We start from the raw sequence: 57,671 nt of genomic DNA on the forward strand, positions 1-57,671 counted from the left end.
TGTGCGACTGATCAAGTAGCCCGATCGCCACCGCCGCCCCCAAAACTGTACTACCGACATCTCCCATGAAAATCTTGGCGGGTGACCAGTTCCACCACAAAAATCCTAGTAGGGCAACTAGCAGGAGTAGCAGAATCGGCTGATTGAGTTCGATAGCCAAAAAGCCAAGCTGTACAACAGTGACACCCGCTACTAGACCATCTAAGCCATCCATAAAGTTGTAGAAGTTGATCAATGCCGTCATCCCAATTATGGTGAGGACTACTGCAACGATGGTTCCGGCTAGTCCTAATGGAGTCAGCCACGGTTGAGGAAATGCGCCAAACCAAAATACAGCAATGCTGGCGGACATTAACTGAATTAAGTAACGAATCGCAGAAGGCACATTGTAGCGATCGTCAACAATTCCGACGATCGCCAAGGGCAACAACACAGACCAAATGTGTAGCGCATCCGTCGGCTTTAGAATTGAATGCTCTGAATTGGTGAGAAAAGGCAATGCTGCACTCGTCAGCGCAAACGCAATTACGAATCCTAATCCACCCCCGCGAGGAGTCGGTTTTGTATGAGAACTGCGATCGTTGGGCACATCCAACAAATAAGAACTCAGATAGTTACGGATAAGCGCAACCAGCAGAAAACTAAGCAATCCACTGGCAATGAGAAAGCTAGGAAAAGTATGTGTCATGAGCGGTTCAAGCAAACATTGCTATAGGTGAGAACTCGATCGCAGATACTCGTCAGCCGTCGCTTTTAAGCCTTGTTGCAAACTAAAAGGCGGCTGCCAGTTCAACGTATGGCCAAGCTTGCTGCTGTCTACTGTGAGAGAGCCGAGCAGACGAGCGATCGCCGCAGACTTTCCCGTAATTTGTCCCAAACGTTTTAGTACTTCTGGCGACACAGGCAACAAGCGGGCAGGACACCCCAACGCAATTGCTAGATGCTGAATTAAATCAGGCGTAGAGACATCCACGCCATCACTGACTAGAAAGGTTTGCCCACTGGCGGCCGGGTGAGCGGCACAGGTCAAAATGGCATCCACCAGATTGCCGACATACACCAGACTACGAGCATTCTCAACTCGACCAAATGGCAACGGCACACCCTGCTTAACTAACTTCATGAGTTGCTGAAAATTAGCCTTCACGCCTGCCCCATAGACCAGTGGCGGTCTGAGAATGACCACTTCTAATCCAGTTTCGGCGGAGACATGCTCAAGGGCAGACTCTGCTTCCCATTTGCTAATTCCATAGGGATCTTGAGGGTTGGGCTGACTGGATGCCGAATAGGTTTTAGCATCTGGAGTAGGACAAGTTAATTGCCCTTCGCCATTGACCTTAATCGAACTGAGATAAACAAATCGACGCACTCCCGATCGAGCAGCGGCGATCGCCAATCCTCTAGTCGCTTCAGTATTGACAGCCCGAAACGCAGCTAAAGGATCGCTCACCTTGTCTCGCATGACATGCACACGAGCCGCTAAATGAACAATGCAATCGACTTGAGACAACACCTCAGAACGAGTTGCAAGATCCGTCAGAGACTCTACAACAACGGGTTTGACTTCACTGGGCAATGTGTGATCGAGCGAGCGTACCACGCCAAAAAACTGAGTATCTGAGTGGGGCGATCGACACAGTGCTGACCCTACAAAGCCAGTTGCGCCTGTTACCAAAATTTTCATGTCGGGCGTTGAATGAGTTGAAAAACCTTCGTGAAATATTTGGAAAACACCCGGACTAAGTTAGTACGAATCTGATTTTCGGCACACCCTCTAACAATCTCTCGATTGAGCACCCAATTACTCTTCAAACTCGTCGTACTCACCCCTCCCACGCGCATTTTGACCATGACTTGGGGAATGTAGCTGTAAGAGAGTTTGTGCTTTGCCAAAAAGCGAGTTAGCAGTTCATAGTCTGAGGCAATCTTGTAGTCGGTTTTGAACAGTCCATAGCGCTCATAAGCCCACCGTTTAACAAAGAAAGTTGGGTGAGCGGGCATCCATCCATCTGCAAACTTTTTGGGATGAAATTTTGCTGAACTGTAGTAGCGAACGACTTTATTCAAATCATCCGGTTTAACAAAAACAAGATCTCCAAAGACTGAATCTGCTTGAGTTTGCTCAAACTGTTTAACAACGGTAGAAATAATGTTGGTATCTGCGTAGAAATCATCTGAGTTGAGAATGCCGATGATTTCGCCTGATGCAAGCTTAATGCCCTTGTTCATGGCATCGTAAATGCCGCGATCGGGTTCAGAAATAAACTGAGCGATCTGATGGCGATACGATTGGAGTACTGCAACAGTGCCGTCTGTCGAAGCTCCGTCAATAATAATATGCTCGATGTCTGGATAGTCTTGCGATAACACAGACTTTACTGTATCTTCAATTGTTTTGCGCCCGTTGTAGACAACGGTAATGATAGAGACTTTCATCACAATCCCATATACAACAAGTAGTGTAAAAATCCGGGCATTATTGAACTGATCTCTGAAGCATAGAGATTTTCCTCACGCTGGATCTCTCTCAAAACGTGAGGAAATCAGAACGCTGACTCTTTTTGCTTTAATAGATCAACTACGCCCTAGATCAACTCAGCAGATTAACTCAGCAACCCTGGAACCTATGTCCATCAGAACTAACTTCAGTCGATCGCAACTCAACATTTTTAGTCGGTGACTCGCCTTTAGATCCGCCCTAGCAATCTCCAACTCAGTCTGTGATCGAGAATGCTTTAAACAATCGAGGTTTGACGATCCACACAGTTACGTCAATTTGCGATTTGCAGGGTCAGGTTTAAGCCGATACTTTAGAGCTTTGGCGGATAAATTTGATCGTTTTCTGCCACCAGCTATCTTGGGGATTGAGAGCAGTGCTAGCTGGACGACTAAATCCATTCCAGTCCCACAAAATCGCCCCCTGTGCCCCTGTCGATCGCACCGTTTGTAACTGCTTAAGCCAAAAATCTCCCGGTATGTAGGAGTAGGCCAGCAGTCGATTACTCATGTGATACCGAGGCCATAGGAAGGGCAGCACAGGCTTACCAAACCGTTGAGCTTCCGCAATGTTTGCGCGGGCGTAGGCTGCCCAGGCATCTTGATCGGTGTAAAAGGTGTAGAGAGAAGGTGCAATAAAATCGACTTTTGCCGTTAAAGGTCTTAGAAATTCATTAGCTGCTTGCCATTTAGTCGATCGATTGGCATCTTTAGCTAAAGGAACCCAATAATCTCGAATAGGCGGAAACCCATAAACTCCAATCTTTAAGGAGGGGCGCTCGCTTTTCATCCAATCAATGACCTGGATGATTTTTTGCATGGTTTTCTGCACGTCTGCTGTAGAGGCCGTGCGAATATCAAAGGGCCAATGCTCAATGTTAACTACAAAGTAGCGATTCCCTTGCTGAACTGCGGTGCGAGCTAGTTGCCGACAAGCGGCCTCGTCTGGAGATGACTGGTCTTTGTAGTTTCGCCAAAAGCCTAAGTGGGTTACCCAAATTTTCTCCATGCCGATCGACGGCTTATCAGGATACAACAGCGAATCAAACACCTTAAACGAGGAAGTTGATACTGTTTGAACAGGTTGCGGTTGAGCAGGATTACTTGTCTTGTAGAAATAAGAATGCCAGAAACCAAGGTTTAGCAACAAAGGCAGTAGAAATCCAGCGCTAAACAGGATGAACCAGAACGCTTTATGGCGTAGGAAGCGAAACCTCATAATGTGCACTCTATTCCCAGAAGTTAGTGACATTCAGTAAACTTTAAGTGACTTATAGTCACCACATTTTGATCAATGACGAGTGAGCCTTGATCGTCAGGCAGTTGGAATTAAAATAACGTGAATTCGATAGAGTTTTTCCGCTCTGTTACTCAGCACTTCAGCCCCCCAACCCCCCAATTCTGGGGGACTTTTGGACAAGATCTCTCGTTCAAAGTCCCCCAATTTTGGGGGATTTAGGGGGCTGAAGCCGATTGAAACGAAGCGAGTCACTCTCATCGAACTGACGTTAAAATAACGGGGCTAATTAAATTGTCTTCATATCAATTTCTCGGCACTGATATAGCAGTCTTAAATCAGTTGTGAGAATATCTTCGGAATGTTTGTATAAACATATGCAATCGCTTCGCCACCCTGCTAAAAGAGATTTGCTTCAATTTCTTTGCTTCGTTATTCAGCGCTTCTGCCCCCCAACCCCCCAATCTGGGGGACTTTAGACCATTCGAGCTACAAATTTCTGGGTGGATGGAAGCGTTAGGGGGTTATTTTCGGAATGGTTATACAAAACGTATATGTAGTCATTCAAAGTGACCAGCGTTTTGCTTCTACTGCTCTTAAGGGCATCGGAAGGTAGGGGTTACTTTTGGTCTTGGCAAGCCCAATGCTGCTTTAGACTGGCACCCGTGCGACCTGTCGCTAACCAAACAAAAGACCGCCCAATATCCCTGAGAATCCGCAGATTTGATTCGGGAGGGCGGTGAGACGGAACGACCATCGGAGTAAATGCAATTCCCTGGCTTCCCAAAACGATCGTGGCGATCGCCATTGCTCTGGGCATATGAAAATCCGACGTTAATACATAAACATGTCGAATGTCGCGTTTTCGCAAGTCTTTGACCACCGTCGTAAAGTTGGTCACTGTATCGGTCGCTCGGCAATCCCAGTGCAGTCGCATCGGAGCAATGTCAGCGCTCTCAAAGATCGTCGCCGCCTGGGGCGAACCTGTCGAAACCCAGACCGCCAATTGAGAATGGGCTTGAATCGTGGGCACAGACGATCGCTCTCGATCGGCTCCCCCTCCCAAAAATAAAATTAGTTGCGGCTCAGGAGCTTGCTGCTTTGCCTGGGCGAGTTTTGCAGGAATGTAGCCAACACAAACGATAGTTAGCAGTGCGCTGACGCACCAAAAACGACGGGGTTGCTTAAACACAGCAGGAACTTAATCATGGTAGACACCTTTCCTGACTACTGTACTGTGTTTAGGGAAGTCTGGCAGCACCCTACCTCAAATTTCTACCTCCAGCAATTTTCTGTTCTCCATGAACTTATCCATCAGTTTTGACCAAAGAGATACGACATTGACCCATCGATCGCTGCGTTTGTGTTGTTTAGGAAGCCGAAATGAACGCGACGTGCAACTTCTTTAAGTCCTCCCTTCTTAAGGCTACCGTGTACACACAAGTTGCTTAATCGTTTATTGCCGAGATCTTCGCCCCCTAAATCCCCCAATCTGGGGGACTTTGAACTCGGATTCTGGGCTTGGAGTCCCCCAATTTTGGGGAATTTAGGGGGCTGAAGCCGACTGAAACGAAGCGAGAAAGAGATGTGTGTACACAGTAGCTTCTTAAAGGGAACGTTGCAACTTTGCAGCTTGATCACGCTCAGGCTCTCGCGGGGATGAGCGCACGTTTCATTTTTCTCAAAAACAACAGGCCTTTGACGATGACCAATCCTCTGGGACGAAGCTTTCGCAGCGTTTTTTTGACCGTCGCTAATTCAGTGTCTAATAGCCGCACTTCTTCAGGTAACTGAAACGCGATCGGGGGTTGCGGAGGGTTAGCCTGGTTAAAAAAGCGGCGGGCCGATCGCCAACCGTGGGTGCCCGTTCCATCAAACCCGATGTTGTTGATATAGCTAATCGGCGGAAATAAGGTACATCCCCGCTGCTTAAAAATACTCCAGTACCAGCGGATCGCCCAAGAATCGAGCGTCCCAGACATTTGCATCTTGAGCGTGTTGAAGTAATCAAACGTGCCGTCAAAGTTAAATCGGGTGCGGAGATCGCGATCGTGTTCCAGTGCTTCCCAGCCGACTGCTTGCGGATCAAAGTGTGCCCAGGCTCGTTTCCAGGTTGCCCAACCCCAGGAGGTATGAATTGGCAGAAACAGCGCTTCTGTGCGTTGAGTAAATTCGGGCACCGGATACATGTGAGCCGAGACCTGCATTACAGAAGGTTCTGCTTCATATTGGTCAAGGGCAGCATTCAAAAAGCCTAGACAGCGCGGATGTACCACAAGATCGTCTTCGATAATGATGCAGCGATCGTAGGTGCGAAACACCAGGTCGATTCCAGAAATAATTGAGTTTGCCAGACCTTGATTCTGGGGAGCCTCAATGATCTTGGCAGTTTCTCCGACTAGCTCACGTACCAGGCTGCGCGTTTCTTGAATTTTGTCAGCATCCTCTGGCTTTTTGGCTCCATCACAAAAGACAAACAAAGGACTCTCCGCAAACTCTGGACACTGCATCAGGCTGATCAGCGTCTGTCGAGTGTGATCGGGGCGCTTATAGATAAATAAGGCGATCGGGGAATAGCTCATGGAAATAGTACAATTGGGGCATCGATCGTGAAACAAACAACAAACGAGGAACTAGGATGCGTCCCAGCGGGAGTTTTGAATCGCCCTCTTTCCTAGCCGCAAGTAAGCAATCAGAACGCCAATAGACGTAATCGGTAAAAAGCTTCTGTAAGGATCGCCGTGGAATGAAAACATACAGACTGCTTGAGCAAATATCACAATACAAAAGCTAGAAATTGTGGCGTAATCACTGTTCAAAAACTGCTCTGGTGTAGGAAAAGACTTGATTACTCTCCGCACATCAGGCTTCATGATAAAGATGACTTGAATCATGCGGTAGAAGATGTATATAAACGGCACCACAAAGGTCACAACCCCTAACAGTCCAAACTCAGTTGAAACCTGGAGAAACGCATTGTGTGCGGCGTGAGCAGAGTACAACCCATTCCCTGTCATCGGATTTTGCATAAACCCTTCCCAGGCAGTCTGATAGAGAACTTCTCTCTGCTGTGTAGAACGATCTTGGCTGCCGCCGCCAGTCAATATTTGAGTGAAGGAACTAACTCGTTCTAAACCAGACTCCAGCGCCACAGTAATAGGGGATGCTTTTTCTGATGGGCCGCCCCCTCGCGCGGCCGGAACAAACGATTCGCTCGCCAGGGAAAACGAGAACACTAAGGTAACTACAATAAATCCATTCAACACTACCCTGGACAAGCTTTTGTTAGAGCGAGCCAAAACTTTTAAGCTGTAAATCGCCACGAAGGCACCCCCCAAAAAGATAGACAATAGGGCGCTACGAGTGCCTGTAGAGAGACAAACCGATAGCCCAGGTAAGCTTACTACTAGCCAAACCAGATTCCAGGGATACTTAGCACGCATTGCCAAAATTAGACTGGTCAGAAAAGCATAGGCTCCGGTGTACCCCAAAATGATGGGATTGTTACTTGCGCCAGCCACCAGTCGCCGACCGTGATCGGCCCAGTTTGCAGTTCCGGTAATCACCTGAGCCAGAATAATCGAGGAAGTCAGGATCGTAATCAGATTGGAGACCTGGCAAACCAGCTTAAATTGTTTGAGCGTCAAACTTCGCGCAACTGCTAGAGAAGTCCAGTACAAAGAAAAATAGATTACAAGATTTTCTGGAAATTCAGCCGCAAATCTGCCTTCTCGCAGGTCATATAGAAAGAGGATCACAAACAGGAGATACAGCAAATCGATCGGTTCTAGCCGCAGCAGTTTTTCACGACAGTCTTTGACAAATAGGGCAATGACAAGCGGGATTCCGACTAAGGTAAGCTGATAGGCTGCTGTGAGCGCACTAGACTGAAGACCCGCAGAAAACCCAGTAATGCAGAAATAGAAAGTCAAGCCATGAAGATAGAGACTGAGTAATACAGCACTTAATTTCGATAGTAGCTTCATAAGATTTCTGCGTCAGGTAGATCTAAACAGACAGTAGCGTTTGCAGGATGGTGTCAACAAATTGCCCAGCCAGGTTTTGATTAACAAATTCCTGCATTTTGGCAGCATTGTGCTTGAGACGATCGCTCCCTTGTAACCAGTCAGTCACCCCTTGAGCGATCGCCTCTGGCTGGCTGGCATCGACGACCAACCCTAACTCGTAATGGCGGACTAGCTCTCCCATCAGCCCATAGTCTGTAGACAAGACTGGTTTTTGCGCCGCCGCCGCGTGCAACAAAATAGAACTCATGCCCACATGTCGCTGATAGGTTGCCAGCACGTTATCCGCCAGTTCAAAGTAGCGTTGTACTGCGTCGCCTTTGATGTATTGATCATTGAGGATTACCTGAACTGACGTCGTTTGCTGTAGCTGCTGGATCTGAGCGACGATCGCGGGTTTATCCGCTAGGGGCAGTGGCCCCGCTAACAGTAAGCAAATCTGCTGCCCCAGTTCTGGAGGGAGCGCTGACATTGCCGTCAAAATCTGGTAAATTCCTTTGCGCCGATTGAGTTCGCCAAACAGCAATAAAACCTGGCGATCGGGTGCAATTCCCAAATCCTGTCTCAGTTGTGCAGTTGCTTCAGGCTGGGGGTGATGGGGCTGAACGGGATCAGCCAGCGGCAGGACTTTGACCCTAGGATTACATTGCTGAATCTGGGGAACCGCGAAGGCATCGAGCGAAAACAAAGTCTTTAGCTGAGGATTGCGGAGAATTAGGGTGAGTAATCGCTTTTGTCGCCACTGTCGCAGCGTATCTTGCCAGGTTGGGTGATAGTCTGCAAAGCGACTGTAATGAAAAGTGGGTCTGAAATAAATGCCCGCGATCGGACAGGGAGCGCGCCGCCCCGCCACCAAGGGAATTTGGCAAGTATCGAAATACATCAACAGTGCTTGAGTCGCCTGGAGTTGGCTGGCATAGTTACACAAGAGATGCCATTCAGCAAACGACTTAGAAAGCAGAGATTTTTGTTGCTCAAACTGGGCAAATTCACGCTCGGAAATGGCTGTAAACTGAACTCGACTGTCCGACGTTTCGTAAGCCAGCGCAGTAATGTCGGCGTGACGATCGAAAAACTGCGGAGACACGACCACATGCAGCGTTCCGGGGCGCTGTTGCTCAACCCAATCCCGCACTAGATATTGGATATAGACTGGATGGTGCCCACTGGCTGCCAGGTCAAATAACAGTAGTTTGGGCGTGTCTAACTTTTGAGTCGATGGGTCGATCGCCGATCGGGGACTATCTAACTGCTGCATATTTGGCTGCCTCGGCCGCGATGATTTCCTGAAAAATATCCGTCAGGCTGCGCGTAATGCTCCACTCTGGAAAATGGCTCTTGAGCTTTCGCAGGTCAGACATGTAGCAGATGTGATCGCCAATTCGATTTTGATCGACATAAACCCAATTGACGCGCTTGCCTGTGAGCTGTTCGATCAAGTCAAACGATTCTAGAATAGACACGCTGTTATCACGGCCGCCGCCCAGGTTATACACTTCTCCTGGCTTGGGGTTGTTGCGGAAGGCTTCAAAGGCTTGAATCACATCGTAGCTGTGAATGTTGTCGCGCACCTGTTTGCCCTTGTAGCCAAACACCTTGTAAGTGCCGCCTGTGATGGCGACTTTGACTAGGTAAGACAAAAAGCCGTGTAGCTCAACGCCAGAGTGAGAAGGGCCGGTCAGACAGCCGCCGCGAAAGATGCCGACCTTCATCCCAAAATAGCGACCGTACTCTTGAGCGACAACATCCGCAGCCGCTTTGGATGCGCCAAACAAGGAATGTAGACAGCGATCGATGCGTTGGGTTTCGGCAATCCCGTGGTAGTCGTCTGGGTTGGCGTAATCGTAGCGTTTTTCTAGCTCAACGCGGGGCACTTCGTTAGGCGAGTCGCCATACACTTTGTTGGTGCTGATGTGAATAAACACCGCCTCTGGGCAAAATTGGCGCGTAGCTTCTAGCAAATTCACCGTACCCAGAGCATTGACTTCAAAATCGAGCAAAGGAATCTGACACGCTTTGTCGTGAGACGGTTGAGCCGCACAGTGAATAATCAGATCAAAAGAGTGGGACTGGAAGAGGTCAAACAAGCGATCACGATCGCGAATATCAATGCTGTAAGGCTGAAAGCTGCGCGTTTTGGATTGTAACCGTTGCAAATTCCAGGTGGTGTCGCCCTGCGCGCCAAAAAACTCTGCCCGCATGTTATTGTCAACCCCGATTACCTGATGTCCCTGGCGATCGTAGTACTCCACCGCTTCGGAACCAATCAAACCATTTGAGCCTGTTACCAATACCTTCATTGTTTCTGATCTCTTGGGGGTCTACTGCAAAAGGGTTGCTTGTCGCAATCTCGTTAGTGGGCGAGTTCGAGCAAGCAGTTAATAAAGCGTTTCTCTGCTTTCACTGGACGAGGCAACACTTCAGGACGCTCCAAAGTTTTTGCCATGAGATCTGTCAGTTCAAACCGATCGTCATAGCAATACACGCCAGCATAGGTGAACGCACTCCGGCAAGCGTTGCCATTGGCAATTACAGGAATGCCAGCAATCAACATTTCAGGAATGCGAGTAATCGCTCCGGCTCCAGCTTGCTGATGAATCAGAGCCGCTTTTGCCCGAAGCATCAACTCATTTAGTTTCTCTAGCTCAACTGCGCCGTGCAGGAAGAAATCAGAATGATTACAATAACTTAACAATTCATCCGTCCCAAAACCCACGATATCTACCTGAAATTCCAGCGTTTTACGGACTTCTTGCAGCCAGTTAAGTTGCTCGATCATGCCAGCTTTGGTGGGAGGATTTTTAGCATTTCCCAAAATTAAAAAGCGGGATGGCTGTTCTCTCGTTCTGGCTTCACGCAGGCTTAAGAGGCGCTCAAAGAGCTTTGCAGGCGGATAGTAGGGTAAGAAATGGGCATTGACCCCTTTGAGCCTCAAAAGCCATTCTTCTTCGCGGGCGATACAAAACACGATGTCAGCTTTGGCGAGGGCCTGCGCTTCGATATCAAAACTTTCAAAAAAAGCATTTTGTCCGGTGACCAACGCCTCCAGGTTTTGAGGTACGCCGACGATTTTGAAGTGACGCTCATCAGCCACGTAGGGCGCAACATAGTTTTTGGTCGCTTCCCACACCATGACTTTGGCACCCGTGTGTTGCTGAAGTGCCTTTTGGTAAAGTTGGCGCTGAAACCCGCAAAAGGCAAGTGAGACAGGCGATTTGCTAATTTTTAGCTGATGCTGATTGATAAACCGCAGCGTGCTGGGATTGAGGATCGACTGAAGGCCCGCCAGGAGCCGATCGAGCTTTTTCTGCACGACTTTGCGGTCTAAGTTGGTGATTTCGATGCCCGCTTCTGCAATTAATTCAGCGATTTGGGCGGTTCTGTGATTGCCCCCATGCCCATCGGCATCAGCAGCAAAAAAACTATCTACGAGGATATTCATCAGGCTGATTCTAGAAAAGACTGCATCGTTTTCTCTAACGTTTGGATCGGAACAAAAATGTTGGGGTGTTGAGGATACTCTGAATTTTTGATCGTCTCCCCAAACAGACACCAATAATCCTGCTGCAAACAGTTGCTCATCGACCAGAAGCAAAGACTAGAAATCTTACTAGGTTCAAAAAATTCCAACACCTGGGTCGATGGCTGGGCAAACATTAAATTGGTTAATCCGGCTCCGTGTGGGGCGACGATTGCCTTGGCCTCAGAGAAAAGCTGAACTTGTTCCTGAAGACTCATTGTTTCTAGAAAATACGTCTGAAACCCATACTGTCTAAGTAGCGCTTCGACGGCTGATTCGTTAGTAATTTTGCGACCTTTTGCCTTGGCGCGGCTAATCAAAATCAGCTTTTTACGATCTAGCGCTTCAGCTTGCAGATTAAACCGTTTGTAGAATGCCGATCGTACCCACTCATTCGCGCCAGGCAGATCCCAACCCCAAACGGTATTTGGAGGCGAAAAGTAAAGGGTTTCTAGTTCCCAGATTTCTCGCCCTGGGTGAATCACGAGCCGATCTTGATTAAGTCCGATCGTCGCCAGCGCTTCGTATTGCCATGCTTTCAACCCATTGGGTACTACAAACTGAGTCTCCTGTGGCAGTCGATCGAGAATGCAATACAGCTTTTGCAGCACATCATGCATCCAGTGATAGTAGTTCCCGTAGGCAGCGTTCAGTTGCAGCAGAGAATAATATTTGCCAGCCTTTCTTTGATGAGAGTAGGTTTGCTGTCTTAAGTAGCTGTAGTAGTCAGACTGATGCTGAAGCGATTGGCTTCCCATGAGTGGCTCTGCGGTATAGCTGCCGTCTGGCAAAACTACAACGCCGTGTTTGCCCAGTAGTTTAGCCTGGTGAATCTGCACCAAGTACTTTTCGGCTGCCTGATTGCTGAGTTGAGATAAAAAGAGGGGATGAATGGTTGCGTCAACTGTTTTCGGCGGCGATCGATGGATTCTACTGGCTTTAACAATATCTTGATGCAGAATTTGCGCTGTACGGTCAGGCTGACTTCTCGCCCATTCCTTCACGTTTTCACAGATCGGCGGATGCCATTTCCACAAATTGTCTAAAACGGTTGCAGTAGAAGATTTAGCTAGTCGCAATAGGGTTTGGGTGTTCATCATTTTGTCCTGTGTGCGTATCCCTTGCTTGGAGCCTGAATGGTGAAGTCCAATTGCATCAGCCTGTCTACTTCCAGCCCTTGTAGCGCCGCAACTCGCTATCGTTTTTCACAAAGATAAAATCTCCACCCGTGAGCGCACCGTCATAGGGTCGATAGTGACACTCAACAATGTCATATAGACAGTAGTGATGGTCATACATGATTTCCATCAAGTCTTTTGGCGTTGTGCGATCGACATACGCTTCTAGACAACCAAATTCAATCACAAATAGTTCGGCTGCATTCAGCACTTGACTTCCGCCCTTTAAGGCTGGTAATTCTCCGCCTTGCAGATCGAGCTTTACTAGATTTGGAAATAGATTGAGCCTGGTAGCAATGTTATCTAAGGTATCTACTTTGACTTGAACGGTTTGATTGGCTTGTCCTTGAGTGTGATTGAGCAAAGAGGCGCTGGCGGCCTTGTCGGCATCTCCCCAAATGTTAAAAGAGCTCTCTCCGGGTGCAGCGCCCAGAGCCAAGTTTTGGAGAGCTACCGCAGGCTTAATGTGAGCGAGTGTGCTGCTGATCTCGGCTTGTAGAGACGGATTTGGCTCCATTAGTACAATTTGCGCTTGAGGAAAGATATCAGCGATCGTCGCGCTCCACGTCCCCTTAAATGCGCCCCCATCAAAAATAACTTTGGGAGAAAAGCCAAGTTTTTGAGTATGACGCAAGCGTTCTGTTGCGCTGGGCATGGAGGTCAAACTATGCTTTCGCAACAGGGCCAGGGGCCATTGAATGAGATCTTTAACTTTGGGCTTGATGTTCTTAATCATGGCTTATCTCCTGCTTTGGTGACTGGAGGATCGAAGCAAATTTCAAGGTCAGCTCGACCCCTTACGGGTAACTCGAAGAGATCAAGTTTCATCGCTGCGTTGTTAAGATCTTCTGCTGCAAACTCCTAATTCTGGAAGACTTTACATCAGCATTCTGAGTTAGGCGACTAGGCTTTCAGAATTTGATTAGACCTGCTACGCGAATCCGGAAACGCCCCCTAAATCCCCCACAAGTGAGGGACTTTGAGCCAAGACTTGCGGTTTCATAGTCCCTCACTTGTGGGGGATTTAGGGGGCACAAGCCGACCCAAACGGAGCAAGACCTAAGCAGGAGGTGACATCGAAAATTCTATTCACGCAGGAGGTCTATTGGCACCTGTCTGAGAAAGAGGTGTTGGATCTCCGCTCAAATCTTGGAGTAACAGCAGCGTTTCTCGCACCATCTTCTCTTCTGAAAAGTTTTGAGCCTGAATTTGTGCCTGTTCTGACATTGTTTGCATGGATTCAGGATGCCGCAGTGCCCAGCGCAAGGTTTCTAATAAATCACAGCTATCCCCTTTACGAAACAAGCGCCCGTGTATCCGATCGACGATCAGTTCGGGAATCCCACAGGCATTAGAAGCGACGATCGGAATCCCATAAGCCATCGCCTCTAAGATCGCAAAGGGCTGCCCCTCAAAGCGACTGGGAAACACAAATAGATCTGCGGCTTGCAAAAACCGGGGCACATCAGCCCGATAGCCTAAGAAATGAACGCGATCGACCACTCCATACGCTTGTACTTGCTCAACCAGGGCTTCTCGCTTTTCGCCATCACCAATCCAAATAAAATGCAGATGGGGAAATTCTTGAATTAGATGGGGAATGGCTGGAATCAAGTCTACATAGCCCTTCTGGTCAGCCAAGCGTCCTACTGTCAATGCCAATTGGCTAGTCTCAGGCAACTTTAACTCAGCCCGAATCTGTTGTCGTAACGCCAACCCCGCTTCATTTGTTCCAGTGATTTGAGAAACCACTTTGGAGCCGTTGTAGATAGCCCGCACTGTTTCTGGGTCTGCCTGAAAAGAGGTGCAAATTTGTTTGCGATTATAGTTTGACACACCGATCCACTGCTGATTTCGCGATCTGGCCCAGGCGTATAGCTTTAGCTTGAGGTTGGGAAAGGATGCCACTTCTGGAAATAGGTGAAATACAACCATCGTGGGAGTTTTTAGCCAGCCACAAGCCAACATGCTGTTGAAACAAGCGTTGTAGCCAGCTAGATTGATCTGAACTAGGTCGGGTCTTAGCTTGATCAACAACAACAGGGTCATCAAAAAGTTAGCGATGTAATCCAGCAATCGTATTGGATAAACTTTCCACTCCAGAATGTTTAGCGGATGATACTGGATGCCTCTTGCTTGAAAGTCTTGAACCAAAGTAGACATCTCAGGCACCTGCGGAAATGCCACATGAACGTCCCATCCTTGCTGGACTGCGGCAGTCGCGATCGTCAATGAATATTCTTCAACACCCCCGCGCTGAAGCGAGGAAGAAATAAATAATAAACGCATTCTAATTCAGGTAAAAGTCTGTAGAACTTGTGACGATCGACTTCAATATAAGTTGGATGATGCTTCGCCTGGTTGTTTACTGTGAATTCGATGAAAGTTTTTCGCTGTGTTGTTTAGCGCTTCTGCCCCCAAACTGCCAACTCTGGGAGACTTTCAGACTAAATCTCCTCTTCCTGGATTGGTAAGCAAAGACGTTCATCACGCTACTTTAAGGCAGGAATGTCGCCCACCAGGTTTGCTGGAGAGTCGGCTTTAGTGCGCCGTAGGTTGAGGAAAGCCGATAAAAGGGCACCTGAAATAGCCACCAATAATTTTGACGATTGGCCACGATAAATCGGATGTCGGCTAACACCGATCGCCCCCACAAACCCAGCGCCGTTCGAGGCTGCAACTCGGTGGCATAGAGCAGTTTGAGAGCGAGTGCTTCTCGATAGCTACGACGATAAACCTGCGGCAGCGGCTCATTGTGTGAGTGGTAAACGGCAGATTGTGGCTCGTAGATGATGTGGTATCCCAGCTTTAACATCTCCCATGCCCAGGCTTGATCCTCACACCCCGAAAGCGTTTCATCAAAGGTAGCTCTAGCCCAGCTACTTCGACGAACTGCTGCATTGGCATTAGAGAACACATGATCGCGGCGATCGTCTGGATTGCTTTGTAGCTTTTGGGTTGCCCCGTAGAAATCTAGATACTCTCGCACCACAGGCGGCCAGGCATCCGGTTGAGCGACTTGCCTCCCATAGACTCCAGCTACTTGGGGCGCTTCAAAATGAGCAACTAGATATTTGAGCCAGTCGCGATCGCAAGGAAACGCATGGGCACTCAGCATCGCCACCACATCTGCCTCAGTTGCCGCCAGTCCTAAATTGAGCGATCGACCAAAAGTAAACTCAGCGGCAGGCATTTCGATTAGCTTGACATGGGGATGTTGTTTGATAATTTCAACCGTCCCGTCTGTAGAACCGGAATCTACAACAATCACCTCTGTGGGCGGGTAAGACTGTTGGGTAACGAGCCGTAATGCCTCCCCAATGTAAGGTGCCTCATTTTTTGTCCGAATCAGGACACTAATGGTCAGATTCATAGCTCAGAGTATCCTTTTGACAGTTTTGTTTGGCAAAGGTGAATGAGTCGTTGAGGTTGAGTTGAGAAAAACTGAATTCTGAGCCATTGATCTCGCAGCCAAAGCTGGGTTTGTTCGATCGGACTCAGAAACTGACGATGTTCTTTTAACAATTGCACTACCCGACGATGCATGACACCCTTCTGCATATCGCTGTGGGTTTTTGTTCCTTCAATTCGACGAAAATTGCCCCAGGTCACCTCTACATATTTGACGGTTGCAACCCGCACCGCCCGCAAAATGAACTCTAAATCCATTGCATAATGTTCGTCGAGTTTGTATAGCCCGACTTGTTGATGTAGAGATGCATGATAAAAGTAAGCAGACGGATTGCAGGGATAAGGATGAACATTCACCCCGGTCACTAAATCAAACAAGCGCAGTTTTGTAGGTCGATTTACGTCAACTAAGTGCCCCGCATCGTCCCAAATGTTGCAATTTCCGGCTAGAAAGCTGGGATTGGGAAGCGTCTTGAACTGTTCCAGCACTTGATTTAAGACCTGGGGTTCATAGTAGTCATCCACATTGAGAATGGCAATGATCTCGCCCTTAGCAAGGTTAATACCTTTATTCATGGCATCTGATTGCCCGCGATCGGGTTCAGAGATCCAGCGAATATGAGTGTGACGTTGAGCGTATTGTTGAACAATCTCTATAGTCTGATCGGTAGAGCCACCGTCCACAATAATGTGTTCGATCGCAGCACAATCCTGTTGAATCACCGCCTGAAGGCAAGACTCAATAAACTTTTCACCGTTGTAAACTGGAGTAATTACACTAATCATAAGCTGAGGCAAAATTTAAGTCATTAATGAGTAGACTTCAAGAGCTAGTGTTCAAGATGTAGACTTCAAGATATCGACGAGTCTGGAGTTACAGGGAATATTCAGCAGATCGCAAATCAAAGATCTCTAGCGGGTTACAAAGTTCTGTAACACCTGTTGATAGAGATCGGCGTAGCGTTTAGATTGGTGGGTTAGAGAATATTCCTGGAGAGCGATCGTGCGACAGTTTTGTTTCATGCGATCGCGAAGTTCTGAGTTTTCTAACAACTGCACAATTCCATTTTTGAGATCTTCAGCCTCTTCAGCCTGTGCCAAATAGCCCGTGATTCCTGGTCTGACTATCTCTGGAACCCCTCCAATCTTAAAGGAAACCATCGGAGTGCCGCAGGCCAAACTTTCCTGTAATACCAGCGGCAAATTATCTGCACGAGTTGGGAAGATAAATAAATCAGCAGCCGAATAAGCGATCGCTTTCTGGTGATCGTCGCGGACATAGCCTAGGTTGAGTGACGAAATTCCCAAGCTGTCTGTTTGCAACCCATCAGAGTTACCCAATGTCAGTAAGACAACTTCTGTCTTGAGCGAAGCGGGTAATGCTGCCAATGCTGCTACCAGCAGGTCGCCCCCTTTGCGCGAATCTTGCAAACTTTCTGCCACAAACAACAGGACTGCTTTCCCTAGAGGCAAATTTAATTGATTGCGGCACTCTGCTGGATCGAGGGGCTGATAAATCTCTGTATCAATCCCATAAGGAATGTGGTGAATGGGAAACTTACCCAACAAGCTGCGCCGCGCTAAATCAGCCAACCAGCGACTTGGCGCAACCACGGTTAAATTAGCGTTGTGGTAGCTCCATTGTTTCAAGCGCCATTCTAGATGAGTGTTGTCACGGGCGATCGCCGGATAAGTTTCGGGATAAGGACAGTGCCCACAACCTCGCTGCCAGCGATCGCAGTCATAGCTGTAAGTACAGTGCCCGGTAAAACTCCACATATCATGCAGCGCCAAAACCGCAGGCTTATGAGCGACGAGCTTAGGAATTGCTAGATAGTTGAAGTAATTATTGTGCAAGTTGTGAAAGTTCAACACATCCGCTGCCGCATAAAATGGATGCTGCGCGATGTTGCCTGTTGCGGTCAAATTCAGATAGTGGAGTCCTAGTTTCTCAGTGATGCGCTGAAGCTGCCGTTCGACTTTGGGGTGACGAGGGACGGTGGCGATCGCGGCATCTTCTAACACGGCGTGACCTACTAGCAGTCGCGACTCAATTCCCTGACGCAGCAAGCCTTGATGTAGCCGATAACTAGCGATCGCTGCCCCTCCTGAAATGTCTGATTGATTGATTTGCAGGACGTTCATAAAATTAATACCCCATTCAACCCTTAACGACTAGCTTCATTGCTTCAAGCGAATCAGTCCATTACCCGACAATGGCATCAAGTTCATTTAGAATTTTGGCATCTGTATCAACATCAAATTTTCTGGCGAAGTGCGCCGATGATGCCTGAATTTTGGGCAGATCTTCAAACAGCAGCGTCTTTGGGTGGCAAGCTTTTGTTGACCAATCGATATAGCGCCAGTGATTTTGAGAAACGTTGAGATGAGGCGCATTACAAAATATCGAATGGTAATAGGATTCCTCTGGAGCGATCGTGTAAGAATCTAACCTACGGTAATGGGACGCTAAAGCAGGTTTCGATCGATGAAATTCAATCAGATACTCTGCTGCTTTTCGATTAGCACAAAACCAATGTTCTCCAGCAAAGCAGCGAAAATTTTTTGAAAATGGGAGAAAAGGATCAGTGATGAATGGATGCTTTAAGGCTATTTTTCGCTTAGTTAAGTGGAGTTCTTTATTTAGAGATAGCGTGCGAAATTGTATAGAACAGTAACGCTCGTAGCATAACTTCTGCCAGGGAGTGTCATAATCGTTGTACTTAATTTCTGTATGACGAATATAAACATCATATGAACTTGAAGCCAGATCAGACAATATTTGATTTGCTGGCTTTATTGGATAATCTGCCCCACTCAGCAACACAAACCAATCAGGTGGAGTCGAAGCTTCATACATTGATGAGAGTGCCTGTAATGCAGCTTCTAATACTGAGAATTTGCCCCAACCCGTCTGCAAATGAGGATTTACAAGCGAAACATTCCCCGTGAGTTGATCGGTCGGAAGGCCACTTTTTGAGAAATCATGATGACAGACGATCGTAGGCTGGTCAAACATGCGATTGAGCGTGTTAACTAGCCTGACAATTTGGTGGGGCTTGTTGTGGGTGAGGAGGATGAAGCCAATAGTTAACGTCATGGTTACTTCATAAATGATTTTAATTACGCTGTATTAATGTCAGTCTTCAACAAAGAGACAAGGTTTCCGGTTCAAAGTCCTTGATGACAGGACGGTTGTGCAGTGATGCTGAAACCTGCCAAAATCACTGTGATGTCCGGTTTACACCTGCCGAACACTAGACTTCCTGCGCGAATCCGGAAACGCCCCCTAAATCCCCCACAAGTGAGGGACTTTGAGCCAAGACTTGCGGTTTCAAAGTCCCCCAGAATGGGGGATTTAGGGGGCACAAGCCGACCCAAACGGAGCAAGACCTAGGAGCAGGTGACATCAAAATTCTATTCATGCAGGAGGTCTACTGACTATTGGCTGGTAGCTGCCAGGGTGAGATGGCTCAAACGCAATTGACACTGTTGCTTGACTACTGGTAACGGAGCTAAGTGGGACAGTCTTAGTTGTAAATAAGTTGAGGGAGGTGTGGACGCAGTGAGTTGAAAATTGTCAGCCGTGCCTGGTAGATGTGTGGTCTTCACGGTGTTGAGCGTCTGACCTTGAGCATTAATCACATCCAACCGAAGTTCTGTTCCGGGACATTGGGAGCCTGGGTTAGCAATTTTTCCGGTTACCTTCGCCTGAGATTGCTCCAGCGAGTTGATGTAGAGAAACGTTCCGGATTCTGTTGGATGCTTGCGATCAGAGCGGATCTGGTAATTTCCTGCCTTGCCCCACGCGATGTGCCCAGGTCGCTGATCCAACATTACCCAATTTGCTTGCCCGCCCGGAGGGGGATTAATCGTTTGTTGTAGTTGTTTCAGCGTGGCGATCGCAGTTGGTAAAGTGGTTGGTTTTATCCGACGATAGAGAGATACTTTTGCGCCATCAGTGAGTCGAAATTCGGCAGGTAACTTAACAAAATCCTGAGAGAATTTCCACCGTTCCTGAAAGATGTCCGTCACCACTTTTACAATATCCTGCTCGGCTGCCAAGAGATGATGTTTGAAGGGGTCAGTGACTACGACATAATCAGCTTGTAGAAGCCGTTCGAGGGGATACCGATCTCTTGAATCAATGTCTTCTGTAGGCAAAAAGTTGAGACTGGATTGTTGATGAACGATCGAATCCCCATTTTTCAGCACACTCCGATTAAACTCTGCGGCTGCGCCACCAACATAGATGGCTTCTTGATTAGGGGCGAGAATCTTTAATTCTTTGACCAGGCGCACCAGTTCATCATAGTCAGGCTGTCTCAAGGGTGGGCTGTTTGCAGCAAAGAGCCGACTGAGGTTAGTCCCCCATCCCAGAATTGGGGAGATAGAAGTAAGTGTTTCGGTTGGGGCAGGCATGAAGCCAAAGTATACATTCAAGCTGAGATAGAGTGCGCTGCCTGTCAGCATGAAGAGTCGCGATCGCCGTCGCAGCGTCAAGACCATACTGACCACTAAAGCAACCCATCCCAAAACAATCAGGGGCGTAAAGTGACTTGTATAATGCACCCCGATTTGCTTGACCTTAGTCACCCACAGCAAAAAGGTCAAACTATAAAAGGTTGCTACAAATGTCATAGCTGGACGCGCCAGAATCTGCATCTTCCAACCGACTGCATAGCCCAGAGCAGCCCCCAAAACAGCAATCCAGCCGTAAAGATTTCCATATGCTTGCAAACTCTCCTGAAGCGGGAACTCGTAAGAAGCATAGAGGCTAGTGAAGTTAGTTTGGAGAAGGCGCATCACAAAGGGCAATCCTAATAGCAGGATTGTCATCAGACTGACGATCGCAGTGAAGCCAATCTGTCGTAAGCGCTTGATCAAAGCCTGGGTTGTCTGGGGGGATGTCGATCGCCAGTCCTGTAATCCGTCTAGTAAAGCTTGTACTATCATCGCCGCAAAAAATACTAGACTGGCATAGAGAAAGTGGCGGCGAAACAAGGGAACAAATCCTAACAAGCTGCCGATTACCAACACTTGCCAACGCTGCTGCAACTTGGGATCACGTAGATAAGTCAGGACGGACAGGGCAATCAACAGTGTACCTCCCGCATCCACATAGCCCCGCAGAGTAGGAATCCAAAATACAGGCGTTGTGAAGGTTACCACCAAGCTCGACCAGGAGGCAAGCCGCCGATGTTTGGGCAGCAGTTGATTGGCGATTGTCGATAAGGTTAAGGCTAGGGGTAATAGGTAAACGAATGCAGTACTTAAAATATAGGTCAGGCGAGATTCTCCAAATAAACCTCTAAACGGTAATAACAGCAGGGTTGGATAATCACTATAGTCCTGACTGCTAGACAACCAGGTTTTAGCCACTGCTAGTAGCGGAGATTCTTTGAGGGCGGTCAGCTTTTGGTCGATCAGGTCTACATAAGCCGTACTGTCCCAACCATAGAACATGCGTTCTTGAGAAATATATAGAGAGACTCCAGCCATCACAACGGCGATCGCCACCATCACTTGCAGAGGCGACATGTGCAGCGTTCGGTTAGCTTTAGAAAACAACACCTGATCTAGTTTCATAGCGTATAAAGCAAAGAGTAGGAGTCTCTCAAAATTTTAGGATTGGGGAAGTTGTTTCACGAGTCGGTTAAGCTTTGCGAAACTGAACGTACAGGCTGTGTCCGGTGATCAATTTTCGCAAGCCCAGATTGAGCAATCGTTCGCACCAGGGCAGCGTGTGACGATTCATGACTACCCTGCTAAAGGGAAGGTGCCGTTTGAGCAGTCCTTCATAGATACTGAGATAGTGCGGCACATGATAGTCTGTTAGCGGCTCATAGGCTACTTTCTTCAATTGAACCGGGAATACTTTCTCTAGAGATTTGAAGGCTGCATGAGACCACCACAGCATATGATGCGGGGGCATATTCAGCAGGTGCATCTCTTGATGTTTAATATAACTTTCTGAATTGGGCACACAGTAGATCAACATCCCGCCTGGTTTGAGCAATTCTAATGACCAGCGGATAAACTCATCGGGATTGGGCACATGCTCCAAGACTTGAAAACTACACACCGCATCAAAAGTGTTTGCATAGAGACGGACTGCCTCTTCGAGATCCAGTCGTTCTACAGGCAAGTTTTGGCGTTGGGCAGCTTCTACAGCGACCGCATTGAGATCGATCCCTTGAGCCTGCAAACCAGCGGCGATCGCGCGTTTGACAAAGTGACCAGACCCCGTACCAATCTCTAAAATCTTTTGCCCTTTGGTGAGTTGGCTTAATGCAATCTGATGCTCCCATTTGTCGGGCATGTAGTACCAATCAAATTGCTGCAACTGAGCATATAGCTTACCAGAGCCAACCACCTCCATTGGAGTAAAAAACTTGAGCTTGGTCTGATTGCATTCGTAAAGGTGAATCTCTTGGTGCCCTTGCAGCTCGTCTGTAATATCAATTTGAAAACTCTGTTGCCAGCCTGGAATTAGCTCTTTGGCATGGAAGGTCTTAACCAGGGTGACATCTTGAGAATGGGTAATAGGACTACAGGTCATAGCGGGTATTTAGGGGATAGCGGTCACTCGTGGGCTGTCAAAGGTCAGCTTCTGAAGCGCTGTTCTCAAAGCTTGTTCATGTTCGATCCGAGCCTGGGCCGCTTCTGGTCTAAACAGACTTAGCGTTAAATCGGGCCCAAAGCCCACAAAGCTCGGAACATCAAAGAGCAACTTCAGTGATAGGCAAGCAGAACTCACCGCAAACACCTGAACATCAGTCAGGAGATTGATCTGTGAGCAAGCCGCCAAAAAGAACACTTCAAACGGCAAGAAAAATAGCTCCGGTTCTGCCAAAATTACAATCTCGTCAAAGAGATCTGTGAGCGTCGATCGCAGGGCATATAGCTTGTTAATATCGTCTCTAGGGTGAGGTTTGATCACCAATATGCGAGACTGATTGCCCTGGGATTGTAAAAACTGACGATAGCCCGCGATCTCCTGAGCTTGAGACAGACGCTGCGCTTCGGATAGATTGGAGGTGAGTAAAAACGCGATCGTAGCTCCCGCAGTCTTTACTTGAAATTGGCGCACATATTCAGCATCTGCAAGGTTAGCTAATTGAGCAAAAACCTCTAGTAGAAAGGTGCGCTCGATCGTAACCGTTGGCATCGGCGGAACTTCTCCCAAAATGTCTGGTAAGACAAAGTAACCGATGTCAAACGGAATGGTTTGCAGAACAGTTCTCAGGTTGAGTTGTTGACGGATTTGCTGAAGGGCTTGTCCGGCTTGTCGTCGCCAAAATCGTCGAAATCGAGTCGCCGCAGATAGTGGGGCAGACGGTTGTTTAGGAAGGGCAGCCGTTCGCACGATCGGCGAAGTTGCCGAAAAATAAAGCCCTACACTGTCCCCATAGCAAACTTTCTCAGCCGTCTGATAAGCATTGAGTAACAGTTGATTGCCAAATTGCCAGTTGCGACAAAGATGAATTTCATCAGCCGTCTTTATGCCGACCAATTGATGAACTTGATCAAAGATGGTTTGCGGTGACGTATACTCCAGTCGTTGAGAAATCGATTGCAAGGTGTCTGGGGTGAGATACACGATCGCTGCCCACTCGCAAACTGACATTGCCATCTGTTTGACAAAGGCGACAAACTGCTCGTTTTGTCCTGCTGGAGCAAACAAATCATAAATCACAAGATGGTTGGCGTAGTTTTTAGCCTCCGGTTGTGTGCGTTCTCGGTGCCGCATGACGCTCAGAGCGGTTACGAGTTGAATGCTGCCTTGACAGGTGATAATGCGGTTGAATGGTTGAGAAGAATGAATGGCACTCATGTCGATTCGTGTTCAGTGCGATCGATCGTCGCGACTAAGAGGGCATCACAAACTTCGCGCACGGCTCCCTGTCCTCCGGACTTTTGCGTCACATAAATGGCCGCTGCTCGATTTTCGGACATCGCATCTGCCACCGTCAGCGGACAACCCACCGCCTGCATCACGCCCAAATCGACCAGATCATCCCCCATGTAAGCCACTTGCTGGAGTGATAGATCGAGTTTTTGACACAGCGCGTTCAAGGTTGCCAACTTGTCTTTTACGCCGACAAACACCTGCTCAACGCCCAATCGTTTGGCTCGATACAGCGTCGCCTGAGAAGCACTGGCCGAAACGATCGCGACCTGAATACCTGCTTGCATGACACGCTGAATGCCCAGACCGTCTTTGACATTAAATTTTTTTAATTCTTCTCCAGTTTCGGTGTAGTACAAGCCGCCATCCGTGAGGACTCCATCGACATCCAGTGCCAGCAGTTTGATATGAGCCAGCCGCGCTTGTAGTTCAGATTCAGTGAGATAAGCCATAAATCCTCTGATTATTCCAAGTCGATCGCGTCTGTGGTCAAGCTTTCTCGAATGCTCAACAACTGTTTTAACAAAGGTTCTAGCTGCGCCAGGGGTACCATGTTGGGGCCGTCACTAGGAGCCGCATCCGGGTTTTCGTGGACTTCCATAAATAAGGCATCAACTCCCACTGCCACCGCTGCTCTCGACAGATAAGGCACAAACTGACGCTGCCCGCCCGACTTATTGCCTTGACCTCCGGGCATCTGTACACTGTGGGTCGCATCAAATACAACGGGATAGCCAAACGATCGCAGTTGGGGCAAGCCTCGAAAGTCAACCACAAGGGCGTTATAGCCAAAGCTCGTGCCTCGCTCGGTCAGCAAAATTTTGTCTGCTCCTCCTGCTTCTAGCTTCCGCACTACATTCTTCATGTCCCACGGTGCTAGAAACTGCCCTTTTTTAACGTTGACCGTGCGCCCTGTTGCTGCCGCTGCCAAAAGCAAATCAGTTTGACGACAGAGAAAGGCCGGAATTTGTAGCACATCTGCGACTTCTGCGACGATCGCCGCCTGATAGCTTTCGTGAATATCAGTGAGAACGGGAACGCCAATTTTGTCTTTGACCTTCTGTAACACCGCCAATCCCTCTTCTAGCGGCTGTCCTCGGAAGGAATCGACAGAAGTCCGGTTCGCTTTGTCAAACGAGGACTTAAAAATAAACGGAATCTGGAGGCGATCGCACACAGTTCGGATGGCATCTGCCATTTTTAGCGTAAAGTCTTCAGACTCAATCACGCAGGGCCCGCTGATCAAAGTCAGAGGATGGCCTTCACCGATCACGACTGTATCTGTCACTTGAGTACTCTTCATGCTTCAGGCTGCCTCTTGGATTAATGGGAAGAACTTGGAACGGGTTTAGCGGGCTTTCGTCGCAACGGGACATCCACTACATGGTAAAACAACATGGAAACCGCGAACGTCAAACCAACCAGCGCCACAGAGTTGTAGATTTTTAGAAAAGATGTAGCAATGATCAGCGTGGGTAAATGAAACAGGAACAGGGGATAAGATAGCTCGCCCAGATACTCTACCGCATTCGCAAACGCCAGAGGTAGTTTAATTGATCCAGCATAGATTAGTGCTAAAACCGTTAGCCCATAGGTCAAAGGAGCCAGCGGATGGAGATCATTAACTCCAATTAACACAGTACCTAACACCAAAATCAAGTGACCTAACAGTTCTCTATGCTTAACCTCACGGGCGTAAATAAATCCCAAAAGCCATACCCAGAGCAGTATCAAAAACCCTACTCCATACATTAAATGAGAGTAATAGGGTAACCCTAAGCGAGGATAAGCTGCGTATGAGATTGCTGAGATTCCAATTAAGCCAAGCAGATATTTAGACTTGAGTTTTAGCAAAAATGGAGCAACTAAGTAGCAAAGCACCTCAATGCTTAGAGTCCAGAGAATGGCGTTGGAGCTAAGGGGCGCTGAAAGATAACCCTGGAGAAAGAAGAAATTAGCAACCACTTCTCGCCAGAGCGGTCTGAGAAACACTTCAGCCGTCGGAGATTGAATCGGCGAACCCAGCAGAGCAAAGGGCACGAGTGAGACGAAGATAGACAATATATAGAGTGGATAGACTCTAAAAATTCGCCGTTTGTAAAACCCCTTGGAGCCTTTCATCAGGGAATGGGCAATGGAATAACCCGACAGGAGCAAGAAGCCCAGAACGGCTGTAAAGGCATCCAGTTCGCTAAAATTTAGAAGAATATTATCTGCTGGCAAAAACCACCGCAAATGATTGCAAAGGACAATCCACGCCAGAAAAAACCGAACCCCTGCCAAAATTTTCCACTGCATACTTTGAGTGATTGCTTTACTTAATGAGTCAGGTTGTATCCAGGGAATGAATTTTTGTTGTTAAAGAAACCTGTTGCTCGATCGCTAATCCGCAACTCTGTCACTAACCCAGCTTGAAGACAAAATTTTTGGTTCAAAGTTCCTTACGAGTGGAGGATTTAGGGAGCGTTTCCGAGTCTGCAAGCGACGCGAGACATTCATCGAACTGACAATAAAATAAGGCTCGATCGCGCTTCAGCGCCGCTGCCGATACCACACTGCGCTATGACCAACAATCCCGTCAAACCTAGCGCGCCTATTAGCGGCAAAACAGTAGAGGGTAATCCCAAAGCAATTTGTGAATGCTACAGATCCTTCGCCCCCTAAATTCCCCAGTCTGAGGGACTTTGAGAATCCGAGACTGCTTTGGCTTGAAGTCCCCCACTTGTAGGGGATTTAGGTTGCTCTCCCAGATCTGTAGCACTCAAAGATCATTTTGGTGTAAGAGCAAGGCTGTTGCGATCGTGCACACTCCTACATAGACGACGGGTGCCCAAATGCCAGCCCGCTCAAGCCAGCTTTGTAACGGAGGAGGTGAAATGCTGCCCAACCCAGATAGGGTCAGTATTGTAGCGATCAGGCAGACAACGGTGAGCATGACTCTCGATCGCTTCAGTTTCGGGTTCATCCTGATCCTGAAGACGGGGCACTGAGATCAACTGCTAACGCCGATGGTGAACAATCGAAGACTCGATCGGCGACTGGGTTTCAAAGCCATAGAGATCCCGAACTAGATAAAGCGGTCTGCCTTTAACTTCTTCAAAGATGCGTCCCAAATATTCGCCAAAGATGCCCAGCATAATGAACTGCATTCCCCCTAAAAACAGCACTACTACCATCAGGGAGGTATAACCAGGAACATCAATGCCCAAAATCAACGTGCGAACTATCAGGTAAGCCGCATAGAAGAGCGCCAAAACAGACATCATAAAGCCGAGATAGCTCCATACTTTGAGTGGCACCAGGCTAAAGGACGTAATGCCATCCAGGGCAAAATTCCAGAGCCGCCAATAATTCCAGGTGGTCTTTCCCTGGTGACGTTGGGGGCGATCGTAATAAATATGGCTTTGTTTAAAGCCAACCCAGGCAAACAGCCCCTTCATAAAGCGGGTGCGTTCTGGCATTTGTTTAATCACATCGACCACGCGGCGATCGAGCAAGCGAAAATCTCCCGTATTGCGGGGAATATAAACATTGCTGATGCCACTGATCACCCGGTAAAACAGGTTTGCGGTCAGCCGTTTTAGCCAACTTTCACCCTGCCGCGATCGCCGGATGGCGTAGACGACATCGTAGCCCTCGCGCCATTTATCCAGCATTTCCTCGATTAGTTCGGGTGGATCTTGCAAGTCGGCATCGATCGGGACGATCGTCGCTCCATTGGTATAGTCCAGCCCGGCACTCAGCGCTAACTCTTTGCCAAAATTGCGAGAGAGATTCACCACTTTGACGGTTGGGTGGTCGCGATGATACGCTATCAACCGCTCTAGGGTGTCATCTTTACTGCCATCATTGACACAAACAATCTCGTACTTTACATTCAGCTTATCGAGAGAAGCAAACAACCGCTCAAACAAGTAATCAACATTGGCTCCTTCGTTGTAACAGGGGATAACAACTGAAAGATCGATATCTGACTCTGAGAACATATCGGTTAAGGGCACTAGGAAGACACAGCAAATAGAGCATCAAGGCTGTCAATCCTGAGTATCGTAAGGTCAACTACAGCAGTCCTAAATCAGTCTTAAGGATCTTGAAATATTCGTTCTTAGCCATGAATTAACGACTTATCAGTAGCCACTAACCGCTAACTCCCGAATTCTTACAACTGAAATAGAACAGCTACCTAGAGTTTAATCGCCAAAGCCCGTCAGCATGAAGATTTTGTAGTTTGTAGGTCTTTCCAAGCTCTTGTCTGAACTTGGGCGAAGGTTTGTACAAGAGGAGCGTTTTAAAGGATTTAGGAATGTTGGGAATGACCGGATCAATCACCAACTGAAACTTGACTTCTGGCTTTAGCAAGTGGTTGAGGGCTAAAATATCGCCGATCGTGCCACCCCCCCCATAAGAAATCTCATGGCTAACAATCAGGGGTTGCTGAAACTGGTTGATAATGTCTGCGACGGGACGGTAGCTGCTGTAGTTCCCCTTTTTGACTTGAATCGAGCAGGAAAGAGAGCCAACGGTAAACAGTAGCGCCACAATCAGCTTCCATCGTCGCTGTTTCCACAGGCTCGCCCGCTCTGTCGAAAAGTGAGATGAAATGAGATAAGCGATCGCAAGCTGAATTCCTAGATAACAGGGCAAAAAATAGCGGCTATTGGTCGATCGAATGCCGCCTGCCAGCAAATCCTGCAAAATCAGAAACAAGGGCGGCGGGATAATCATCACCGTGATAAACCACCAGGTACGCGGGGCTGTCTGACGGTACAAAACAAACATTGCGTAGCCCACGAGTCCGATTACGCTCGGTAAAGCCAGTCCTCGTAATCTTCCTGGAATCGCTCCCTCGGCAAGAAATGGCTGCTGAAGATTGTTAGCCCAGGCTTTGGCTAATTCTGGGAGCGGCAAGGATCGATTCATCCAGGCAGTGGCGACTCGCATCTGATCTAAATGAGTAAACAGCGCAAATAGCCACGGAGCAAACGCCAGCAAGCCGATCGCTGAAGCCACTCCATAGGCGATCGTCTGCCGATTGACTCGAAACCGCTCAATACAGATCACGTAGAGGCCATGACCCAGCATGATCAGGCAGGAAAAGAGGTTTGTGTACAGCACGAGCGCGATCGCGCCAGCATAGAGTCCCCAACTTTGCGGCGTTTGCTGTTTCATGGCTCGCAGCAATGCCAGATGTAGCAGTAAAACTAGAACAATCCAAAGACTGTAAGCGCGAACTTCGGGGGCATAGTAAACCTGCAACGGCGAGATAGCAAACAGCCCGACTGCTATCCACCCTGCAAGACGACTGCCAAACAGTTCTAAACTGAGCCAATACAAACAGGGAAACGCCAAAAGGTTGAGCAACACTGAGAGACTACGAACCGCAACCAGTGAATTGCCAAACCAGGACATCCAAAAATGCACTAGAACATAGTAGAGCGGAGTCAGGGGATGGTCTTCGGTGGCAGTGCTGATGATGGTATCAATCCAGCTTTTGTCGGGTTGAACTTGCTGAAAGGGATAGAGTTGGCTGGACGAGATCACCTGACCCTTAAATAGGGTGTGAGTTAGTTCAGCAATCGTATGCCCCGAAGCTCTCAATAGCGTGTGGGCCTCATCGTGCCAGTAGACGCGATCGCCCAGATAAGAAAACCGAAAGTACACGCCCAAAAGGACGACTACAAAGAGGAGAACCTTGAGCGCAGCCAGGGGATCAAGCCACGATCCCGCGCTGCTTTTGTTTGAAGTTGAGTGATTTTGAGCCGTGGGAGAAGTCATCAGGGAGTTAAGATCAATGGGATAGAGCTTGACGCACAAAACGATGAACTTGATGCACCAGCGGAAAAGATTTTAACTGCTCACGGACTTGAGTTTGGCGACTGATCGTGTTGAAAGTCAGGCTTGTTGAGGTGGATAGATCATCAGGTGAGGCTGCGGATTTTTGGTAGATCAGGCAGGCTCCAAAGCCTAATTTATCGCGTGAGCCTTTGGTCGTTTCGACACTCAGGGTAATCGGTTGAAAGCCTAGTGTGCGTATCTGTGACTTAAGCAGCCGTGTTAGTTTGAGGTCAGTCCCCACAATGATTAAGAATCCAGACTTTGCGACTAAAGATTTTAGTTCCCAGAGATGTTGAGTTTCGAGTAGGGTGGGTAGGTCAACAATCACGATTTCAAATGTCTGATCCACCTCTGTATCTAAGGGTAAAGGTTTCAGATCAACTTGTTCATGGACTCCGGCTCGAATGCACCAGGTAGCGGTATCTGCCATTGCTGGCGCAGAGTTAGCATAAGTAAAATCAACACGAGGAAGATCGGCTAAATCTGAAACGAGTTCTTTGTGGATACCTCTCCAGTACAATAATTTAATTCGAGCGTTTAAACGTTGTAATTCTTGAATTAACTCGTAAACTTTAAGACAGACGTTCAAAGCTTGATGATTTCTGAATAAATTGTCTTTTTGGATGCGGCAGTCATGCTCAAGGTTAAAGGGGCTTTCTAGTTGACCAGTGAGGACATAGTGATAGAGCATCTTTTGTGTAGTTGTTTGGCTGTAACAACTCAGTAGTTTTTGTTGTCCCGCAGCGGCAATTTGAGCAGCTTTCTCTGGATGCTGTAAGTAGAAATTTACCTTCTCTAGCAACTCAGCCTCGCTGCCGTAACACTCCAAATGCTTGCCCTCTTCAAAGAGTTGAAATAAACCAGATTGAGGGCTAAGACGGTCAGTGAGGAGAAAGCCGCCTGCCATTAAAACTTCAAATACCCGGCGATTTAGATCACCATTCAAACTACAGTTAAAGACGATATGAGATTTTGTATAGTCTTCCAGGCATTCAAGATAGGGCTTGCTTTGAACGTCGATCGACACCTTAGACTGCTCCAAAAATCTGAGTAAGCGACTACGATGTATATGTAGCCCAGACTCAGATCCTCGAAAAATGATGTCGTATATTTTCTGCTCACTTTTAGCCGGGACATAGTGATCGATATAGGCAGTTCCGGGCAGCCAAAACACATTTTTGAGACCTGCTTCCACAAAAAAATGTAAATGCTGAACTCCTTGATACACCCAATGGTAATCGCATTGTAAAACCTGGCAGTAGTGAACCATGTTGCTCAACGAGCCATCTCCCCAATGAAACGTATCTCCAAGTTTCATCACCTTGGGGCAGCTAAATTTTTCTAATCCCACTGGTAAGAAGCTGGGATCTCTAATGGATAGTTCAACAATTTCAGGTTGAAAATCACGGGGAAGTTGTTCTAGAATAATTCCAGCATCAAACTCTCCGGTAGGCACCGCGATCGCTCGACCTGCTTGCAGCGCTTCTATAGGTGGATTGGGGCAGGCAATTAAGTTCTGTAGTTCCGGTTTGTCTAGCTCAAATGCAGCCAGCGGCAGAGGGAACGAACGAATGAACAGTTGTTTCGGTTTGGGCATCGGACTTACAAGTTTACAGGATACTGAAAAATAAGCGCTTTCACGATTCGTTGCAGTTTAGGATCATTGATACTGCAAAGGATAACGACTGAATGCTGGGTAGACTTGATAGAAACTTCCGTTTGGAAGGCGGATCAGGACAGCTTAAGGCTATGGTTAATTCAACCAAGTCTACCTAAATTACAGTGACCCAATTAGATGAAAATCTGTTGTGTTAGCAGTTAACGGCTGCATTGATCACCAATCCTTCAGAAATCATGCAGACTGACTGGACAGTAGTTCACGAAAGAACTGGGGCATGGCTTTCAAAAGCTTCGGATTCCAATACAAACTTTTCAACGAGTAGACCAGGGCTTCTTTGATCAACTTTTCTTGTTTAAAGCTTTGAGCGATCGGCCAGAGCGTCACTGTATAAGCCCGTCGCTTCATTTGCTTCACATGTTCAGGGAGATCTGCTCTTGAAAAGATCTTCTCCAGCAATTGAACTCTTTCTGCAAATGCGATAGAGCCTTGCGCTGATTTACACTCCGATCGCCATCGAAAGATTGCTAGTCGTTCATCTAACTTGATGGCGTGAATGTCTGGGCAGAGCAGGCTGATACGAGTCCAGTATTCTCTGTCCATTGTGTAGTGTAAGCTTTCATCAAATTCCCCGACTTTAGCAGCAATTTCTTTAGTGAGAAACACAGCAGGTTGTCCGGGGCCTTCCACTCCCATGAGGAAATGTTCTAGATTAAAATCTCGTGGCTCTTTAATTCGCAATTCCTGGAGTAGCGGCAAGTCTTGAACTGAGCAAATGCCTGATACTGCTTGAACCGTCTCATTGGCTGTAAACGTGTGAGCAACCGTAGCCAGTGCCCCAGGCAACAACAAGTCATCTGAGTTTAAGTAGTGCAGGATATCCCCTTGTGCGACTGCCCAGCCCTTGTTGATCGCATGGGATTGCCCTCGATCGGGTTCGCTGACCCACTGTTGGATGAATGCCTCATACCTGCGAATGACTTCAACCGTCTCATCCTGACTGCCGCCATCCATGATGATGTATTCCAGGTTTGGATAACCTTGCAGCAAAATTGAGCGAATCGTCGCTTCGATAAACGCTCCTTGTTGGTAGGAAGGGGTAACGATCGTAATCAGCGGATAGGAACGACCATCAGGAAGGTGATCAGGGAGTTGAGTGCTTTCTTCAGTCCAAGGCCAGCCCGTTTTTCCCAGTGGTGGAGCGGGAAGGTCACTTAACTTAGGGCAGCGCCGCCCAGTGGAGGATTGAGTTTGTACGACTAAATCTGTCATGGCTAAGAGCTAAATGGTGCTACGATAAATTTCTAGAGTTCTGGACGCTGCTGTGTCCCAACTAAAAGCTTTGACTCTTTGGGTTCCTCGTTCAATCAAGCGTTTTCTCGCTTCAACGTCAGTCAGAAAAGACTTCAAGATTTCTGCCAAGTCAGCAATTGACCTCGGATTGAATAAAATACCCGCGTCCCCAACGACCTCCGGAAAACAAGACGTATTAGAAGCAATGACCGCAGTTTCACAAGCCATCGCTTCTAGTAGCGGGATACCAAATCCTTCGTAGAGAGAAGGATAGATAAAGGCGATACTACAGCGGTAGAGCTTTGCTAAGTGAGTATCATTCACTTGTTGATAGACTTCTACTTTTTCTGCCAAATTCAAGTCATGAATGAGCTTCCACTCCTCGTCATTCAATGGATTACCCACCACGCAAAGCGCAACATCGGGCTGATCATAGAAAGCTTTAGAGAAGGCGCGAAGCAATCCATCAAAGTTCTTATAATCAATTTTGCGACTTCCCACATAGAGATAGTAGGGTCGCTCAGGAACCGCTTCAGATCCGTATGCTAGGGTGTGGTTGATGTCAGAGGCGTGGTGAGTAACAAAGACCTTTTCTTCAGCAACAGGGTAGAAATTCAGTAAGTCCTTTTTAGTGTTTTCAGAGACGCAAATAAGGGCTTGGGCTGAAAGAATTGCTTTGCGTTTGACCGCCGCTTTCTCGCCAGTTGGGTCGATCGTCGCCGCAAAAATCTCATGAACGAAGTCATGCACTGTGAGAACGATCGGGCAGGAGTAGCTGCTAAAATCACGCTGAAGAAGCGTTGTATAGTACGTCGGATGAAAGCAATCGAAACGCCGAATAGAATTTAAGAAGCGAAAGTAGTATGAATCAAGCTTGGAGACGAGTCTAGACGAATTGAAGTCAGGACAGCAGTAAATTTTTAATTTTGGATGAGTTGGATAATGCTCAGTGGAAGCGTGGTGAGGTGCGGTGAGCGTCGGATGGCAATCTTGGGGTAATCGTCGAATAATGTTGTCGAAGTATCGATTAATGCCTCCCGATCGCTGTAATGCGTAGCTTTGTCCATCATAAAGAATTCTCATTCCACAGCAGTCCTATTTCAGTTGTCAGAATGGGATAGGCTTCTAGTTCATCTCAATGAGAGCTGCATCTCATAATTTTTCTGGGATTGCCATATCTCTCCATAAGCTGCACCACCAGCCCTTTAAGAAAGCCTATGCATTAGAAAGTGAGATTGCACAGAAAGCCGCATCGTGAGTCGCTTGAGACGAGACGTTTTGCAGCCTCGAATCACCGCTTTCACGGTTTGGAGTTCTTGGTCAGATGGATGAGGAATTGTCTTGAATTCAACTGCCGCCTGTTCACAAAGATTGTTGGGATGGTTGATTTGTTTTGCAAGAAAGGTGAATAAGCGATCGAGCGCCGCTTCATACTTCTGTAAGTACTCTGGAGTCCGTTTCTGTACCTGCCCATAGTGGCCGTTGTTGCCATGCACCCGGTACTTAACCAACGGCTCGACTAAGTAAAATTTGTGAGCACCCACGATCGACGCACCAAACACCAAACAATCATCTGCCCGCAGCCGCCAATCTTCTAAGTAAGGGATGGGAAACAATTGCTCCAGCACTTGCCTGCGGACTGAGAGCGTAGAAGTCCGATGCCCAATCCAGGTTCGCTTACAGAGTGTTGTGATTTGCGAATAGCCCAGGTCACGATCGGTTTCGTAGCATTTAACAATCCGCTGTTCGTTGCCAAACAACTCGGCACTACAAAATAGAAAATCACAGGTCGGACGCGCTTTGTAAGCCTTGATGATCTCCGCAATGTAGGTTTCTTGATACAGATCATCCGCATCCAAAAAGCAGATAATGTCGCCTTGAGCCGCCGCGAAACCTGACTGAAAACTAGCAAGCTGTCCCTCGTTTTGATCTTTGAGAATCAGCTTGACTCGCTCATGATTGCCAAACTTTTCTTGTAGCAGTTGAGCCGATTGATCCGTTGATTTATCATCCACCACAATGATTTCATCAGCAGGCACAGACTGATTGAGTACACTCTCAATTGCATCAACCACATAGGGCTGATAGTTGTAGTTATTAATCAGAACGGAGACTTTCATGAGTTGAAATGCTTGGTCACACAGGTTAGAGGGGACGATCGCAGCACAATCTTTCAGAACAGTGTTTCAAGCAGGTTGAGCAATCAATCGTTTGGCTTGTACTAAATCTTCGGGCGTGTTGATTTCCAAAATCATGCGTTCAGTTTGACTGACCTGAATCGCGTAGCCATGCTCTAAGACGCGCAGTTGCTCTAGGGCTTCACAGTGTTCTAGCGGCGTTGGGGTGAGTTGGGCATAGGTGGCTAAGAAATCTCGACGAAACGCATACAGTCCGAGATGATGAAACACGGGGGCTGTGCCTGCGTAACGGTAATGCGGAATGGCAGCACGAGAGAAATATAAGGCGCGTCCGTGGCGATCGCAAACAACTTTTACGGTATTAGGATCTGTGTATCCAGCTTCGTGATCGAGCGGACAAGCCAGCGTCGTCATGTCGGGGGTTTTGCCCTGCAAATAGGGACTAACCAACTGAGCCAGCATTTCTGGCGTAACAAAGGGTTGATCGCCCTGCACATTTACCACAACGGACATTTCATCATAGCGCTGCGCCACTTCCGCTACTCGATCGGTGCCTGTCTGGTGATGGCTGCTCGTCATTTCTACGGCTCCACCAAACTGCCGCACACAGTCGGCAATCCTCTGATCGTCGGTTGCAACGACTACTTTGCTAAACGCCTGACAACGGCTGGCTGCTTCATAAATCCACTGCACCATTGGGCGATCGTCAAGCAACACTAAAGGCTTACCAGGAAACCGCTGGGAGGCATATCGGGCTGGAATAACAGCAAGTATCTTCATTGAGGTAGCAACTCCGCAAACATAAACTAGACTTTTGGCGCGAATCGTTGAAGCCCACTGAATAGAATTCACCAGGGCATTCATGCTGTAACTTTTAGCGTCTGTAGCAATCGGCAATTACAAACCACTGTGGAACAAATCATGTAGCCGCAATAGTCCCAAACATCGCTGGTCAGCATCCACAACGGGCAACACTGAGATTTGAGAGGGGCGTTCTTCCATTAGCTTGAGCGCGTCATAGGCGAGTACATCGGGGGTAACGGCGATCGGTTGGGTTGTCATGAGCGTATCGGCTGTCAAGGCTTCGAGTTGAGTGGCCGGAGTCTTGAGTACCCAGCGCCGCAAATCACCATCGGTAATCAGCCCTAGTAAGTTGTTTTGAGAATTGACAATATTGACCGCGCCTAACCCGCCCTGACTCACCGCCTTCAAAACCTCTAACCAGGAAGCTTGCGGCAGCAGTGTGGGGCTGTTATGGTGCATCAAATCTTTGACCGTCAGGGTCAAGCGTTTGCCTAAGCGTCCGGCGGGGTGGTTAAAGGCAAAGTCTTCGGGCGTGATGCCTTTGATCGACATCAGACTCATCGCCAAAGCATCCCCGATCGCCAGCGCTACTGTGGTACTGGTTGTGGGCGCAAGATTGAGAGGGCAGGCTTCGCGATCGACACTTGCATCTAGCACGACATCAGAGTGTTGAGCTAAGGTCGAACCAAGGTTTCCTAGAATCGCAATGACAGGCACTTGTCGATGTTTTAAGTGGGGAAGCATTGCAATCAGTTCTTCCGTTTCTCCACTATTACTCAGCACAATCCCGACATCCTGAGCCGTCACAATCCCCAGGTCTCCATGCAAAGCATCACAGGGATGGAGATAAACCGCCATTGTGCCAATGCTATTAAAGGTGGCGGCAATCTTTTGGGCAACAATCCCAGATTTTCCGACTCCCGATAGGACAACCTTACCTCGACAGTTGAGAAGCAAATTCATTGCCTGGTCAACAATCTCTGAATTGAGTTGTTTTGCTGTATGAGAAATTGCGTCTGCTTCTAGTTGTAAAAGGGTTTGTACTTGGGAGAACTGAGCGGGTGAAGTTGGAATCGTGGATTGCATAATAAATCAGCGCTTGTTGGACGATTGCAGGGTCTGCTTAAGCTGGCGTAGCACAGGCTTGATGGTGGATTTTAGGCTTTGCTTGGGCGCGTTTCCTTCGCGAATCGTCTGACGAACGTAGGAGCGCACCAGGCTCAGTTCAATGTCTCGCTCGGTGGCGATACCTGCTGCCATTGCTTCATTGAGATACTGAAACCACAGGTCTCCATAGGGATGGTTGGGATGTTTCCAGGGTTGCGTCAATAAGTTGGTGTAATGGATGAGTTTTGTGTGGTCATCCCAGTAATCAAACACATTCCACTGAGCATCTAATTCGCCAACCTGGTAAGGATGGTGAGCCAGAAACTTTGGACTCATACAAGAAAAATCGCTGTAAGCGTAGAGGTTTTGATCCAACTCATCCACGATCGTTTCCAAATCAAAGCGGCAGCGATCGCAATCGATCAACATCACACTCAGCCCCCATAGTCCGGCTTCCAAATGGGAGTAGCTTTCTTTTTTTGCCAGGAAGTCACAGCCGTTTAAGGGCGTATCAAACAACTCCTGAATATCTCGGAGACAAATCATGTCTGAGTCGAGATAAATTGCCTTACCCTGGAAGTTACACAGTTGGGGAATGAGATAGCGGTACAAGCTAAATTCAGTCGCATTACGATATTTGACGCGCAAAGACATCGGAGCCAAAAACGGTTCCTGATCATTCAACTCGACTGCGTTATGTGTCCCGTTGAGTACATAGATGTCAAGAGGTTGCTGAACGTGTTTCCGCAGGGAGTAGATTAAAACTTTTCGTTCAAGTAAGCTAGCTTCTCCAGAACCAATAAACACTCTAATGGGATGATTTGACATAGTGTAGACAACCTTAGTGCGTGACGATTTGAGGATCGTGAATTAAAAGAATTGTTTGTAGGATGGGTTGAGCTTCGCGAAAGGCACCACTCGAATCCACATAATTTTTAGGGCTGCTTTCGCCTTGAAACCAGGTTCAGACAAAAAACAGCCCTTTAGGAAGTTAGTAGATTGACCGTCTAGACAATCCGAAGTTGACTGATATTTAATGTTGTTGGAGCATTCTGCAAAGTCGCGATCGTCACTTCACCGCCTGCACCACTGCCATCAGCATCAAACCGCAACACCCCATTACTGTACAAGAAGGTAGGGCCGTTACCGAGAGCAACATTCCCATTGACGAGCACACCCGTTGCCGCCGCACTCAAACTGAGACTCACCCCTGCAACCAGCCCGCTACCAAATCCGACGGCTGAAATCTCGAACGTATCAGTTGCCGTGAAATCAGTAATGAGATCTCCGCCTTCTGTCAGGTTGCGATAGACAAAGGTATCATTGCCACCGCCGCCCGTTAACTGATCAAAACCACCGCCTCCGACCAGGCGATCGTTCCCCAGTCCCCCATCCAACTGATTTACGCCTGCATTCCCAATTAAGGTGTCATTCAATGCCGAGCCAACCACATTTTCAATGCTGATCAAACTGTCTTGATCAACGCTAAACGTGCCTTGAGAAGTGCCGACTTCGCTCAACAGCTTGCTATACCAGGCATTACCAATCTTGCTGTAGCCGTTCACGTTGGGGTGAAGACCGACATCCAGAGGCGGGGCTGTAATATCATTCACCGTGAGCAAAGTCCGCATATCGACAAATCTTACCCGCTGACCCGCTGCCTGTCGAGTCGCAATCACATTTGGAATCAGGTTGTTATAGTTGATCGCTTTCTGAGCCGTGACTGCACCCCCAAAAGAGGTTTCTGGACGCACAGGCGGAATCGAACTAACTAACACCGTGACATCAGGCGAACTGCTGGTAATGCGATCGATCAGCACACCTAACTTTGTCGCCATCTGAGCCGGGGTATCTGACCCCCAAGCATTGTTCGTTCCTAGCATCAGCATCACGACATCTGGCTGACCTGTGTTCAGGAAAGTTCCGATTCTGGAGGTGATCACGTCGATCGTGTCTCCAGGATGCCCTTCATGATCGCGATCGCTCAGAGTCCCAGAACCGTCGTAGCCATCCGATCGAGAGCCAACAAAGTCGATCGCCAATCCGTCGCGCTGGAAGTTATTCCACAACACAGAACGATATCCTCCCGTCAGCGGCTCTGGGGTGGCATACATCGCACTCACTCCGTAGGTAATCGAATCTCCTAGCGGCATGAGGCGAGCCGTCCGGTTGGCAAGGCCGCTCTCCAGGTTAACGACAACATTGTTGGTTGAGTCTGCATAACTGGCTGTATCGGTGCCTGCTCCCCCGTCGAGAATGTCATTGCCCGTACCACCAATCAGCGTATCGTTGCCCCCATTACCGCGCAAAGTATCATTGCCTGCCAGACCTCGAAGGATGTTGTCACTGTCATTTCCATTCAGGGTATCGTTTGCAGCGGTGCCGTTAGCCACATTGCTAAACAGGCGCGACTGGGAGATTACCTCCGACCCTTGGGTTGGACTAGACCAGTTGAGCCGTACAGAAGCTGTGTTGCGCTGTTCGTAGTACTCTAGACGAATGTCATATCGTTGATTAGCCCGGAGAGCAATGGTGCCGCTAGTCGTGACTGGAGCGGTGCGATCGACCCAGTTATTAATAACCAACTGATTGTTGACCCACAGCCTCACCCCGTCATCTGCCGTCGTTTGGAAGGTATAAGTTTCATTAAAAAGTGCTTGAATTTGTCCACTCCAACGCACCGAGAAAGTATCAGGCGCGATCGCCGCATTCGGAGAACTCGTCCCCCAATTAAAGTTAACGGTTGGGTCAGTGCGGCTGACTTTAAGGTTAGTAAAATCGATATTGTCAAAGTAGTCGCCTTTTAGTCCGTTACCCAGACTTTCGGGAGTGGGCGTATAGAGTTGAGACTGCGGCACCACTTCTCGCACCTGAGACGCACTGGCCCAACTCAGCGTCGATCGCGCATTGCCCCCACTCTCCACATAATCTAAACGGATGTCATAAAGTTGTCCCGCTTGTAGTGTGATGGTTCCTCGATTTTCAATGGTGGCGTTAGAACTTCCCCAGCGATCAATGACGAGTTGATTGTTGACCCACAGCCGTACCCCATCATCTGAGGTCGTAGAGAATGTGTAAGTTTCACTAAAGCGGGACTTGATCTGTCCCATCCAGCGCACCGAAAACGTATCGGCTGCAATCGTGCGATCGGGAGACCCAAACCCCCAGTTAAAGTTAACCGTTGCATCAGTGCGGGTTACTTTCAGGTTAGTAAAGTCTCGATTATCAAAGTATTCGGCTCTCAGTCCAGTGCCCGGTGCGCTACTAGCGGTGAGGCTACTTTGAGTGGTCAAAAGGCTTGAGGACTGGGATGTTGTCGTTTGATTAGTGGTGAGGGGAGTGGTGCTTAACTGTGTTGTATTCATCAGTAACTTTTAGAGGATTAAGAGTGAGCTTAGAAAGCACCCTTGAAGTACTGATGCACCTGAAGCCTCTTGAAGGCAGTATTTGCTACCTCTATAGTTACTCAAGAATTCGGGAAATACTTTGTTGATATGATTAAGACCACTGTAATTGTCCTCAAATTCTTGTTTAGATCTTCAAAGTTGAGCCTCGCTACATTCGTTGATGAGCGAACGACACGTCTAACTGTGCTGAACGATCGACTGTTGAGCCGCATAAACCGACAGACTTTGCCAATCTGACTTAGACAAGATCTTGCAGCGCTTGGAGTTTGCATGGTGCCCCGTCCCAAAGAAGTCACCCCCTTCGACCTCGACAAAAGCGGCATCTGGAATGTAGTCCAGCACTTCTGAGTCGCGGTAGGCCAGATAAACTGAGAATTGATAGAGATAGTTTGCCAGCGGCAGATTGCGAATCCGGCAGCGAATGTATCCTCTATCTGGTTCTAATACCAGATTGCTGTTGGTGAAGTTTGTTCTAAACAAGAGAACCGTGTTGCCTTTGTCATCGAGAAAATCAAAACTAGCAATCACATCCTGTAAAACACTGCCAGTATGATTGTGATAGCCCACTTCTAAATCGTAGTCTTGACCAGATTCTAGACGGGTGACAGGCTTACCAGCGCTATTCAACACCCGAAAACTGGTCATCTGGACTCTACCTGACCCATGACGATCGCGGCGGTCTGCTAGCGCAATTTCCCGTGTCAGTTGGCGAGAGGTTTCCAGGTGAGCATTGATTGCTGTTGGGACATCTCCATCTACTTGGACGGTGCCTTGGCTCAACACAATGCCGCGCGTACATAGAGATTCGACGGTGTTCATGTTGTGGCTCACAAAGAGGACGGTGCGCCCATCTCTGCCTACATCTTCCATTTTTCCTAGACACTTTTTCTGAAACTGGGTATCTCCAACGGCTAATACTTCATCGATGATCAAAATCTCTGGCTCTAGATGGGCTGCTACTGCAAACGCAAGCCGAACATACATTCCCGAAGAGTAGCGCTTTACGGGAGTGTCAATAAACTTTTCTACTTCAGCAAACGCGACAATCTCATCAAACTTGCGGGTAATTTCGGCTTTGCTCATGCCGAGAATCGCCCCATTCAAGTAGATATTTTCGCGTCCGCTGAGTTCGCCGTGAAAGCCTGTCCCCACTTCTAAAAGGCTGGCTACTCGTCCCGCAATCCGAATTGAGCCGCGAGTCGGTTCTGTAATCCGGCTGAGTAGTTTTAACAGCGTAGATTTGCCCGCGCCGTTGCGCCCAATAAAGCCGACACATTCTCCTTGCTTGATTTCAAAGGAGACATCTTGCAGGGCCCAAAATTCTTCTCGTTTAGCGTTTAAGCGCCGAGCTTCAGAGGATTTAAAGATCTGACGCGCGATCGACCGGGTGCCATCCACGATCGAGTCTCTCAGCGTGCCATAAGAACCTGACTTCTTGCTCTGGTGAGAAATGATATATCGTTTTGCCAAATTCTCAACTTGAATTACCGTGTTAGACACGCTTTCTACTCCTATTCGATGAATCGGCACAAGTTCACGTTACAAGTTCACGTTAAATGATGTCAGCAAAAACGCGCTCGACTTTTCGGAAATGCCATATTCCGGTCACGAGCAGCAAAATCACCAATCCCAGCGACAACCCTAGCCCTGGTAAATAAAGCGGGGTTTGGTTACCCAAAATTGCCCAGCGAAAGCCATCAATCACACCCACCATCGGGTTGAGCGAATACAGCAAGCGCCATTTTTCGGGAATAACGCTGCTACTGTAGCCAACGGGCGAAATATAGGTGCCCAACTGCACAATAAAAGGGAGCAATTGCCCAATGTCTCGATATTTGACGTTGAGGGAGGCAAACCACAGTCCGATGCCCAGCGCAGTCGCGGCGGCAATCAGCGTAAAAAAGGGCAGCGTGATAATCTGCCAACTTGGAACAAACTTATACCAGGCCATCAGTCCGAGCAGCACCATTCCCGACACGAGGAAGTCTACAAAGCTGACCACGATCGCGCTGGTTGGAACAATCAAACGCGGAAAATAAATCTTAGAAATCAAGCCTGCATTTCCGACCAGGCTGTTGCTAGTTTGGGTGAGCGCAGCCGCAAAAAATTGCCAAGGCAACATTCCAGAAAACACCAGAATGGGATAAGGCGTTGTGCCTTCGGAAGGCAGTTTTGCCAGATTGCCAAAAATAACACTGAACACGATCATGGTGATAAAAGGACGAATCAACGCCCACGCCATGCCGATCGCAGTCTGCTTGTAGCGCACCAAAATATCGCGCCATGCCAGAAAATAAAACAGTTCTCGATACCGCCATAGGTCTTGCCAATAGTGCTTTTCAGTCTTTCCTGATTGAATGACCAATTCGCGCTGGCTAGAAAGTTGTCGTGATTTCATCCGCATAGCTGGTTAACTCATAAACCGAAAGTCTTTTACCCCATCAAATCGCAGTGTTCGAGACTGCTGACGGGTAAACTGCCCAACGGATGGATTTCCTTGAGGATCAGTTACGCCGATCGCTTGCTGCCATAGTTCAGCAGGTGCAGGCGCGACTTGATAGGTGTGATTCTGTTTTTGGACGTGATACCATTCGTTTCGTTGACACTCGTCGCACCAGAAAGCCTCCAGCCATTCTCCATTAAGAGAAACGGTCGTGTGGGCGGCCATTGACATTAAGGCGGCTTTTCGTCCCACTCCGCGCTGTTGAAGCTGTTCGGCTCGATCGGCAAACAGAGAATATTTTTGACTAACGCTGTGTAGATGACAGCCATGTACAGGGCAATAGATCGCCCGTCGCTTAGAGCGCTTTCGATTACGATCACACCTTTTCTGCAATTCGACCTCCTGAGCCGCGAAATGCGACAAAACAAAGGTTACGGTGGGAGAGACTGAGATCAAAAAGACCGTCGAAGCCCACTCCACAAGAGTTGATATACTTTATTCAGTTTTGGATCGAGTGAGTTAGGGTTAAGTGATATGAAGACCTCATATTTGAAACGCTCTATCATGTGACAGTTCGCACACTGTGATGCTCAATACCACTAACTAGCAAAATCCGTAGAATCCGCAGTCTTCATGAAGGCTTCACAGAAGAATGGGGTCTGAAAAGCTTGAAATAGGCGATAATAAACTATTCCTTCATAGAAAAATAGAATACTGAAACGGCTTTTAGAGTGCAAATAGTTTCAAACAGCCTGAGAATTTGTAGAGTGAACACTGTTTGCAATCCTTGAGTTAGTGACCTTTATCTGAAATTTATAATTCGTGGCGGCGGATTTATTTCAGTAGCTGCGGTTTTAACGCTCTGCCTTCTGATCAAATCGGGGCACAAAAGCACGTTCTTCAGACTTGTTAGAAGACAAAAGGGGGTTTGTAGGCAATACTCATCCTACTAGAAATGCCCATCCTACTAGAAATGTACTAGCACTGGTCAGTCGATCGCAAAGTGACGTTGTGTAGCGAATCGCCAATTGCATTGGGTTCCCGCCTTTTTAGGAACTAGGGGGAATCTGACAGACAGTGACTCATCAAGGAATGAGAATTCAGTAATATCGAAGTTTGTAGGGTGTGTTGAACCATAGCGAAACGCACCGCCAACGATCGGAATTGGGGCATTTCGCATGGCCCAACAGACCCTAGGCGATCGTCGATTTTATTAAATCCACAATTACTGAGAGTGATTGGCAACCATTCCTAAAATTGGAATACGAGCCGTTTTTAGAGTGTCTAGGGTTTGAGCGATCTCAGGTCGATCGGTTTGACCCAAATCAACCACCAAAATCATCCCATCGGTATGAGTTGCCAAAAGGCTGCTGTCTGCTAAAGACAACAATGGCGGCGTGTCGTAGATTACTAAGTCAAACACTGTCTCAAAATAATTTACTAATTGCTGCATCTTTTGCGACGCAAGCAGTTTAGTGGGGTCTACTGGAATTTGCCCAGAGGTAACCACGTAAAGGTTTTGTTCGGCGGTTGGCTCTGGTAGTGTCTCCCCTCCGCCCACTAAAGCTGGACTCACCCGGTAAACCGGACGAATCACTTGTTCGGGATGCAGGTCTGTAGCAATGAGATCACTCAGTCCGATCGCTTCGGGTAAGTCAAGCAGATTGTTAAGTTGAGGATTGCGTAGGTCAGCATCGACTAACAAAACCCGTTGTCCCATTGCGGCGGCGGCCTGAGCCAGATGGGTCGCGATCGTAGACTTTCCATTTCCTGGCATCGCTGAACCAATCACCAGAGAGAGAATCGGAGCCTCTGATCGAATTAGCCGAATATTGGTGTGAAGAGAGCGAAAGGCTTCTGGAAAAACCTGATGCGTATAAGAGCGTGACTGCGACTGACCATTAAAGATTTTGCCCAGACTGTTTAACTGGAGTAGCTGGGGAATGATGGTCGCAATCTTGGCAGTGCGAAGCTCGGCATTGTAAGGAATATTGCCCAAGAGCGGCAGTTTAGCTTGTTTCTTCAAGTCATCGATCGTGTTGATGGTTGTATCCATCCGTTCCACAATCAAAGCGATCGCCACGCCTAACAGTAAGCTTGCCAGCACGCCAATAAACAGCGTTCGCGCTCGCGTATCTTCACGAGACAGGGGCAGTTTGGGAGGCACAATCAGTTGCCAGGGTACATCTCGCTGAGAAGCTTGAATCTGAAGCGATTCTCGAACCTCCAAAAGGCGCTTTAGACTGTCTGTTGCCACCGTCAGATCGCGCTGCAAATCGGTGTAGAGACGGGCCACCATCGGGAGGCGCTTTCCTTGCTGATCCAAAGCCCGTTGAGCATTGGTATTGGACTGTTGCCGAGCCTGGAGAATCGACAATTGAGTATTGATATCCGCAATCTTATTGGTCAACACTCGACGGGCTTCTTGCCGCAGGACAGGAAGTAGATTTCGCCGTTGAGTCCGCAAGGCATCAATCTCAGGCGTATCATCTTGAAAGCGAGCAGTCTCGATCGCAATCTTGCTATCGATCTCCCGTAACTGACCGACTACACTTTGATAAGCTGGATCGGCTGCCAACGCTGCGACCGCGCCCGATCCGCCCTGTAAATTTTCAAAAGATCTTTGTGTCTCAGCCAATAACTTTTCAGTTTCGAGGCGCTGTTGTTGCAGACCGTTGAGTTGACCCGAAACTTGTCCAACCTGCGTCTCTGGGTCAACAAAGTTATTTTTTTCGCGAAAGTTTTGCAGATCTCGCTGAAGGTTGTCTACTCGCCGTTGCGTTTGGGAAATCCGACCGTCCACAAACTTAATCCCTTCGCGCAGGTTTGACTGTCGCTCTTGTTGGCTGTAGCGCAAATAGCCTTGAGAGAGCTTGGTGAGAATATCGCCGCCGCGATCGCCCTGTAAGTCTACATAAGAGACTGAGATGATTTTGGTATCTTTGGGCTGTTCGATCGAGAGTCCCCCCATCAGAGTATCGTAATCAATCTCAGGGTACTGCGCCTGAATCTGCTTAACGATCGGCTCCAACGTCTTGGGACTCAAGAGCACCTGGATCTGCGTGGGATAGTCCAGACCATTGTTTTGGGTCGTTTGATTTCCCTCTTGAGTCACCTGATCCAGACTTTGAGCCGTAATCGGTTCGACAAGAAGTTGAAATTCGCCCTTAAACTGAGGAGTCTGCTTGCCCACCATCACTGAAACAATACTGATGGCGACAACGGCTACCCCCGCAATGACCAGCGCTCTGCGCCGCAGCAACCCAAACAGGTGTTGAGAGCTGATGTCTTCTTCCTCATCTCTAAGGCTGGGCTGAATCAGATAATCAGGAATCGAGAGCAGCTTGCCGTTACCCTCGGCGGGATTGTGGGATGAGTTTGACTGAGTATCCATGAGAGTACCTGCGTAGACCTGTATCGGATGCTGTCACGATTCTCACCGTGTTGATCAGCGAGCCGCGACTTCTCGAAAATGAATGAATGGCTGGAACCAGAGAGCGAAAACGAGCCTTCTTGTCTAAAACCGCAGCAAACCGCCAAACGGCAGAATCCGCTGAACAATCCCCAGAACTGAGTCTAGAGTGTCAGTGACCTTTGCCCGCCCAGAGCGATCGACCACAATAATGTCGTTGTTACGAAGAATCGGATTGCCCTCCGCATCGATCCCTTGCGCCAGATTGATGGGGACTGCTTGACGAGAAACCGTGCCGTCAGGGTTAAGACGAATCAGTTCTACAGTCGCCTTGCGCGCATCTCGATTAAATCCGCCTGCGGCTAAGAGCGCTTGATTTAATGGCGTATTCGGCGGTACGTCTACTGCTCCAGGTCTGACGACTTCGCCTACAACATTGACTTTGATCGAGACTGGAGCAAAGCTAGGTGAGCCTAGAAGGGCCGCATCCGCTGGGTTGAAAGCCGTCGCAGTCGGAATCGAAATCGTATCTCCTTGCTGTAAAATCAGGTCTTGACTCAAATCTCCGGAGCGCAAAAGCTGCCAAAGGTCAATTTTGATGACTTGAGGGTTGCCCGATCGCGTCGCTCGACGCACTTCAACCTGACGGATATTGGACATTTGAGTAATGCCGCCCGCCTGCTGAACGGCCTGAGTAATGGTTGGCATTCCTCCTGTTTTGGTCAACACATAAGGCCCAGGACGAGCGACTTCCCCGACCACAGCAATGTTTAGAGGCTGAGTTTTATCGGTCGCAAAGTTAGCCGCCGCCAACTGAGAAGACTCCGCTAGGTTGATCGCCGTCGCCGCAGGAATAAACACCGTATCGCCATCGCGCAGGGTAACGTCTTGGCTCAGATTTCCAGTTTGAAATAGCTCCCAGAGGTTAACGTCAAAGGTTTGATTGCTGCCCGATCGCTGCGGACGGGTCACCACCACTCGACGGGGATTTGCCGCTTGAGTCATACCGCCCGCTTGCTGAATCAGGCGCGTAATCGTGGGAAACTTCCCATTGTCAGACGGCATCGTATAAGAGCCAGGACGGCCAATTTCCCCCGCAACCGCAATGTTTAAGGGGCGAGGTGCCGATAGCGTCACATCAATCAGCGCTTTTCTGACTAACTTGCTGTATCGTGCTGCGATCGCCGCTTCTGCCTGTTTGAGGGTCATTCCTTCTACAGAAACGCTGCCAATCCGAAACAGGTTGAGCGTTCCGTTGACTAAAACCTGGTAATCCTTGCTGTACTCAGGGACATTGAACACATCGACCTTAATTTTGTCGCCTGCCCCCAGGGTATAAGACTCATCGCTTGAGGCGGCGGCCATCAGAGAAGGTGGCGAAGTCATATTGGACGGCTGATTGGGGTCAATTCCAGGAGATAGCTGAGGGAGTTTGGGTTGAGCCGCCTGAGCAACGCTAGACGAGGCAATGCTGACAGTGCTCATTTGAGGGGATGTCTGGGGCGGTCTGGATTGAACCGCTTGGGTAACGTTAGATGAGGCAACCAGGGTCGGGGCTGGCGGCAGTTTGGCGTTAGAAGCGGCCGCACTAGAGCGAGCTATTATTTTTTGGTAGACAAATTGGGCAGCATCAGCGCGGGACACGACATTAGACGGTGTATCCAACGCTTCGACGCTTTCTCGACTTTTTTGCAGTCCTTTTTGCATCATGCCTTTGAATTCACTATCAGTCACCTGACGATTGGGGCGAAAAGTACCATCTGGAAAGCCCTTCACCACGCCTTGCTTGACGAGAGACAGAATCGCCGATCGCGCGGGATGATTCTGAATATCTGTCAGCCCAGCTTGAGACTTTGCGGCGACGGGCTGTTTTGCCGCGACAGGCTGTTTTGCTGGGGTGGGTGGTTTGGCAGGCGCAGGCTTGCTGTCAGACTGCATGGAGGCCGACACGATCGCATCTAGCGGCAACTGGTCAACACTGATCGAGCGATCGACGGAGGGCATTGCAGAAATTTTGAGGGGAGGCGGCAGATCGATCGCGTTACCCAGATTAGCGGAGTCACTGAGGGCCAGGTCTGCGGGGAGAAGATCTAGATTTTTGTCACCAGCCGACCTTGCGGATGTCTGCGAGGGCAGTGTTTCTGGTTGAGCGATCGCCTGGGGGAGCTGAGGAGGCGCTGTAGGCTTGGCTGCGTCTTTGTTGCCGGGTTTAGCGGTAGAAGACGTGGCGCTGGGAGTAACGGCATCGTTACCAATAAGTTCGTGGGCAAATAGAGCCGTAATAGCGCCAAGTGCGATAACTGAAACACGCATAAAAAAACCTCATAAACCACAGAACGGTCGAACCGGATGCGCTACATCCATTCTCTGAGTGATGGCGACGACAGCGGGCACGTTGGAAGACGGTGGGAAGACACTAGACGGAAGACCTTAGACAGAAGACGAAAGCTTTGATTTGTCTAAAGTTCAAAGTCCAGAGTCCAGAGTCCAGAATTTTCCGCCAGATCGGTAGCCATCAAAAAGTGAACGAGTGTGAGCATCGGATCAGAATCGGCAGGTGAATGACGATTTGTTCTTAAAAGTCTTGAATACTGATACAGAAGGTTAGTGAATGTATCAGGACGGATCGCGTAGCGTCATGGAAACTACATGAATTTTTCGGCGATCGGTCGTGGTTTTGCGGAGGAAGGGGTGAGGAGTCAGATCCGGCTTGAATTTTGCATCGTTTTGCAACTTCATCCCTGCTTCATAACCAGGGCATTGTGCTGTTGAGGTTTGTACTCAGGCACCAGAGTTTTGAGAATGGATCGAATCGCTAGTGTGTCTTTTTGGTTTGCGGCGAGAAATAGCTTGTTCAAAAGTGGCTCAAGCTCTCGCCAGGGAATCATGTTTTCTCTAGCTGCGTAGATTTTGGGATGGTCGGTTTCGATCGCATTCTCGCCTGAGATCAAAAGTTCTTCATAAAGCTTTTCGCCTGGACGCAAACCCGTCAGCAAAATCTCAATATCTTCACCCGGCACCAGACCGCTCAATTCGATCATTTGGGTGGCCAGATCGTAGATCTTGACTGGCTCTCCCATCTCTAGCAAAAAGACTTCGCCTCCTTTGCCCATTGCCCCCGCCTGGATCACAAGCCTCGACGCTTCGGGAATAGACATAAAATAGCGGGTGATATCAGGATGCGTCAGCGTGATCGGTTTGCCTTCTGCAATCTGCTTGCGAAATCGAGGAACTACCGACCCATTGCTGCCCAAGACGTTGCCAAATCGCACCATGACAAAGCGCGTGTAGGTTTTGGGTTGAGCCGCTAACGCCTGGAGGACGAGCTCGGCCGATCGCTTGGTGGCTCCCATGACATTCGTCGGGCGCACGGCCTTGTCGGTCGAGATCAACACAAACGTACTGGCTTTACATTTGTTGGCGGTACGAGCGGCGGTAAGGGTGCCGTAGACATTATTAATGATGCCTTGGGCAGAGTTGGCTTCGACGAGCGGAACATGTTTGTAGGCGGCCGCATGGTAAACGGTCTCAACCTCGTATTGGGTCAAGACTTCTTCGAGCCGTTCTGCGTCGGTGACAGACCCCAGACAGGCCGCACGAGGAATCTGAGGATAGGCTTCTGCGAGTTCAATGTCGATCGAATACAGCGCAAACTCATTCAACTCATACAAAACCAGTACTTTAGGATTTTGTTGAGCAATTTGGCGACACAGTTCTGAGCCGATCGATCCGCCGGCCCCTGTGACCAGGACTGATTTTCCTGTAATGTTTACGCCCAACAATCCGGGGTCAGGCAGCACTTCTTCACGCCCCAACAGGTCAGCGATGTCTACATTTCGGATCTGTTTGATCGACACCTTTCCGGTGAGAATTTCGGCAACGGTCGGCAGGGTTTTGACTTCGATCGACAACCCCTTGAGTGATTCTAAAATGCGACGCTTGTCTTGCGGGGTGGCAGAAGGAACCGCCAACAGTACCATTTTGATCTCGTAGCGAGGCACCAAGGTTGGCAACTGGTCGGGGTGATAAATCCGCAGCCCATTAACCAAGCGCCCCTGAACTGCTGCATTGTCGTCTACAAATGCGATGACATCATAAGTATGCTCCCGCAACAAGGCCTGGAAGATTTGAGATCCAGCGGCTCCTGCACCATAGATGATCAGGCGTTGGGGCTGTGGCGAAATGGGAGCAGTGGGGGATTTAGTGGGAGTGGGAGCCTCGACCCGGTTGAGGAGGTGATTCATCAAAAAGCGGATGCCAACGACAAGCACCCAGGTCACCAGCGCAGAGATGATTTGCACCGATCGCGGCAGGGGTCTAAATTGCAGCACTGCACAGGTCGCGGTCAAGGCTCCTTCACTGATCACCACGGCTTTAAGTGCCAAACCAAAGATTTCGACTCCGGTGTGACGCAGCAGGGAGTGATACATGCCTGTCAGATAAAAGATGCAGAATTTAACAGGAATCGCCAGGACGATCGTCGAGGAGTAAAGCGCAATTTGTTCTTTAACGGAGGAGTCTTCAAAGCGTAAGCTTAGAGCAATATAAATCGCAACAACAAAGATAATAATATCGTTGCTAAAGAAGATATATCGTTTAATTCTTCCTGGTAATAATGCAATGCGGCTTAAGAAAAAATAAGAGAAATTGAGCCTGAGAAGTTTGGAAAAAATAGAAGTAGAGCGTTGTTTAGAAGTTGGATTCTTCATCAGCTAAAACCTCGATTGGTACAGCTTGATCCTTGACCGTCAAAAAGCCAAAAATAGATGACTTTTATCTGGTGAAACACCCTTTTCTATTCGTCATGCAAATAACATTAGCAAGTTATAAAAGCGCAATCAGGATGATTATAATGACATAGCATCATAACTTCGGATTGCTTTTTACGATCGCAATGGCTCGATTGATAACCAATACGCTTGCCCTTTGATAATTGCACTTAGATAGAACTCGCTAGATCGCACAAACTGTAGATTTAGGAGAGTTGATAAAGTCTGGTAGATTAATCTTGTGCTATCTGGAGAGATGCCCTTTTGTTGCTCGCATTGATGATTGCTCTAGTTCCTGCCTAGATTGCCAGAACAATTCCTAATGCCTGAAGTAGTTATGACTCCACAACTATGACTCCACAACTTTGATGGGTCGCTTAAGCCCTAATCTGCGTAATTTGGTGTATTAGCCTCATTATGTATACACTTACGCAAAATTTCGTAAAGATGCCAATATTACAAAATCGGGAATAATCCTCGATCGAGCGTTTGGGTAGAGCCTGCAACTTACTGTACTGCATACCATAACAAAGCTTATTCAATTTGACGATAGTCTTGCTATCTAAGTGATTTTTGTTAAGAGTCTGTTAAGACGCAGTAGTTTATGGGGATTATACTGAGTTTGGCTGAAAGGGATACGGACTCGGTGATTCACATTCTCCAGAGATTAATCTATATATCTACTCTTCACATTAGAGGGGCAATAATGACCAACCACAGAGGTTCGTTTCTATCTGAGCCTCAGTACTGAAGCAAGCCTCAAACTTGTGGAACGCTGGTTACGATCGCCGATAAAATAAAACTCCTGGCCGCGATCGCAGCGTCTCAACAACCGCACAAATCGAGAATTGAGATCGGGGATTAAGTAAAATCGTCATCTATGGGGTGTGGCTGCGCCTGTTTGTAACTGATCTTCAAGTTAAACAGCGTTGCTAACATTTGAAAGTGGTGCATTTCGCATTAGTCAACAGACCCTACCTGATCTTTGGGTTGATTAGATTTACCGAAAAACTGGAACTAGTCGATCGCTTTGTCGTGCGCTTCAATTGACCAGCGATATACGATCGGTTGCTGTTTTTTCTGGTTATCAACTGTGATGACAATTAATTTGCGTCCATCAGTCCCCTCAAACTCAAAGCGACAGAATCCCATTCCGGTTCCTGAGCAATCAACGACTTCGTTATAACCAAGCTCCTTGACGATGTACTTTGTTGCACCAAAGAGTTGATCGCCACGTTGGAGGATTGGAATCTCGATCGCTCGCCATCCTTTATTGATCAACAGTTCTCTTGCCTGTGCATAAGGCATTTCTTTTTTAAGATTGGGCACTTCTTGAGCATATACAGTTCCACTCAAAAGTGTGATGGTTCCTGCAAGAATTCCAGCAATTGAGTAATGGATCAGCTTTGTGTTCATATGCCTGTAAGTAAAGTTTAGTAAACCAGCAACCTAGAGTGAAGCACTGCGTTTTTTGCTCTGATGTAGGGATAAAAGTTGCTCCTTGTAGGCTGATTTTACTCAAAGGATATTCCTGAAACCTAATCCCTCTTGAAAATTGCCCCATCTATCTCAGTTTTTGCGATCGCGGTGCAGGCTCGTTATAAATCTCCTGATCCAGCTTGCTTTTGAGCATTCCCAATTCGTGATCTTTGGCGTTGAGTTTGAGATTGAGTTCGCGAATGCGACGAGAGAGAATGCGAATAATATTCAGGGCGATACCGGGAGTTTCGTCGATCGCTTCATATAACTGCTGTTGGGTCAAGACAAGACAATCACACCGCTCTAAAGCCGTCACCGACGCAGACCGAGGCTCCGCATCAAACAGCGACATCTCCCCAAAAAAGTGCCCCTTTTTTAACTGCACCAATTCTTGTTCGCCAATATGTACCTTTACCATGCCCTGCGCCACGATGTAGAGCGATCGCCCCTCCTGCCCCTGAGTAATAATCACCTCTTTGGCATTAAAGCAGCGCTCATCCATAATCGAAGCCAACCGCACGAGAAAATCATCCCGCAATTCCTGAAAGATGGGGACTCCTCGAACCAGTAGCAGACGTTCAAAGCTGTTTAGCATGACAGTGGGAGGAGGAAGGGATGAGGGAGGAGGAAGGGATGAGGGAGGAGGGAGGAAGGATGAAGGAGGGCGATCGGTTTAGGGATTAGCCGCTTGTTGATCCAGTAATGCACATAAAGCTTGTCTACGATCGTTTGGCCATTCATCATCGTTGTCTGCTGATTATTCATCCCTGATTCCCTGCCTCAAAATCATACCTGTCCAAGACGATGCATCCCTCCTCCCTCCTCCCTCATTACAGAGGCTCCAATTCCGCCGTACTGGGCATATCGTCGTCGTCTTGAAATCGTCGGATGGGAATTTGCCCTAGATTTAGCCCTTCCATCATTTGTTTGACCTGGCTGGCGACTAAACGATCGGGGTCATTTTCTAACATAGGCAAAATTCGGATCAGCGCACTGGGAGAGGCAAGCTGTAAATAAGACAAAACCGCCTCGCGCACAAAGCCTTTGGGATGATTGAGACAGGCGAGAATCTGCTCACTGGTAAGGCTCCAACGAGACTGACGCGCTAGATGAAAACAGCAGGCCAGCGACCAGTCTGATAAAAAGTGACGCAAATCTAGCAGATAGCGAAGGCGATTGTGCGGATTCATCGGCTCGTAGCCCACAATTCCCGCTAGACTTTGCAGCTTGTCTACATCTCGGTTGCTGTCCAAAATCGCTAACAGCGCACGTTTGCTGGGAATGTCTAAGGTGTTGTCTAAAATCTCTAAACCCTGGGCCATATTAGACTTTGAGCCAGACTGAAGGTTAAAAGAAGCCACCTGAATCGAGTTGAGCGAGTAGAGAAATTTCATCAACAAAAAGAGTCGATCGATGCCATCACTGGGAAGATCTCGCAGCGATCGCCTCAACAGATCTGCCTCCTGTCCGCGCGCCCGTTCTGGAGTCAAATCGACCAGTGCCGCGTAGATCTGACCGATAAACATGATTTCCTGATCGATCAACTGCTCGACACCTCGCCGTCCCAGTCGATCCAGCACCGCCTCGATCCCTTTTTCTAAAGGAATTTTTAGCAGAATTCTCAAAATATTGCGGCGCGTTTCTCCCCAGGAGGTTTTGAGGTGGGCAATGAGAATCTCGATCGCTTCTCTGGTGCCAATTTGCCCGATCGCGCTCCAGGCGTGAGAACGAACCAGATTGGGCTGGTGGACATCTTCGGCCAGACTGACCAACATCGTTAAGGCATCGTTTTCCAACTTCACCAAGGCACTCTGGGCAGCATTGCGCGTCGATTTGTAGCTCAGACCTCTCAACAGCGACGGATAGTATTCCTCTAAGCGGGTGGCTCCGATCGCTTCCAGCACCGCACATCTCACAGGCAGCGATTTATCCTGTAACAAATTGGGGATGTAAAGCCGCAACGCCTGCAAATAAACCGCCTCACCCAGCGCCCGACAGCCCATCACCCGCTCTTGTTTGTGCTTGTGAGTCAACATTAGCCGCAACGCATTCGTCGCTTCCGCTTTTTGGGTGGGGGTGCCCTGCTTGAGCATTAGAGACGCAGCCGTGCCGCGAATGATCGGGTCGATTTGGGGATGAAGGTATGATCGCAGTTGACGAATATCCGGATTTTCATCGGTGAGCCAGATGTAGCGCAGCGCGACGGCCATGACTTCGGGGGCAGGCTTTTGGGTGATCAGATCTTTGACCGAGGGCAGATGAGACAGACTGGGATGCGCGATCATCACCTCCAGGCTTTTTTGCTGCAAGCTGGGCGTGAGCTTGTCTAATAAGGGAGCCAGCACTTCACCGACGTTTTTGGGATCGATCTGGCTGAGAAGCTCAATGCACGATCTCTTGTCCGCTTCGACTCCGGGCTTGTCTAGTGCCTCGATCACAGCGCGTTTGAGTTCTCGTAAGTCTACATCTGATCCGCTGAGTTGTCCCCGTCCGGCGCTAAAGACGAGTAGTTTGACGTAATCCTGTTTGAGCAAGTAGATTGCCACCCACCAGCCCACCGCCAGGAGAATCATTACCCCAAAAATCAGATTTTGCCACTGCCGCTCCGTTTCACCCTGCTCCGTCAACCAGACCAGCCAAAATAAAACAACGCCCGTGGCACCCGTGGCGATCGGTTCCGCAATGCCGCGAATATTAGCCTGGAGTCTTCCCCGCACGGCTTCGGGCACTGGCTGAAACAACACAGGACTCACACTGGCAAACAGGGTGTAGTGCAGCAGTTCGTATAAAAACTTACGCATCACCAGTCCCAAAAAGATCGGTAGGGGTGCCGACGCGACGATTTCACAAATCACGATGCCGATCGTCATTAGTACGACGACAACAGGCAGGGCCATCACCGTCTGAAACACTCCCACTGCCTCGATCACGCGACTTGAGAACAGCCATTGAGCGATCAGTTCACAAATCCCCAGCGCGCCATTAAATACGGAGAGAAAGCTGGCGATTTTCTCACTTTGGGCAGAAAATTCGGGTTGTCTTTCAAGCTGGCTGAGAAACTGAAAATCGACCAGCAACAACAGCACCTGCGCCATGATAAAAAAGACAACCAGCAGCCCGACATAGCGCCGCATCTTACCGCGAACTTCCTGACGATTTTCGACCTGGCGATCGTCTCTTCTGCGTCGAGAAGCGGGAAAGGCCTGCTGGTAGGTTTGACACAGGTAAGACAAGATGCCTGCGCCAATCAGCATCATCACAAATGAGAGCACAATGACGGTGGGAATGCCGCGATCGCGAGGCAACGCCGCCAACACAAACGGCAATGAAAAACCACTGACAATATCGGCGACCAGTACCCCACTGCTGATCAAGGGATACGTCCGCTTAATTTCTCGAATGTTAAAAAGCTGATTGGCGGTGATCGACGCATTCAGGTCATTCAAGACATAAATCGCCTCTAGCCACAGTCGCAGCAACAATACCGTCGTTTTGAGAACGATAATGCCACTAATCGCCGCACCCGCCGGAAAACTCAGCCCAAACTGCAACAACAACAACGGTAGCGCCATCAACAGCGCAATCAGGACAATGACTCGCCTCAGTGACAGATATTTTTGTAGCCACGAATAAAGAAAGCCTAGCCCGACGCTAATTCCAGAACTGGCAATATAGATGATCGGCAGATTGGCTGCACCATACTGTTCGAGAAAGAGTCCAACGGCGCTGGCTTCGAGCCACATCAGACCGATCGCCGTGGTGGTATAGAACGCAAACATGAGCAACGTGCGTTCGCTTTCTTCTGGACGAAGATTAATCCATCGTAGAAATTTTCGTCCTACCCCATCTCTGGCGTATTGCTGGTCGATCAGTTCCATGTAGCGTTTTGTCCCGTACCGTGTATTCGATGCGCCCCTGTCAAGTGTTTACAGTTTGCCTCAGTATGCGGAGATTAAACAGGCCATGATCTTTAAAGTCTTTAACTTAGTAAGCGGGGTAGTCCCGCAATTTTACGCAGAGATCGCCCCCTACTTGCCCATAAGATTCCCAGATTGGGGAGATTTCTTGCTTGTTACACAAGTTCTGCCTTTAAAAATTTACCCGTTCTATACAAATGGCGATCGCCGATTCAACTTCTATTTTGTCTCTGATTGCAGATTTAGACTGCCAGATTTCTCACAAAAGCGTCTTACAGTCAGAGTGGAGTGGGTAGACCATTCAGAGTTTGGAGAAGTACGATTGCAGAAATCAAATCGTGTGTGGTGTAAGAGGAGTCTGTCATGTTGAGTTGGGATCAAAGTTCCAGCATTGCTCTGATGCAGCGAGAGCGAGCCTGGGTTGAGATTGATTTGGTCGCGCTTTCACAGAATATTCAGCAAATTCGCGGATTGCTGGCGGCGCAGACGGATCTGATGGCCGTCGTCAAAGCCGATGCGTATGGACACGGAGCCGTCACCGTCGCTCAAACCGTTTTGCAAAGTGGGGCCACCTGGCTGGGAGTCGCAACCATTCCCGAAGGGATCGAGCTGCGAGAAGCGGGCATCAACGCTCCGATTTTACTCATGGGCGCAACGCATACAGCCGAACAGATTCGAGCGATCGCTCACTGGCAGCTTCAACCCACCCTGTGTACGCCCAAGCAGGCCCTCGTGTTTGCCGAAGCGATGAGTCACCTGTCGCGATCGCCGCTTCCCGTTCACATCAAGTTAGATACGGGCATGTCTCGATTAGGCACTCCGTGGCAACAGTCAGTTGAATTTGTGCAGTTGGTACAGCGATTACCCAATTTGGCGATCGCCAGCATCTATTCTCATTTAGCCACGGCTGACGACCCTGATCCCACGATCATGCGGCAACAACAACAGCGCTACGAAACTGCCATTCAAGCCTGTGGATTTTCGCCTGCGCCCAATCCTCATCGCCCTCGTCTACATCTCGCCAACTCAGCAGCCACGTTGACCGATACCAATCTGCACTATGACCTGGTGAGAACGGGACTGGTCATCTATGGACTTTATCCCGCAGACCATTTAAGAGGTCAGATTGATCTCAAGCCTGTAATGCAAGTAAAAGCGCGAGTCACCCAGGTCAAAACCATCCAGTCAGGAACCGGAGTGAGCTACGGGCATCGATTCGTCGCTGACAAAGAAACGCAAATTGCTGTAGTCGGAATTGGTTACGCAGATGGCATTCCTCGCAATCTTTCTAATCAGTTGACAGTATTGGTTCGAGGTCAACGGGTGCCCCAAATCGGGTCGATCACGATGGATCAGATTATGTTGGATGTGAGCAGCATTCCCGCTCTACAAGAAGGCGAAGTCGTGACGCTATTGGGTCAAGATGGCAACCAGCAGATTTTGGCGGACGATTGGGCCAAGACTCTCGGCACCATTTCCTGGGAGATTCTTTGTAGTTTTAAGCATCGCCTTCCCCGTGTCGCCGTCGGCAACCCCTTTCTCCAGCGATCGATCTCCGAGATAAGTGACCCCTCGCGAGTTACTCAAAGCGATCGATCTCGATAATGGGCTGTTTCGCTTTGATGCCGAAGCCTTCTGCCCCCCAAGCTGCCAATTCTAGAAGACTTTAA

General features: G+C 48.5%; 46 protein-coding genes (1 of these 46 only partly in view). 1 reads left to right on the top strand and 45 read right to left on the bottom strand.

The annotated features are described in order from the left end of the window. The 45 genes from ACKFKH_RS14865 to ACKFKH_RS15085 form a co-directional block, all read right to left on the bottom strand. On the bottom strand, nt 1-688 hold the 5' portion of the coding sequence (locus ACKFKH_RS14865; RefSeq protein WP_446859096.1) for an MraY family glycosyltransferase. Its footprint begins 329 nt before the window's first position; only the first 688 of its 1,017 coding nucleotides appear in the window; its start codon is at nt 686-688; its stop codon lies beyond the left edge, outside the window. A gap of 21 nt (nt 689-709) precedes the next feature. Then, nucleotides 710-1,684, bottom strand: coding sequence for a UDP-glucose 4-epimerase family protein (locus ACKFKH_RS14870; RefSeq protein ID WP_446859097.1), 975 nt, complete (start codon nt 1,682-1,684; stop codon nt 710-712). Next, nucleotides 1,681-2,436: a glycosyltransferase family 2 protein gene (locus tag ACKFKH_RS14875; protein ID WP_446859098.1), complete on the bottom strand. Its 756-nt coding sequence runs from the start codon at nt 2,434-2,436 to the stop codon at nt 1,681-1,683. Before ACKFKH_RS14875 ends, ACKFKH_RS14870 begins: the two co-directional genes overlap by 4 nt. Before the next feature lie 361 nt (nt 2,437-2,797). Further along, nucleotides 2,798-3,715 (bottom strand): hypothetical protein, encoded by a 918-nt coding sequence (locus ACKFKH_RS14880; RefSeq protein WP_446859099.1) that lies wholly within the window; start codon nt 3,713-3,715, stop codon nt 2,798-2,800. A 637-nt stretch (nt 3,716-4,352) separates the two neighbouring features. Continuing rightward, nucleotides 4,353-4,925, bottom strand: coding sequence for a YdcF family protein (locus ACKFKH_RS14885; protein ID WP_446859100.1), 573 nt, complete (start codon nt 4,923-4,925; stop codon nt 4,353-4,355). A 451-nt stretch (nt 4,926-5,376) separates the two neighbouring features. Beyond that, complete coding sequence (locus ACKFKH_RS14890) at nt 5,377-6,315, bottom strand: hypothetical protein (protein ID WP_446859101.1); 939 nt, start codon at nt 6,313-6,315, stop codon at nt 5,377-5,379. 51 nt (nt 6,316-6,366) lie between these two features. Next, nucleotides 6,367-7,719, bottom strand: coding sequence for an O-antigen ligase family protein (locus ACKFKH_RS14895; RefSeq protein WP_446859102.1), 1,353 nt, complete (start codon nt 7,717-7,719; stop codon nt 6,367-6,369). A gap of 22 nt (nt 7,720-7,741) precedes the next feature. Next, nucleotides 7,742-9,016 carry a glycosyltransferase gene (locus ACKFKH_RS14900; RefSeq protein WP_446859103.1) on the bottom strand — a complete coding sequence of 425 codons (1,275 nt, stop codon included), beginning with the start codon at nt 9,014-9,016 and terminating at the stop codon, nt 7,742-7,744. Beyond that, nucleotides 9,000-10,058, bottom strand: a complete 1,059-nt coding sequence (locus tag ACKFKH_RS14905; RefSeq protein WP_446859104.1) for an NAD-dependent epimerase/dehydratase family protein — start codon at nt 10,056-10,058, stop codon at nt 9,000-9,002. The genes ACKFKH_RS14900 and ACKFKH_RS14905 overlap by 17 nt, the downstream gene beginning before the upstream one ends. 53 nt (nt 10,059-10,111) lie before the next feature. Next, on the bottom strand, nt 10,112-11,200 hold the full coding sequence (locus ACKFKH_RS14910; RefSeq protein ID WP_446859105.1) for a hypothetical protein: 1,089 nt from the start codon (nt 11,198-11,200) through the stop codon (nt 10,112-10,114). Further along, on the bottom strand, nt 11,200-12,375 hold the full coding sequence (locus ACKFKH_RS14915; RefSeq protein WP_446859106.1) for a glycosyltransferase family 61 protein: 1,176 nt from the start codon (nt 12,373-12,375) through the stop codon (nt 11,200-11,202). The genes ACKFKH_RS14910 and ACKFKH_RS14915 overlap by 1 nt, the downstream gene beginning before the upstream one ends. Before the next feature lie 67 nt (nt 12,376-12,442). Further along, nucleotides 12,443-13,192 carry an FkbM family methyltransferase gene (locus ACKFKH_RS14920; RefSeq protein ID WP_446859107.1) on the bottom strand — a complete coding sequence of 250 codons (750 nt, stop codon included), beginning with the start codon at nt 13,190-13,192 and terminating at the stop codon, nt 12,443-12,445. Between the two features lie 353 nt (nt 13,193-13,545). Next, nucleotides 13,546-14,745 carry a glycosyltransferase family 4 protein gene (locus ACKFKH_RS14925; RefSeq protein ID WP_446859108.1) on the bottom strand — a complete coding sequence of 400 codons (1,200 nt, stop codon included), beginning with the start codon at nt 14,743-14,745 and terminating at the stop codon, nt 13,546-13,548. A 208-nt stretch (nt 14,746-14,953) separates the two neighbouring features. Then, nucleotides 14,954-15,829, bottom strand: a complete 876-nt coding sequence (locus ACKFKH_RS14930) for a glycosyltransferase (protein ID WP_446859109.1) — start codon at nt 15,827-15,829, stop codon at nt 14,954-14,956. Continuing rightward, nucleotides 15,826-16,653 carry a glycosyltransferase family 2 protein gene (locus tag ACKFKH_RS14935; RefSeq protein WP_446859110.1) on the bottom strand — a complete coding sequence of 276 codons (828 nt, stop codon included), beginning with the start codon at nt 16,651-16,653 and terminating at the stop codon, nt 15,826-15,828. Before ACKFKH_RS14935 ends, ACKFKH_RS14930 begins: the two co-directional genes overlap by 4 nt. A 126-nt stretch (nt 16,654-16,779) precedes the next feature. Then, nucleotides 16,780-18,012: a glycosyltransferase family 4 protein gene (locus tag ACKFKH_RS14940; RefSeq protein WP_446859111.1), complete on the bottom strand. Its 1,233-nt coding sequence runs from the start codon at nt 18,010-18,012 to the stop codon at nt 16,780-16,782. A gap of 61 nt (nt 18,013-18,073) precedes the next feature. Further along, nucleotides 18,074-18,967 carry a beta-1,6-N-acetylglucosaminyltransferase gene (locus ACKFKH_RS14945; protein WP_446859112.1) on the bottom strand — a complete coding sequence of 298 codons (894 nt, stop codon included), beginning with the start codon at nt 18,965-18,967 and terminating at the stop codon, nt 18,074-18,076. A gap of 341 nt (nt 18,968-19,308) precedes the next feature. Further along, nucleotides 19,309-21,456, bottom strand: coding sequence for a hypothetical protein (locus ACKFKH_RS14950; RefSeq protein ID WP_446859113.1), 2,148 nt, complete (start codon nt 21,454-21,456; stop codon nt 19,309-19,311). Nucleotides 21,457-21,523: 67 nt separating this feature from the next. After that, the gene (locus tag ACKFKH_RS14955; RefSeq protein WP_446859114.1) at nt 21,524-22,429 is read right to left on the bottom strand and encodes a class I SAM-dependent methyltransferase; all 906 of its coding nucleotides are present in this window, start codon (nt 22,427-22,429) and stop codon (nt 21,524-21,526) included. A gap of 9 nt (nt 22,430-22,438) precedes the next feature. Next, nucleotides 22,439-23,704 (bottom strand): polysialyltransferase family glycosyltransferase, encoded by a 1,266-nt coding sequence (locus ACKFKH_RS14960; protein ID WP_446859115.1) that lies wholly within the window; start codon nt 23,702-23,704, stop codon nt 22,439-22,441. Beyond that, complete coding sequence (locus tag ACKFKH_RS14965; RefSeq protein WP_446859116.1) at nt 23,701-24,231, bottom strand: KdsC family phosphatase; 531 nt, start codon at nt 24,229-24,231, stop codon at nt 23,701-23,703. Before ACKFKH_RS14965 ends, ACKFKH_RS14960 begins: the two co-directional genes overlap by 4 nt. A gap of 11 nt (nt 24,232-24,242) precedes the next feature. After that, nucleotides 24,243-25,082, bottom strand: coding sequence for a 3-deoxy-8-phosphooctulonate synthase (kdsA, locus tag ACKFKH_RS14970; protein WP_446859117.1), 840 nt, complete (start codon nt 25,080-25,082; stop codon nt 24,243-24,245). A gap of 20 nt (nt 25,083-25,102) precedes the next feature. After that, nucleotides 25,103-26,077, bottom strand: a complete 975-nt coding sequence (locus tag ACKFKH_RS14975) for an acyltransferase family protein (protein ID WP_446859118.1) — start codon at nt 26,075-26,077, stop codon at nt 25,103-25,105. Between the two features lie 463 nt (nt 26,078-26,540). Next, nucleotides 26,541-26,744: a hypothetical protein gene (locus tag ACKFKH_RS14980; protein WP_446859119.1), complete on the bottom strand. Its 204-nt coding sequence runs from the start codon at nt 26,742-26,744 to the stop codon at nt 26,541-26,543. A gap of 34 nt (nt 26,745-26,778) precedes the next feature. Continuing rightward, entirely contained in the window at nt 26,779-27,780 is a 1,002-nt protein-coding gene (locus ACKFKH_RS14985; protein WP_446859120.1) for a glycosyltransferase family 2 protein, read from the bottom strand. A gap of 178 nt (nt 27,781-27,958) precedes the next feature. After that, entirely contained in the window at nt 27,959-29,554 is a 1,596-nt protein-coding gene (locus ACKFKH_RS14990) for a glycosyltransferase family 39 protein (protein WP_446859121.1), read from the bottom strand. A gap of 13 nt (nt 29,555-29,567) precedes the next feature. Then, nucleotides 29,568-31,211 (bottom strand): glycosyltransferase family protein, encoded by a 1,644-nt coding sequence (locus ACKFKH_RS14995; protein ID WP_446859122.1) that lies wholly within the window; start codon nt 31,209-31,211, stop codon nt 29,568-29,570. A 255-nt stretch (nt 31,212-31,466) separates the two neighbouring features. Beyond that, nucleotides 31,467-32,504: a glycosyltransferase family 2 protein gene (locus ACKFKH_RS15000; protein WP_446859123.1), complete on the bottom strand. Its 1,038-nt coding sequence runs from the start codon at nt 32,502-32,504 to the stop codon at nt 31,467-31,469. Nucleotides 32,505-32,513: 9 nt separating this feature from the next. After that, a complete protein-coding gene (locus ACKFKH_RS15005) occupies nt 32,514-33,608 on the bottom strand; it encodes a glycosyltransferase family 4 protein (protein WP_446859124.1) in 1,095 nt (364 codons plus the stop codon). A gap of 122 nt (nt 33,609-33,730) precedes the next feature. Continuing rightward, nucleotides 33,731-34,645 (bottom strand): glycosyltransferase family 2 protein, encoded by a 915-nt coding sequence (locus ACKFKH_RS15010; RefSeq protein ID WP_446859125.1) that lies wholly within the window; start codon nt 34,643-34,645, stop codon nt 33,731-33,733. A 66-nt stretch (nt 34,646-34,711) separates the two neighbouring features. Further along, a complete protein-coding gene (gene kdsB / locus ACKFKH_RS15015; RefSeq protein WP_446859126.1) occupies nt 34,712-35,443 on the bottom strand; it encodes a 3-deoxy-manno-octulosonate cytidylyltransferase in 732 nt (243 codons plus the stop codon). A 117-nt stretch (nt 35,444-35,560) separates the two neighbouring features. Further along, the gene (locus ACKFKH_RS15020; protein WP_446859127.1) at nt 35,561-36,553 is read right to left on the bottom strand and encodes a KpsF/GutQ family sugar-phosphate isomerase; all 993 of its coding nucleotides are present in this window, start codon (nt 36,551-36,553) and stop codon (nt 35,561-35,563) included. A 6-nt stretch (nt 36,554-36,559) separates the two neighbouring features. Then, nucleotides 36,560-37,402, bottom strand: coding sequence for a glycosyltransferase (locus ACKFKH_RS15025; protein ID WP_446859128.1), 843 nt, complete (start codon nt 37,400-37,402; stop codon nt 36,560-36,562). Between the two features lie 179 nt (nt 37,403-37,581). Continuing rightward, nucleotides 37,582-39,939, bottom strand: a complete 2,358-nt coding sequence (locus ACKFKH_RS15030) for a PA14 domain-containing protein (protein ID WP_446859129.1) — start codon at nt 39,937-39,939, stop codon at nt 37,582-37,584. 219 nt (nt 39,940-40,158) lie between these two features. Continuing rightward, the gene (locus ACKFKH_RS15035; protein WP_446859130.1) at nt 40,159-41,481 is read right to left on the bottom strand and encodes an ABC transporter ATP-binding protein; all 1,323 of its coding nucleotides are present in this window, start codon (nt 41,479-41,481) and stop codon (nt 40,159-40,161) included. 52 nt (nt 41,482-41,533) lie between these two features. After that, complete coding sequence (locus ACKFKH_RS15040; protein WP_446859131.1) at nt 41,534-42,379, bottom strand: ABC transporter permease; 846 nt, start codon at nt 42,377-42,379, stop codon at nt 41,534-41,536. A 12-nt stretch (nt 42,380-42,391) separates the two neighbouring features. Continuing rightward, nucleotides 42,392-42,817 (bottom strand): hypothetical protein, encoded by a 426-nt coding sequence (locus ACKFKH_RS15045; RefSeq protein WP_446859132.1) that lies wholly within the window; start codon nt 42,815-42,817, stop codon nt 42,392-42,394. Between the two features lie 832 nt (nt 42,818-43,649). Continuing rightward, nucleotides 43,650-45,818 carry a GumC family protein gene (locus ACKFKH_RS15050; protein ID WP_446859133.1) on the bottom strand — a complete coding sequence of 723 codons (2,169 nt, stop codon included), beginning with the start codon at nt 45,816-45,818 and terminating at the stop codon, nt 43,650-43,652. 123 nt (nt 45,819-45,941) lie between these two features. Continuing rightward, complete coding sequence (locus ACKFKH_RS15055) at nt 45,942-48,149, bottom strand: SLBB domain-containing protein (RefSeq protein WP_446859134.1); 2,208 nt, start codon at nt 48,147-48,149, stop codon at nt 45,942-45,944. Between the two features lie 303 nt (nt 48,150-48,452). Beyond that, entirely contained in the window at nt 48,453-48,575 is a 123-nt protein-coding gene (locus ACKFKH_RS15060; RefSeq protein ID WP_446859135.1) for a hypothetical protein, read from the bottom strand. Further along, nucleotides 48,572-50,545, bottom strand: coding sequence for a polysaccharide biosynthesis protein (locus ACKFKH_RS15065; RefSeq protein WP_446859136.1), 1,974 nt, complete (start codon nt 50,543-50,545; stop codon nt 48,572-48,574). Before ACKFKH_RS15065 ends, ACKFKH_RS15060 begins: the two co-directional genes overlap by 4 nt. A gap of 1,077 nt (nt 50,546-51,622) precedes the next feature. Further along, nucleotides 51,623-52,021 carry a hypothetical protein gene (locus ACKFKH_RS15070; protein ID WP_446859137.1) on the bottom strand — a complete coding sequence of 133 codons (399 nt, stop codon included), beginning with the start codon at nt 52,019-52,021 and terminating at the stop codon, nt 51,623-51,625. 148 nt (nt 52,022-52,169) lie between these two features. Further along, on the bottom strand, nt 52,170-52,679 hold the full coding sequence (locus ACKFKH_RS15075; RefSeq protein ID WP_446859138.1) for a cyclic nucleotide-binding domain-containing protein: 510 nt from the start codon (nt 52,677-52,679) through the stop codon (nt 52,170-52,172). Beyond that, nucleotides 52,673-52,849, bottom strand: coding sequence for a hypothetical protein (locus tag ACKFKH_RS15080; protein ID WP_446859139.1), 177 nt, complete (start codon nt 52,847-52,849; stop codon nt 52,673-52,675). The genes ACKFKH_RS15075 and ACKFKH_RS15080 overlap by 7 nt, the downstream gene beginning before the upstream one ends. A gap of 65 nt (nt 52,850-52,914) precedes the next feature. Further along, on the bottom strand, nt 52,915-55,962 hold the full coding sequence (locus tag ACKFKH_RS15085) for an Npt1/Npt2 family nucleotide transporter (protein WP_446859140.1): 3,048 nt from the start codon (nt 55,960-55,962) through the stop codon (nt 52,915-52,917). A gap of 402 nt (nt 55,963-56,364) precedes the next feature. On the opposite strand from ACKFKH_RS15085, the gene alr reads away from it, so the two are divergent. After that, nucleotides 56,365-57,606 carry an alanine racemase gene (alr, locus tag ACKFKH_RS15090; protein ID WP_446859141.1) on the top strand — a complete coding sequence of 414 codons (1,242 nt, stop codon included), beginning with the start codon at nt 56,365-56,367 and terminating at the stop codon, nt 57,604-57,606. Nucleotides 57,607-57,671: the final 65 nt, after the last annotated feature.

The organism is Phormidesmis sp. 146-20 (genome assembly GCF_052939475.1).

What these genes read in the sequence shown, in the direction of transcription:
- ACKFKH_RS14870 (WP_446859097.1), bottom strand. Translation starts at nt 1,684, where the DNA reads ATGAAAATTTTGGTAACAGGCGCAACTGGCTTTGTAGGGTCAGCACTG.
- ACKFKH_RS14875 (WP_446859098.1), bottom strand. Translation starts at nt 2,436, where the DNA reads ATGAAAGTCTCTATCATTACCGTTGTCTACAACGGGCGCAAAACAATT.
- ACKFKH_RS14880 (WP_446859099.1), bottom strand. Translation starts at nt 3,715, where the DNA reads ATGAGGTTTCGCTTCCTACGCCATAAAGCGTTCTGGTTCATCCTGTTT.
- ACKFKH_RS14890 (WP_446859101.1), bottom strand. Translation starts at nt 6,315, where the DNA reads ATGAGCTATTCCCCGATCGCCTTATTTATCTATAAGCGCCCCGATCAC.
- ACKFKH_RS14895 (WP_446859102.1), bottom strand. Translation starts at nt 7,719, where the DNA reads ATGAAGCTACTATCGAAATTAAGTGCTGTATTACTCAGTCTCTATCTT.
- ACKFKH_RS14900 (WP_446859103.1), bottom strand. Translation starts at nt 9,016, where the DNA reads ATGCAGCAGTTAGATAGTCCCCGATCGGCGATCGACCCATCGACTCAA.
- ACKFKH_RS14905 (WP_446859104.1), bottom strand. Translation starts at nt 10,058, where the DNA reads ATGAAGGTATTGGTAACAGGCTCAAATGGTTTGATTGGTTCCGAAGCG.
- ACKFKH_RS14910 (WP_446859105.1), bottom strand. Translation starts at nt 11,200, where the DNA reads ATGAATATCCTCGTAGATAGTTTTTTTGCTGCTGATGCCGATGGGCAT.
- ACKFKH_RS14915 (WP_446859106.1), bottom strand. Translation starts at nt 12,375, where the DNA reads ATGAACACCCAAACCCTATTGCGACTAGCTAAATCTTCTACTGCAACC.
- ACKFKH_RS14920 (WP_446859107.1), bottom strand. Translation starts at nt 13,192, where the DNA reads ATGATTAAGAACATCAAGCCCAAAGTTAAAGATCTCATTCAATGGCCC.
- ACKFKH_RS14925 (WP_446859108.1), bottom strand. Translation starts at nt 14,745, where the DNA reads ATGCGTTTATTATTTATTTCTTCCTCGCTTCAGCGCGGGGGTGTTGAA.
- ACKFKH_RS14930 (WP_446859109.1), bottom strand. Translation starts at nt 15,829, where the DNA reads ATGAATCTGACCATTAGTGTCCTGATTCGGACAAAAAATGAGGCACCT.
- ACKFKH_RS14935 (WP_446859110.1), bottom strand. Translation starts at nt 16,653, where the DNA reads ATGATTAGTGTAATTACTCCAGTTTACAACGGTGAAAAGTTTATTGAG.
- ACKFKH_RS14940 (WP_446859111.1), bottom strand. Translation starts at nt 18,012, where the DNA reads ATGAACGTCCTGCAAATCAATCAATCAGACATTTCAGGAGGGGCAGCG.
- ACKFKH_RS14945 (WP_446859112.1), bottom strand. Translation starts at nt 18,967, where the DNA reads ATGACGTTAACTATTGGCTTCATCCTCCTCACCCACAACAAGCCCCAC.
- ACKFKH_RS14950 (WP_446859113.1), bottom strand. Translation starts at nt 21,456, where the DNA reads ATGAAACTAGATCAGGTGTTGTTTTCTAAAGCTAACCGAACGCTGCAC.
- ACKFKH_RS14955 (WP_446859114.1), bottom strand. Translation starts at nt 22,429, where the DNA reads ATGACCTGTAGTCCTATTACCCATTCTCAAGATGTCACCCTGGTTAAG.
- ACKFKH_RS14960 (WP_446859115.1), bottom strand. Translation starts at nt 23,704, where the DNA reads ATGAGTGCCATTCATTCTTCTCAACCATTCAACCGCATTATCACCTGT.
- ACKFKH_RS14965 (WP_446859116.1), bottom strand. Translation starts at nt 24,231, where the DNA reads ATGGCTTATCTCACTGAATCTGAACTACAAGCGCGGCTGGCTCATATC.
- kdsA (WP_446859117.1), bottom strand. Translation starts at nt 25,082, where the DNA reads ATGAAGAGTACTCAAGTGACAGATACAGTCGTGATCGGTGAAGGCCAT.
- ACKFKH_RS14975 (WP_446859118.1), bottom strand. Translation starts at nt 26,077, where the DNA reads ATGCAGTGGAAAATTTTGGCAGGGGTTCGGTTTTTTCTGGCGTGGATT.
- ACKFKH_RS14980 (WP_446859119.1), bottom strand. Translation starts at nt 26,744, where the DNA reads ATGAACCCGAAACTGAAGCGATCGAGAGTCATGCTCACCGTTGTCTGC.
- ACKFKH_RS14990 (WP_446859121.1), bottom strand. Translation starts at nt 29,554, where the DNA reads ATGACTTCTCCCACGGCTCAAAATCACTCAACTTCAAACAAAAGCAGC.
- ACKFKH_RS14995 (WP_446859122.1), bottom strand. Translation starts at nt 31,211, where the DNA reads ATGCCCAAACCGAAACAACTGTTCATTCGTTCGTTCCCTCTGCCGCTG.
- ACKFKH_RS15000 (WP_446859123.1), bottom strand. Translation starts at nt 32,504, where the DNA reads ATGACAGATTTAGTCGTACAAACTCAATCCTCCACTGGGCGGCGCTGC.
- ACKFKH_RS15005 (WP_446859124.1), bottom strand. Translation starts at nt 33,608, where the DNA reads ATGAGAATTCTTTATGATGGACAAAGCTACGCATTACAGCGATCGGGA.
- ACKFKH_RS15010 (WP_446859125.1), bottom strand. Translation starts at nt 34,645, where the DNA reads ATGAAAGTCTCCGTTCTGATTAATAACTACAACTATCAGCCCTATGTG.
- kdsB (WP_446859126.1), bottom strand. Translation starts at nt 35,443, where the DNA reads ATGAAGATACTTGCTGTTATTCCAGCCCGATATGCCTCCCAGCGGTTT.
- ACKFKH_RS15020 (WP_446859127.1), bottom strand. Translation starts at nt 36,553, where the DNA reads ATGCAATCCACGATTCCAACTTCACCCGCTCAGTTCTCCCAAGTACAA.
- ACKFKH_RS15025 (WP_446859128.1), bottom strand. Translation starts at nt 37,402, where the DNA reads ATGTCAAATCATCCCATTAGAGTGTTTATTGGTTCTGGAGAAGCTAGC.
- ACKFKH_RS15030 (WP_446859129.1), bottom strand. Translation starts at nt 39,939, where the DNA reads ATGAATACAACACAGTTAAGCACCACTCCCCTCACCACTAATCAAACG.
- ACKFKH_RS15040 (WP_446859131.1), bottom strand. Translation starts at nt 42,379, where the DNA reads ATGAAATCACGACAACTTTCTAGCCAGCGCGAATTGGTCATTCAATCA.
- ACKFKH_RS15050 (WP_446859133.1), bottom strand. Translation starts at nt 45,818, where the DNA reads ATGGATACTCAGTCAAACTCATCCCACAATCCCGCCGAGGGTAACGGC.
- ACKFKH_RS15055 (WP_446859134.1), bottom strand. Translation starts at nt 48,149, where the DNA reads ATGCGTGTTTCAGTTATCGCACTTGGCGCTATTACGGCTCTATTTGCC.
- ACKFKH_RS15060 (WP_446859135.1), bottom strand. Translation starts at nt 48,575, where the DNA reads ATGAAGTTGCAAAACGATGCAAAATTCAAGCCGGATCTGACTCCTCAC.
- ACKFKH_RS15065 (WP_446859136.1), bottom strand. Translation starts at nt 50,545, where the DNA reads ATGAAGAATCCAACTTCTAAACAACGCTCTACTTCTATTTTTTCCAAA.
- ACKFKH_RS15070 (WP_446859137.1), bottom strand. Translation starts at nt 52,021, where the DNA reads ATGAACACAAAGCTGATCCATTACTCAATTGCTGGAATTCTTGCAGGA.
- ACKFKH_RS15075 (WP_446859138.1), bottom strand. Translation starts at nt 52,679, where the DNA reads ATGCTAAACAGCTTTGAACGTCTGCTACTGGTTCGAGGAGTCCCCATC.
- ACKFKH_RS15080 (WP_446859139.1), bottom strand. Translation starts at nt 52,849, where the DNA reads ATGAATAATCAGCAGACAACGATGATGAATGGCCAAACGATCGTAGAC.
- ACKFKH_RS15085 (WP_446859140.1), bottom strand. Translation starts at nt 55,962, where the DNA reads ATGGAACTGATCGACCAGCAATACGCCAGAGATGGGGTAGGACGAAAA.
- alr (WP_446859141.1), top strand. Translation starts at nt 56,365, where the DNA reads ATGTTGAGTTGGGATCAAAGTTCCAGCATTGCTCTGATGCAGCGAGAG.